We start from the raw sequence: 54,750 nt of genomic DNA on the forward strand, positions 1-54,750 counted from the left end.
TCCTGAACGACGGTACGTTTGAAATCTTCATTATGTTTTGCCATGAAAAACACCCCAAAGGTTGGAACGGTGTCCAACTCTTGGGGTGCAGTTCACTTCTGCGGCCGTTTCTATTTTCGACCAAAGTACGTCGCATGCCGTTCTGTAGTCATGGCATTACATGCTTCGGGACAAATGTCCCGAAAATGAAGAAAATTCCCGCTTATGGTAGTCGATTTACTCATGGATAAAACCTACTTGTCCTTTATATAAAACCCCGAACTTGTATGATGGCTAGGGACAGCTGGAGAGGGCGCAATGGCGAGAAGCATTGACGACGTCATCACGATTGTCGAGCAGGAACGCGGCATTTACGAACTGCTGAAAGGGTGCCCCTACGAGGTGCTCAAAGAGTTTTCGGTGGCGCGTTGCCGCAAGGGCGAATTCAGACTCAACCAGGGCCAGGTCTACGACAGCTTGTACATCGTCGTCTCCGGCCTGGTGCGTATTTATGTGATGACCGAAAGCGGGCGCAAGTACACGCTGGCGATTTACAAGCAAGGCAACTACATCGGCGAGCATGAAATTTTCGATCAGCGGCCGTATAGCTGTTTCGTCGAAGCCATTTCCGATGTGGTGCTGCTGAAGCTCAAGCGCGAGCCGTTTATCCGCTGGCTGGGGCTCGATCGCAATATCAGCGATTCGTTCACGCGCAGCCTGTGCCATCAGATCTATATGCTGAGCGAAAAGGCGGGGGTCGATACGCTGTACTCCTTGCGCCAGCGTATCTGCCAGTATCTGCTGGCGGTGGTGGCGCGCGAGAAGCCGGTGACGGTCGACCGCGAGGAATTGGGCGAGTTGATGGGCGTGGCAACACGGAGCGTCAACCGCATACTCAAAAGTCTGCGCGAGGAAGGGTTGATCGCGGTCGAGGGGCACACGATCGCCATCGTCGACTGGCCCGCATTGCAGACCGAGTCCGAAAAGAAAACATACGATTTTTACCAAAGAAAGTGAGCGCATCATGTCGGAGGCGAAGCAGCCGCATATCCGCTGCGGTCGCAAAGACGCGGCCCCGTTCGCGATTCTGCCCGGCGATCCGGAGCGGGTCGATCGGGTGAAGGCTTTTCTCGACCATCCGGTGGATATCGCCTTCAACCGCGAATACAAGAGTTGCCGAGGCAGTTATAAAGGTGTGCCGGTCATGGTGGTCTCCACCGGGATCGGCGGGGCATCGGCCGGTATCGCGGTGGAAGAGCTGCGCAGTATCGGCGTGCACACGCTGATCCGCATCGGCAGTTGCGGTGCGCTGCAGCCCGACATGCGGCTGGGCGATCTGGTCATCGCCTGTGGCGCGGTGCGCGACGATGGCGCCTCGCGCGCTTATGTCGGCGACCTTTTTCCAGCGGTGCCCGACACCGGGCTATTGACCGGTTTGCTTGCCAGTGCCAAGGCGCAAGGCTTTGCCCACCATTGCGGCATCGTCCATAGCCACGACAGCTTTTACACCGATCGCGAGGAGGCTTCGCGCGAGCACTGGCGCCAGCACGGCGTGTTGGCCGCCGATATGGAAACCTCGGCGTTGCTGGTGATCGCCCGGCTGCGCGGTTTGCGCGCGGCATCGATCTTGAATGTGGTGGTCGAGCACGACGGCAATATCGAAGCCGGCATCAACGATTACGTCACCGGCGAAAGCCGTACCGCCGTCGGCGAACGCAACGAGATACTGACCGCGCTGGAAGCCATCGTCGGCCTGGCGCGGCAATGAGCAAGTTACGTCTGCGCCTAGGCGCGGATATGTCACACACACAGGAGGCACTGTCATGAAAAACAGCATGTGGAGTCTGAAACTCTCGACATCGGCTTTGGTGCTGATTCCGGCCGCTGTCGGCATCAACTATATCGGCAAGCTGTTCGCCGGCCTGCTGAAACTGCCGCTGTGGCTCGACGCCATCGGTACCGTGCTGGCCGCCATGCTTGCCGGGCCGGTGGTCGGCGCGATCTGCGGCGCGATCAACAACGTCATCTATGGCCTGACCATGGATCCAATCTCCTTTATCTATGGCCTGACCAGTATCGGTATCGGTCTGTCGGTGGGTGTGTTGGCGCATCGCGGCCGTATTACCGGCATCGGCAGTGCCGTGGTGGTCGGTTTGATTGCCGCGGTGGTGTCCACGGTGATCTCCACGCCGATCAATATTGGCTTCTGGGGCGGTCAGACCGGTAACGTCTGGGGCGACCTGGTGTTTGCCTGGATGGCGGCGCATCACTTCCCGGTGTGGATGTCGTCGACGGTCGACGAATTCATCGTCGACGTGCCGGACAAGATCGCGACGGTGATCGTGGCCTATGGCATCTTCAAGGGCTTGCCGCAAAAGATGACGATCCTGTTCCGCCACGATAGTCAGACCGAGCAACTGTAAGGACGCCCATCTTGAAAGCGCTTAGCCTCTATCAGGATAACGGCACGCTGATCCACCGAGTGGATCCGATCAGCAAGCTGCTGTATATCGCGGCCGCCATCTTCATCCCCGTGGTGCTGACCGGCTTTACCGCCGGCTTGGCGATGCTCGGGCTCAGCCTGATGCTGTTGGTGCTGGCCCGAGTGCTGCGCAAGGTGGTGCCGTTGATCGGCTTCAGTATGTTGGTGTTGATTTCGGTGGTGATCATCCAAGGGCTGTTTTACGCCGGCAACCGTCAAGTCATGTTCGCACTCGGCGGCGTGCATTTCTACCGCGAAGGCTTGCTGTTCTCCGCCGCTATTTGCGTGCGGGTGCTCAACATCCTGTGCGCCTTCGCACTGTTGGTGCTGACCACCCGTCCGTCCGATCTGATCGAGTCGTTGGTGCGCCAGGGACTGTCGCCGCATTTCGGTTATGTGCTGTCTTCCGTGCTGCAAATCATCCCGCAGATGACCGGCACCATGGAAACCATTACCGACGCCCAGCGATCGCGAGGCATGGAAACCGAAGGTAGCCTGATGGTGCGCCTGCGTGCCTTCCTGCCGCTGATCGGGCCGGTGGTGATGAATTCGCTGGTCAGTACGCGCGAGCGCTCGCTGGCGCTGGAAGTGCGCGCGTTCAGTTCGCGCGCACAAAAGACCTTCCTCAACGAAGAGCGGGTCAGCACCAGTAACCGGGTGATCAAGATTGTGCTGTTGGCAGCCATGGCGGCGGCGGTGGCATGGAGAGTCGTGTCATGAAGAAGATCGTCGTCGAAGGGCTGAAGTATCGTTATCCGCTAACGGCCGAGCTGGCGCTGAACGATGTGTCGTTCGAAATCGAAAAGGGCGAATTCATCGGTATCATCGGCCGCAATCTGGCCGGTAAGTCCACGTTGTGCCAAGCCCTGATGGGGCTGGTGCCGCATTTTTATAAAGGCGCTTACGGCGGTTCGGTGACGGTGGACGGCTTGAACGTCGCCCAGACCGAAATCTGCGAACTGGCGCGTAAGGTCGGTCTGGTATTCCAGAACCCGTTTACCCAGGTGAGCGGTTCGAAGATGACCGTGTACGAAGAGCTGGCCTTCGGCTTGGAGAACCTGGGGGTGCCGCGCGCGGAAATGATGCCGCGTATCGAGAGTGCCATGGCGCTGTTGGGCATCGAGCGTTTCGGTAAGCGCAACCCATTCGATTTGTCCGGTGGCCAGATGCAACGCATGGCCATCGCCAGTGTGATTGCCATGGCACCGGACATCATCGTATTGGACGAGCCCACTTCACAGCTCGATCCTCAAGGCTCGGAAGAGGTGTTCCAGGCGATCCAGGCCTTGAGCCGCCAAGGCATGACGGTGATCATGGTCGAGCACAAGATGGAGAAGATCGCCCGTTACTCCGACCGGGTGATGCTGCTCGACCACGGGCGGCTGGTGGATTTCGACACGCCCGAGCGCGTGTTCTCGCGCGATGATCTCGCGCAATACGGCATCGCCGCGCCGATCTTCGCCCGCATCTGTCAGGGGCTGGGCATCCGGACCCCGCAGACCGGGCTCTATCCGATGACGTTGGACGACGCCTACGACCAGGTGGTGAATTGGCATGAATAAGATCGAGATCCGCAACCTGGTGTTTCATTACACCGCGGGCGAGCCCATCCTGAACGATATCTCGTTGGCTTTCGACGCCCGCTCGACCGCCATCATCGGCCAGAACGGCGCCGGCAAAACAACCTTCGTCAAGCTGCTCAAGGGGCTGTTGAAGCCTGTCGGCGGCGACGTGGTCATCAATGGCATCAATACCAGCGATGCCACCGTGGCGGCGTTGGCGCGCCACATCGGGCTGGTGTTTCAGAATCCCAACGACCAGATATTCAAGAACAAGGTGCTCGACGAAGTCATGTTCGGCCCGCTCAATATCGGCCAAAGCCAAGACGAAGCGCGCGAGCGTGCCGATGCGGCATTGGCGATGGTCGGTCTGGCGGGGCGCATCAACGACAACCCCTACGACTTGAGTCTGTCCGAACGCAAATTGATCAGTATCGCTTCCATCGTGGCGATGAATACCGAGATCATCATCTTCGACGAACCGACCATTGCTCAGGATTTTTCCGGCAAGGAACACATCAAGGCGATCATTCGCGACTTGGTTGCCCAGGGGAAGCTGGTATTGACCATCATTCACGACATGGATTTCGTCGCGGAAACCTTCGAGCGCACGCTGGTGTTCGCGCAAGGGCGGGTCTTGCTCGACGGCTCGACGCGCGAAGTGTTCGCCGAGGAGGAAGTGCTGCGCCAAGCCCATCTCGAGCCGCCGCACGTCACGCAATTGGCGCACCGTACCGGCTTGCCAGGCACGCCTTTGACGGTGGAGGAGTTTGTGCGCGAGAAGCGGGCGCAAGGCGCGATGCGGCCGGTGACGCCCTAGCCAAAAGCGGCGCGAGCCGCTATCATGTCGCACTTCCCGGAAGCTTGGCAGAGTGGTCGATTGCACCGGTCTTGAAAACCGGCAAACCGAAAGGTTTCCAGGGTTCGAATCCCTGAGCTTCCGCCAGAATAAATTGATAGGCCGCCAACGACATTTGTCGTTGACGGCCTTTAAAATTTCACGTCACCAAGCCTGCCCGGCGAACCACGCGGGAATGTCCGGTGCCGGCATCGGCTTGGCGAAGTAGTAGCCTTGCACGCTGGCGATGCCGCTTTGCATGACGATATCCAACTCTTCCCGGGTTTCCACGCCTTCGGCGGTGACCGGGATGCCTAGATCCACCGCCAATTCGGCGATTTTCTTCAGCAGGGCTTGGCGGCGGGTGTCCTGCACCAGGCCTTTAATGAATAGGCGGTCGCATTTGAAGCCCGAGATGGGGAGATCCGCCAACAGGCCGAGCGATGAGTAGCCGGAGCCGAAGTCGTCCATGATCACGCCGATACCTTTGGCCTTCAGTTGGCGGATGATGCGCACCATTTCGCCACCGTTGGCGATCAGCGCGTGTTCGGTGATTTCCAGCCGCACACGGCTGGGGGCCAGTTCGCGTTGCTGTAGCTGGCAGTGGATCCAGTCGACGAAGTCCGCCTCCAGTAGGGTGGCGGGCGAGACGTTGATGTTGATGGTGGCGCTGTCGAAACCTTGGCGGGTCCAGTCGGCCAGGTGATCGAGGGCATTGCCGATGATCAGCATGTCGACGTGCGCGCCCTGGGCCTGCAGCGTGCAGGCCAGGATGAATTTTTCCGGGTTGATGCGACCCAGCACGGGGTCGCTGACGCGTAGCAACGCTTCGAAGTGCGCCTTGGGTTGGTGCGGTGTGACGATGGGCTGAAAGTGGATCTGCAGCTGCTTGGGGTGCAAAAGCTCCGGCAATCGGGCGGAGATCAGGGCGAGTTGCCGGTCGTGGCCTTGGCTTGCCGCGACGCTACTGGCGCCCGGTGTGACTACGTTGCGGAATGAACGTTGCCGGCGCCGTTCGGAGTGTATGGCCTGCAGCTGGTCGGCGGTAATGGCCAGGCCGAAGGCGAGGACGGTGATCAGTAAGTGTGCACTGCTGTTCGGGACGAGCTCGGTCGAGCTTGGCAGGGGGAACGTCGTGACCAGGCACCAGTGTAAAGGCGGAATCAGCATGCCTGCCAGGATTTTCAGTCGCCAGGTCAGGGGTGTGAACTGGCTGCCGATGGCGCTGAGGCGTGCTTTGCGATGCTTGAGCGCGAGACCGGCGGCGAGAAGAACCGCCAGCGCCAGCGATGCGGCGAAGGCCGACGGTTCGATGGTCAGCGTGCCGGGTACGAAGCCGAACGACAGCACGGCATGACCGAGTAGCATGCCGAGCGCCAAGCCGAGCGCGGCTAGGCAGACGCGACCGGCGTGCGTGTCGGTGCTCAGCGTGGGGACGGTCAACCTGGCGCTGAAGCTGTTGATCAATAGCCCCAACAGTGCCGGCGTGAGTGGCAAGCCGTCGGTGGATAGGTCCGGATAGATGAAGAAACCGGTCACGTCGAGCACCCAAACCAGGCCGCCGATGCTAAATGCGGCGCGCGAGGTTCGGATCACGCGGCTGGCAGGGTCGATGGCATTGCTGGTTTCCTCCACAAGCTGTTGGCACAGATGTACGACCAGCGCGCCCAATGCGCCGTAGAACAATGCAGGCAGCCCAAATGGCATGGCGCGGCCGGTCTCTTGGAGTAGGGCAATGTTCATGGGGTCTCTTGTGGGGCGGTTGGCATCGGTAACCGGTATGGCTAATTGCGGTTTCGATTTAAATTAAGGCCATCAATTGTTAACTATGAATTTAAGATATGATTATGTCAAAAAAAATGCTATCTGTCTGCGTTTTTGACATTAAGGGGAAATGTTCGTCTACCGATGTTGCTGTAAGCCAACGGCAGGCACGACGACGAGCCGGTGGCTCACCGCTTGGAGCGGATCGCCGCCTTGAAGCGCCTAGGCTTGAGCTTGGACGAGATCGGCCAAGTTCTGGATCTGTGGATCGAGACTTCGCTACACCGGTCGGGCGTTAAGCGCCAGCATTTCCGCCGCGTGATGCCGAGTGGCGTCGGTGATTTCCACGCCGCCAAGCATGCGCGCCACTTCGTGCACCCGTTCGTTATCGCCGAGGACTTGAATGCGACTCAAGGTCTGGTTTTTCCGGGTTTCCTTGCTGACTTGCCAGTGTTGATCGCCGCATGAAGCCACTTGCGGTAGATGGGTGACGCACAGCACTTGGTAGTGTTGGCCCAAGGCTTGGAGTTTCTTGCCGACGACCTCGGCCACTCGCCCGCCGATGCCGACGTCGACTTCGTCGAAGATCAGCGTCGGTACGCGCGCCACTTGGCTGATGGCGACTTGCAGCGCCAGGCTGATGCGGGACAGTTCGCCGCCGGAGGCGATCTTGCCTAGCGCTTGCAAGCGGGTGCCGGTGTTGGTGGCGACCAGGTATTCGATGTCTTCCAGACCGTGCGAGCCTGGCGTGCCGAGCGGGGTGAGGGCGATGTCGAAACGGGCGCCGTTCATGGCCAGGGTTTGCATTTCCTCGGCGACGCGTCGGCCAAGCTTGCCAGCAGCTTTATGGCGCGTTGCGCTCAATTTGTCGGCGATATGACGATAGGCGGCGTCGAGTTCGTTTTCGGCGTGCGACAGCGCCGCCAGATCGGCAGCGGCGTCGAGTTCGCCGAGCTGGCGCTGCCACTCTTCCAGCCGTTGCGGCAAGTCTTGCGGCTGGCAGCGATATTTGCGCGCCATGCTCATCAAGGTGTCCAGTCGGTGCGCCATCTCCGCGAGTTGTTGCGGGTCTTCTTCGATATGGCCGACGTAGTCGCGCAGGCTGTGCGTGGCTTCGTGCAGCTCGGCGTCGACCGAGGCGAGCAAAGTCTGAACCTCCGACAGGCGCGGGTCGAGGTGAGCCAGCTTGCCTAGCCGGTTTTGCACCGCGGCCAGTAGCGACAGGCAGTTGCCGTCCGTTTCCGATAGCGCGTCGATGGCTTGGTGGGCGCTGGCAAGCAATTCTGCGGCGTTGGCCAGTCGGTCGTGCGTCTGATTCAGGGTTTCCCATTCGCCGGGATGAATGCCGAGTGCGGCGACTTCGCTGATCTGCCAGTCGAGCCGCTCGCGCTCGCTTTGCGTGTGCTGTGCGTTTTTTTCGGCTTCGAGCCGGGCTCTCCGGGCGCTTTGCCATGCCTGCCAGGCGCCTTCGACCTCGCGAGCGAGCGCCTCCGCGCCGGCGTAGGCATCGAGCAACGTGCGCTGAGTGTCGCCACTTGCCAGCGACTGGTGCGCGTGCTGACCATGGATGTCGATCAGGGCGTCGCCGAGCAGCTTGAGCTGAGCGAGCGTGGCTTGCTGACCGTTGATCAGGCTTTTGGAGCGGCCGCTCTTGTCGACGATACGTCGCAGCAGAATTTCGCCTTCGTCGCCGGCCAGTTCGTTGTCGGCGAGCCAGGCGGCGAGATCCGGGCGGTCGACGATGGCGAAGCGGGCGCAGATGTCGGCGCGGTCGCAGCCTTCGCGCACGATCTGCGCGCCCTCGGAACGGTCGCCGAGCGCCAAGCCCAGCGCGTCGAGGATAATGGATTTGCCGGCGCCGGTTTCGCCGGTCAGCACGGTAAAGCCGGCGGCGAAATCGAGCGCCAGTTCGTCGACGATGACAAAGTCTTTGATGCTAAGCGATAACAGCATGGCAGTCGGCATCCGGTGTCAGAGAAGTCGCTCGCCCCAGTGCAATTTGTGGCGCAGCATGTCGTAATAGTTGTAGCCGAGCGGGTGCAGGATGCGCAGCGGGTTGCGGTAGCTGCGGATCAGCACCCGATCCATTTCCATCAGGTCGCAGTTGGATTGGCCATCGAAATGTACGCGGGCATCCAGGCCGCGCGTCAGCATGAACTCGACCTCGCAGGAGTCGTTGACGGCAATCGGTCGATTGTTCAGCGATTGCGGACAGATCGGCACCAGGGTGATCGCTTGTAGCGTGGGCTGCAGGATCGGGCCGCCCGAGGCCAGCGCATAGGCGGTTGAGCCGGTCGGAGTCGAGACGATCAGGCCGTCCGAACGCAGGCTGTAGACGAACTGGTTGTCGATGAATACTTCGAATTCGATCATGGTGCCGACCGCGCCGCGGTTGAATACCACGTCATTGAAGGCCAGGGCGTTGGCCACTTCGGCGTCTTCGCGCAAGACCACGGTCTGCAGCAGTATGCGATCTTCGGGGATGAACTGCCCTTGCAGGATGGCGTCGACCGAATCGAGCATCTCATGCAGCGGGATGTCGGTCATGAAGCCAAGCCGGCCCTGGTTGACCCCGATCATCGGCACGCGGTAGGGCGCCAACAGGCGCGCGATCGACAGCATGGTGCCGTCGCCGCCGAGCACGATGGCCACGTCGACCAGTTTCCCCATGTCCATGCGGTCGATCAGCGCATGCCCGCCGGCCTCGACCTGCGTGGCGCTTTCCTTGTCGATGAAGACATTGATGCCGTGCTGTGCCAGGTGGTCGGCCAACTGGCGCAAGCTTGCGACGATGTTCGGCTTACTGTGGCGAGCGACTAGGCCGACGTTTTTGAACAGACTTTGCATTCGGGTAGTTTACCGGTTGTTGCTCATGTCGTCTGCATTGTGCTTCATGCCGGTCGCTTCGAGCGCTTTGAGGTAGAAGCGGATCAGATCGGCCAGCGAAGTCACATCGAGCTTGCTGAACAGGTTGGCGCGGTGCACTTCGACCGTGCGTGGCGAGAGGTCGAGTTCTCTGGCAATTTCCTTACTCGACAAACCGGCGGCCACGCCTTCGAGTACTTCGCGCTCTCGGCCGCTGATGCGTGCAAGCCGTGCCAGAACCTCTTGGGTTTCCACCTCTTGGCTGTGTTGACGGATGCTGAGTCGGATGGCTCGGCGCAAGCTCTCGACCAATCGCATCTGATCGACCGGCTTGGTCAGGAAGTCGATCGCGCCGTTCTTGAAGGCGCGTCGGCATTGCTCGACGTCGCCATGGCCGGTGATGAACACCAACGGGATGTTGATGCCGCGTTCGGCCATCGTGTCCTGCAGCGCCAGTCCGCTAATGTGCGGCATGCGGATGTCGAGGACGGCACAGCCGATCTCGCCAGGCTGGCACTGCAACAGAAATGCTTGAGCGCTGGAAAATTTGAGGGCGCGCATGCCCTGGGCGCTGATCAATAGTGCCAATGAGTCGAGGACGGCCGGGTCGTCATCCACGATATAGACGGTGGGCGTCATGGTGGTCATGTCATTCTCTCGTATCGATATACGGTGGTGTGCCGGTGTCGAGCGGCGGCAGCTCGACCACGAATTCGGCGCCGCCGCTCGATCGGTTGTGGGTGCTGATGTGTCCGCCGAAACTTTCGATGATGGTTTGGCAGATGGTCAGGCCCAATCCCATGCCGCCGTTCTTGGTGCTGAAGAACGGGGCGAAAACATTGTCGATCTTATCATCGCCGATGCCCGGGCCGTTGTCGCCCACTTTGATGCAGACGTGGCGAGCGCTGAAGCTGGTTTCGACGAACAAGCAGCCGGGGTGGGATTGGCCGTGCATGGCGTCGATGGCGTTGCGTACCAGATTGAGTACAACCTGCTCCAATTGAATGGTATCGGCGTAAACCAGCGGTAGGTGGCTGCCGGGGTGGTAGTCGACGGTGATTTCGTGCTGGCGCAGGTCGTAGTCGGCCAGAGCCAGTACATTGCTGATGGCGTGGTTGACGTCCACCGGCGTGTGTTGGTGTGTCTTCTTGGAGACGAATTCGCGCAGACGGTGCACGATCTTGCCCGCTCGGTCTGCCTGGTTGACGGCCGATTGGATGGCCTGGACGATCAGCTCCAGGTTGGGGTCGTCTTCCTCAAGCAGGCTCAGGCTGGCCTGGCAATAGCTCATGATGGCCGACAGCGGTTGATTGATTTCATGGGCGATACCCGAGGCCATCTCCCCCATCGAGGTGATACGCGTGACGCGGGCCAGTTCGTACTCGTGTTGCTTGAGGCGCGCCTCGCTGGTTTCTAGCGCCTCGAGCATACGGCGCCGCAGCGGCGCGGTGTCGCGAAAGGCCAGCACGGCGCCGATCAGGCCGCGGTTGCGATCGAACAACGGCGACACGGAGCCTTCGATCAGCAGTTTTTCGCCGTCGGGGCACAGCAGATAGCTGTTTTCTTCCAATTCCCGTGGCTGCTGCTTGGCGAGACATTCGATGAATGGATCGGCTACCGCGCGGCGGGCGAACTCGTAGCGCAACTTGAAGACCTCGCCCAATGGATGGCCGATGGCCTGCTCTTCGCTGGTGCCGAGGTGGCGCTGGGCGGCCGGATTCAGGTATTGCACCATGCGCTGATTGTCGATGGTGATCACGGCATCGCTGATGGCCTGTAGCGTCACCATGGCGTGTTCCCGCGTGCGATATAGGCTGTCGTCGGCGAATTCCCGATCCTTGCGCGCGTTGTGACGGATGGTCACGATCAGCAGAATCAGGTAGCTGGGCAGCGCAGCGGCCAGGATGGCCAGGAGCAGGTTCGCACGGTCGATCGTGTGGAGCCGCAACTGGCTCGAGATGTTGAGTTCGTACGGGAAGTAAGGCGTGGCGATTTGTTCGCGGCGCTCTATGCGCGGCAGCAGCAAGTCGAGCTGGCTGGGCGATAGGAGGGCGTGCCGCGAGTAGACGGCACTGTCGTACTGGCTGGAAGCACCCTCCTGGCGCGAGAGCGTGATGTCGAATAAATCCGATTGCTCGTCGTGCAGGTTGATCAGTCCGTCGATACGCAACAGTATTGTGACGATGCCGATACTCTCTTCCGGTCGCATGATCGGGCTGGTCGAGGGTGGCGAAGGCGAGTACAGGGCATGGATGTAGGCGATGGCCGATTGGTCGTTGCTTAGGCGTAACAGCGGTGTGACCTCGATATCGGTGCTGCGCAACGCACGTTCCACCGTCGGACCGACGATCGTGTCTGCCAGAAGGTCGAGCCCCATGGCGCTACGGGCGTTTTGCGTCAGCGCGGGCTCCGCCATGGTGAAGGGGATGTAGGATTCTCGGGCCGGCGCGGTATGCCAGTTGGCGCTTTGGAGCCATCCGGCGTGGCCATCGTGCTGATAGTCGCGGATACGGAAGTCCGGGCCAAAGGTATCGCGCTGGGCGTACTCGAAGGTTGGCCGTTGATAATGGGCGATACGTTGTTGAAAGCCCATGGAGTAGATGAAGCTGTAGCGTTTGGCGGCCTGCTGCGCATAGCTGCGCAGCTCGGTGTCGCGCACGTCAGGATCGCTGGCGATGATATCTTCGAAGCCGAACATGACGAGTTCGCAACTTTTTAACCGGGCTTCGACGCTGCGCGTCAGATAGAACGAGACGCGTTTGAAATGCTGTTGCTGGCGCTGGATGTCGGCACCGATCATCAGGCCGACCGCGAGCAGGCTCAGCACGAGCCAGGTGGCGAAAAACCAGGCCCAGGCCTTGCGGGGTGCCTCGGACAGCAGAAGTTTCTGCCCGAGCCAGAAGCCGGTATGCGCCGTGGGAGGAGTGTCGCGTTTGGACATATCAGCGGTTGCGGATGATCATGATGGCGGTGCCGGTCTTCAGCAGGGTGTCCGGGCCCGGGCCGAACTGAACTTCTTCGCCGGGGTGCTCTAGCGCGACGATCAGCAAGCGGCCACCCTGGGCGGCCTGGTAGTCCTGCAGCGGCTGGCCATCCCACTGTTCCTCGGTGGTGATGATCTCGGCCTTGAATGTATCGGGATAGCGGTTGTGCAGCGTTTCGAAAAAGCGCTGGGTTTCCGGGCGCAACACGCTATTGGCCATGCTCATGCCGCCCAGCATCGAGGGCACCACGACCTTGTCTGCGCCGACAGCCGTCAGTTTCTTGCGGGTGCTTTCGTTTTCCGCCTTGGAAATGGTGGTGATCGCCGGGTTCAGGCTCTTGGCGGTCACGATGACGAAGGCATTCTCCGCGTCGGAGGTCAGGCAGGTGATGATCGCTTGAGCCTGGTCGATGCCGGCGGCCAGCAGATTGGCGTCCTGGGTGGCATCCCCGACGATGTAGGGTACGCCGCGTGCTTCGAGTTGGTTGGCGATGGCATCGTTGCGTTCGATGACCACCACCTGATGCCCGCTGCGCTCGATTTCTTCCAGCGTGTAAAGTCCGGTTCGGCTGAGGCCGCACAGAATGACGTGTCCCGAAAAGCGGGCAATGACCTTTTCCATTTTTTTACGCTTGAGGTAGAGGGGAAGATCGCCCTGAAACAGCATCAGGGTCAGTGAGGAAATGCCGTAACCGACGACGCCGGTGCCCAGCACGATCAACAGGATGGTGAAAATGCGGCCGCCGGTATCCAGCGGATGCACTTCGCCATAGCCGATAGTCGATAGCGTAATGACCGTCATGAACAGGCTGTCGAGTACCGACCAGCCTTCGATGAGCGTGTAGCCGAGCGTGCCCGCTAGCAAGGTTGCCAGCAAGAGTCCCAATAGATACAGCAGCTTGCGGGTGAATTTTTTTCTCATACAGCCTGACTAGACAACGGCGCGCGCGCCCGAAAGCCCGGCTGCACGCCATTGCGGCAATCAGTCGTCGAACAGAGCGGGGTGCTGCCGGAGAAAGGCGGCAATCTTCGGTGCGATGACGGCTTGGCAATAGGGCGCCTGGCGATTTTGCCAATAATATCGTTGATGATGGTTTTCTGCAGGATAAAATGTGCCGACGGGCGCGATTTCGGTCACGATAGGCTGCGGAAAATGTCCGGTTTCGGTGAGTTTTCGCACGATTGCCCGCGCCGAATCGCGTTGAGTGTCATCCTGATAAAAGATGGCGGATCGGTACTGGGTACCGATATCGTGCCCCTGTCTGTTGAGGGTGGTCGGGTCGTGAATGCTGAAGAACACCTCCAGCAAAGTGATGTAGGACACGACCCTCGGATCGAATTCGATGCGCACCGTCTCGGCGTGGCCGGTCTCGCCGCCACATACCGCCTGATAGTCCGGGTTGGGCGATTGTCCGCCGCAGTAGCCGCTGATCACCTGCCGCACGCCGCCGATGCTGGAGAAGATGGCTTCCAGGCACCAGAAGCAACCACCAGCCAAATAGGCCATTTCAAGGGGTTCCTGCGTAACAGCGACTTCGCTTGCCGTGTGGTTTGTCATGACGTTTCCTTGGATTGTCGCTAGGGCTAGTCGACCCGCTTTTGCCGAGTGCGGCGTGTGATTTCAGCATATCCAGGTTAATTCAGATATCAAATCTTGCCGCCTGTCCAATGTGGATCGCGCGTTCCGCCGAGGCGATGGTCTCGGGCCGATGGGCGATCAATACGCGTGTCATGTTGAGCAGCGCCACTGCGTGATTGATTTGCCGTTCGAGATCCACGTCCAGATGGCTGGTGGCTTCGTCAAGCAGCAGGATATGCGGTTGACGGTAGAGGGCCCGTGCCAATAACAGGCGCTGTTTTTGCCCGCCGGAAAGCGTGGTGCCCATATCCCCGACTAAGGTGTGGTAGGCCATTGGCAGCGCCATGATGGTGGCGTGCAGTGCGGCGGATTGGGCACAGGCTTCCACGCGCGCCAGATCCGGCTGCGGGTCGAAAAAGGCGATGTTGTCCAGGATGGAGCCGGCGAACAGTTGATCGTTTTGCATGACGCAGGCGCAACGTTCCAGTATGCCGTGATGACCTAAGGCACGTAACGGTACGCCGCCGATCAATATTTCGCCGTCGATCGGCTGGAAAATGCCTAACACCATTTTTAACAGGGTGGTTTTGCCGCACCCGCTCGGGCCGACCAGGGCGACCGATTCGCCGTCGCGTATGGTGAAGCTGAGGTCGCGTATTAACCAGGGTTCGTTGGGGGCAAAGCGAAACGAAACGTGGCGAAATTCAATCGAAGAATCCGCGGGGCTTACCGTACCCAATCGGGGCGGCGGATCGGGCTCGCTCAATACGATGTCCGCCAAGCGTTCGACTTGCAGGCGTAGCATTTTCAGCTCCACCGCCTTGCCGATCAGCCCTGCCATGCGTGTCGCGAATTGCGTGCTGTACGTGGTAAAGGCGAGGTACATGCCCACCGAGAACGACTGGTCCAATACCAAAGAGGCACCGAACCACAGTACCGCAGCCTGCTGCAGGCCGAGCAGCAGCATTTCGCTCGTGTGGTAGGCGATAGCGAGCTTTTCCGACTTGACGTGTGTGTTGGTGCGCTCGATCAACAGATTCAGCCAAGCCGAACGTCGTTCGCCCAGTCGTTGAAACAGCTTGACGGCTTGAATGCCGCGCAACGTTTCCAGGAGGTGGCCATCTTGGCGGGCCTCCAAGACCAGCAATTTTTCGCTGACTTCTCGCAGATGGCCATACCAGGCCCAACGCAGCAGACCGTAAGTCGCTAGGCCGATGCAGGAGATCATTGCCAGAGAGGTGCTATAACGCAGCATGACGCACAAGGTGCCGATGACCAGCAAGCCATCCAGCAGGGCTTCGATGAAGTAACGGCTCAGGGTTTGTTGGATCGTGGCAGCACCCTGAAAGCGGGACGAAATATCGCCGATGAAGCGCTTTTCGAACCATGCCAGAGGCAAGCGCAACAGATGACTGAAAATGCGTGTGGTCCATTGCAGGCCGACCAGGGTACTGAACTGCAGTACGGCCCAGGCACGCACAGCCGACACCAGGGCTTGCGCCATGACGACCAGCAAAAAGCCGACCACCAACACTTTGAGCATATCCTGGTCGGCGCTCAACAGTACGCTATCGACCAACCATTGCGAGAACAGTGGCGTAGCCAGTGCCAACAGTTCGAGCATCAACGCCAATAGAAAAATCTGTGCCACGGCCTGGCGCCAGCCGGTGGTGCCGGCCAATAAGTGTCGCCAGGGCAGGTATTGCGTTTCTTCGATTTTGCGAAACGCCGCTGTCGGGGATAGCTCCAGCGCAATGCCGGTGAAATGGCGCGATACCTCATGCCAATTGATATGGCGCCGGCCTGCGACCGGGTCGTGGATGACGATGCCGTGTTCGGCGACGCGTGCCAGCACCACGTAATGATTCAGATTCCAATGCAGAATCGCCGGGCGCTGCAGTTGCGATAACTCGGCGAGTTCCAGTCTGAGTGCTCGGCCAGCCATGCCCAGGTGCTCGGCGGTACGCACCAGGTCGGCCAGCGTCATGCCCTTGAGCGAAGTGGCAAAGCGGCGTCGCAGCGTCAATAAGTCGATGCGGTGGCCATGGTAGCCGGCGACCATGGCCAATGCCGCCAGCCCGCACTCGGCCGCTTCGGTTTGTAACACGACAGGTAGTGTCGGCCCAAAGGCGAGGCGCTGCTTCAGATTTACCATTTGCCGGTGACGCTATAAAGCGGCTCAAACACCCATTCGTACAAGCGGCGAGTTTCCAACATGATATCGCCTGTGACGCGCATTGACGGCAGTAGTGGGGTTTCCTTGCCGTAGGCGAGAATGGTGGGCTTCTGCAGCGCGACACGGATGCGATATAGCGGTTCCGTCATTTGGCTCAACGCCTGGATTTCCCCGGCCAACAGGGCGGTGCGTGCCACTTCGGTCACGGTGCCGTCGACATGGCCGAATTTTTGGTACGGAAACGCTTCCAGCCGTAGTTTGACGCGCGCACCCGGTTGGATGAAGCCGATCGCTTTGCTGGGGGCGAATAACTGCGCCTCCAGCGGTGCCTGCTGGGGGATCAATATGGCCATCGGGCGCAAGGGAGTGACGCTGGTGCCCGGCTGGGCGGCAATCGCAGTGACGCGTCCGGCTTCGGGGGCGACGACGAGCAGTTCGCGCAGCACTTCGTTCTCTAGCAGTGCCTGCTGCACGGCCTGTGTGCCGCGCCGGAGCTCCGCCTGCTGGGTTGCCTGCCGTAGCGGTAGCGTGCGCTGTTGCGCGGCGAGCTCTGCTTTTTCGCGCTGCAGCGTGACCAACGTGCGTGCAAGCGTGGAGACCCGCTGGGCGACCTCCAGCCGCTCCACTTCCCTTTGTTGCAATTGCAACGGCGAGACGAAGCCCGCCTCGGCGAGCTGCCGATAGCGCTGCATGGTTTGGCGCGCCAGATCCAATCGCTGACGCGATAACGCCAGTTCGTGCCCCGCCTGGGCGATTTCCCGCGCCAAGAGTTGCAAGCGCAGCGACATATCTTGCGTTTGCAACTTCAGTAGATCCTGGTGCTGCCGCATGCTGTGCTCGAACGAGTGCAGCCGAGCGAGCAGTGTTTCGGCGATTTTTCCCTGTGCCGGCCCCGATTCGCCGTGGCGTTCGCCGCTGACCGAGAACAAGCGTTGGCCTTTTTGCACCAACGCCCCCTCCTGCACATGACGTTGGGTCACGGTGCCGGATTGGGCGGCGTAGAGGCGCAGTACTTCGCTGGCAGGCAGGATATAGCCGTCCACGGTGACGCGCCGGGTATAGTTGCCCCACGTCAGGTAGGCCGCCGTCATGGTGGCGAGCGACGCGAACAGATAAGCCAGCGCGCCGGTTTTGAACGACAACGCCACCGATACCGGCCCCAACAATTGATCGGCTTGCCCATCAATCGCTTCTTGGCGAAATAGCGTGTCTTCGTTCATCGCGCTCCAGGGGGGGCTTGGTGTTTGGGCACGGCGAGCGCCGTGAAGGCAAACAGCTTGCCGCGCAGCACGAGTTTGAAGAAGAGGAAATAAGGTCGTTGAAGCTGGGGAAAGTTCTTCTAAGGTTAGCGCTTTAATGGACGTTTCTGGCGGTGCGGCGTCATCGCCTCATGGCAGTTAGAAGGGTCGGATCAAGGCAAAACGCGGCATCTCGCCCTCTGGGCCTGTCACGGTTTCGTTGAACATGGCCTGAGGGCGGGCCCACAGGCCGTATTCGCCGTATAACGCGCGGTACATGACCAGCGGCTCTTCGGTTTCCGAGTGGCGGGCGATGCCGAGCACTTCATAGAGCTGGCCCTTGTAGTGACGATAAATGCCGGGAATGGGGTGCATGGGTTTAACGCCAGTATTGAGAGAATAACGGCAGGTAGCGCGCTTCGACGCGCATGCTTAATGCGGATTTTACATGATAACCCGGTAATGAGGTGTCGATCGGTTGGTTCGGGGTGCGAATCGGCACCACCAGGGGCGTGGTGGCGCTCGAACCGTTCTTGATGACCAAGGCTCTGTCGAAGTTTTCCAATTCGACGAAGCTGCCGGGCGGGTAGATGCCGAGGATCTTGACGATCTGGGCGATGTTGGCGGGGTCGAACGCTTCGCCGTGTCCGGCGTAAATAGAAGCCAAGGCGACTTTGGGCGCGATGCTGTTGCGATAGGTGCGCGTCATGAGTTTTGCGGTGACGACGTCGATTAAGTGCAGTAGCTGTGCCAAGGGTGGAATGTCCGTCTCGCCGATGTCAAAGGGGTAGCCGCGGCCATCCCTGCGCTGGTGATGCATGATGACTGTACTGTGCCAGAGCGCATCGTCGATGCTGGCTTCGCGCAGCATGGCGGAACTGAGCAGCGGATGGATGTCGAGCACTTGGCGTTGCATGGTGCTGGGTGGGCCGTCCTGGCTGGCCATCTGGTTTTGCACATCGACCGAACCCAGATTCATGGTCAGCGCCGCGCCGATCAGGATGTTCTTTTCCTGTGCGGGCATGGCCAGGCTGTCGGCCATGCGCGCGGCGAGCAAGGCGCAATTGACGCTATGGTGTGCGGTGTATTGGCTGTGAGGCGTGAGCAGGATGGCCGCTACGCAACCGTCGGGCGACTGCTGCACCATCTGGACGATGTGCGCGATCATCGCCTGTAGCAGTTGGCGGGAGTCGTCCAGGCGGATGAAATGGCCGAGTATGCCGCCCAGGCAGCGGGCGAGATGTTGTGTCGCCTGCAGGGGCGCCGTCTCCAGTGGGGGGAGGTTGGTCGGTAGTGGCGCGTCGTTGCCGGCGAGCAAGGTGGCGCGGTATTTGTCGTTGAGTCGGTAGACGAACTCCGCGTCTTCCACCAGTCGGTGCATGGTGAATAGATTGGACGGCAAGTTGAGCCCCAAGAGCCTCTCCCGCTGTAATTGTCCTTCACTTTATAGTCAATGGCGGCGCCGGGCGCACGCGCCGCAAGGGCGGTGTAACGGTTTTTCTCGCGCGGGCAGGGGGAGCGGGTACAATCTGCGCCTGGTTGCGATCTGGAAGTCCTTGTCATGGAAGTGATCTTGGCCCCGATGGAGGGGTTGGTGGATGCCGTGATGCGCGATGTGCTGACGCGCATGGGCGGCATCGATTTGTGCGTAACCGAATTTGTGCGGGTGACCAGCTCTCTGCTGCCCGAGCGCACCTGGCTGCGTCTGGCGCCCGAGCTTGCGCATGGTGCGCGCACCCGCGCCGGTACGCCGGTACATGTCCAACTGCTGGGGAGCGACCCCGCCTGTCTGGCCGACAATGCCGCCCGCGCGGTCGAACTGGGTGCGCCGGCCATCGATCTGAATTTCGGTTGTCCGGCCAAGAGCGTCAATCGCCATCGTGGCGGCGCGATACTGCTCAACGAACCCGAACTGCTGGGCGAAATCGTGCGGGCGGTGCGTCAGGCGCTACCGCCGGCAGTGCCTGTCAGCGCCAAAATGCGGTTGGGTTACGACGATAAAATGCGTGCGCTGGATTGCGCCCGCGCGTTGGCCTCGGGTGGCGCGTCACGCTTGACGGTGCATGCACGCACCAAGGTCGAGGGCTATCGGCCGCCGGCGCATTGGGATTGGGTGGCGCGCATCCGCGAGGCGGTGGCTATTCCGGTGGTGGCCAACGGCGAGGTCTGGACCTTGGCGGATTACGACGCTATCCGCCAGATCAGCGGCTGCGAACGGGTGATGATCGGTCGCGGCCTGATCGCCAGGCCCGATCTGGCGGCACGTATTGCGGCGCGCGCTCGCGGCGAGGCGCCGGCACCGATGCGCTGGGCGGATTTTTTGCCTTGGCTGTTGGATTTCCTGCGCCAGTGCCGGGCCTGCGGCGAAGGGTCGACCTATCCGGCTGCGCGGCTCAAGCAGTGGCTCGGTCAGCTCAAGCGCGGTTTTCCCGAGGCGGCGATGTTGTTCGAGCAGTTGCGTCCGCTACGCGAGGCCAGTGCGCTGGAGTCGGCGCTGCTGGCGGCGTGTGCGGCGGAGGGGGCGACGCTAGCGTCCCAGCCAGGCTAGGCGCGTTTTCCAGATAATGGGTGCGCCGCGCACCAGCAAGGCGAGTGCCAGTACGTTGATGAGCGAGACGGCCAAGAACAGCATGGCGATGTTGTGCAACCAGCCCAACAGCAGCGCACTGGCCAAGGCGGCGGCCACCATGTAAAAGCCGTTGATGATGTTGTTCGCCGCCACGGCTTGCGAGCGAAATGCGTCTGGGCTCGCGGTTTGCAGCCAAGTGTAGAGCGGCACGGTGAAGAAGCCGCCGAAAAAACCCAGGCATGCCAAGTCGACGATGTGGTGCCAATTGCCGCCGCTTTGCACGAAGGTGGCAATGTCGAGCAGGGCGCCGCGATAGAGCGGCAGGGCGCCAAGCGCCAGGTCGGTGCCGGCGACGGTCATGCCCAGGCTGCCTGCCAGAACCAGTCCTAGTTGCAAGCGGCCGCGCGACAGCTTGGCGCACAGCACCGAGCCTGCGCCGATGCCGACCGAGAACACAGCCAGTAGCAGTGTGTAGACATCGGCGTTGCCGCCCAGATGCAGTCGGGTGAAGGTGGGCAGTTGTGTGGTATAGACTGCGCCCATCAGCCAGAACCAGGAAATTCCCAGAATGGCCGAACGGACACCGTCGATGCGCCATGCGCTGCGCACCAATCGGCTGCTGTCGGCCACAACGTTGAGCGATAGTTTCAGATGCTGCGCCGTCGGCGGCGCCGGTGGCATGGCGCGGCTGAAGCCATAACCTGTTAGGGCGGTGGCGAGCGTGATCGCGGTGGCGGCCAGCGGGCCGTGGTGCATCATCAGGCTGCCGATGATCTGGCCGAACAGAATCGCCAGAAATGTGCCCATTTCGATCAGACCGTTGCCGCCGACCAGTTCGTGGCTGTTGAGATATTGTGGCAGTACCGAATATTTCAGCGGACCGAAAAAGGTCGAATGCGTGCCCATCAAGAACAATGCGCCGAGCAGCATGGGCGTCGAGTGCAAGAATAGCCCCGCGCCGGTGAGTAGCATGATGCCGACTTCCGCCAGCTTCACCACCCTTGCGATGCGCGCCTTGTCGAAGCATTCCGAGACTTTGCCGGCCGTGGCCGAGAATAGGAAAAACGGCAAGATGAAGATCCCGGCGGCCAGGTTGACCAACTGTTCGGCCGGTAGGCCGAGAAATGACAAACCGTAATAGCTGATCAATACCACCACGGCTGTGCGCAGCAGGTTGTCGTTGAAAGCCCCCATGAATTGGGTGCCAAACAGGGGCAGAAAGCGACGAGTAACGAAAAAGTCAAAACCGGCTTGCACGTGAGCGGGCTCCTGGGCTGAGTTTAGGGATGGTTGTCGCGTTCTTCTTGCTGGTCGACGTTGTCGTCGTCCATCAATATGCGGTGCGCCGGGCCTTCCATATCGTCGAACTGGCCGTTCCGCGTCGCCCACCAGAAAATCAGGCCGATGACGAAGGTCAGTACGATGCTCAGCGGAATCAGCAAGTACAGGCTTTCCATCAGGCTTTCCTCTCGATCAATCTCAGCGCGTTGGAGACGACTAGTAGCGAGCTGGTCGCCATGCCGAGGCTTGCCAGCCAGGGGGTGACGTGACCGCTGACGGCCAACGGCAGCGCTACCAGATTATAGGCGGCGGCCCACCACAAGTTTTGCCGAATGATGCGCTGCGTTTTTTTGGCGACGCGCCAGGTTTGTGCGATTAGATTCAGATTGTCGTCGATCAGTACCATGTCGCCGCTGGCGCGGGCGACGTCGGTGCCGCCGCCCATGGCGATGGAGAGATCGGCGCGCGCCAGTACGGGGGCATCGTTGATGCCGTCGCCGACCATCAGGATCCGTGCGCCGGCGGCTTGCAGTCCGGCGACATGGTCGAGCTTTTCCTGGGGGGTGGCGGCGGCGCGCCAGTGTGCGATGCCGAGTTGCCGGGCCAGCCGGGCGACCGCACCTTCGCCGTCGCCGCTTAGTAAATGAATGCGCAGGCCGAGCCGCGCCAGGGTGTCGACGGTTTGGGCGGCCTCGGGACGCGCTTGGTCGCCGATGGCGAAGCGTGCCGCCAGGCCGTGCCGGTTGCCGAGCCAGATCAGCGAGCTGCCGGTTTGCCAGTCGTCGGTTTCGGGCGTGCGGCCCGTTAACTCGGCGATAAATTCGGCTTGCCCGAGACGCCAAGTTTCGCCGTCCACCATGCCCTCGACGCCGCGACCGGGATAATTGCGTAGCGCCGCGGCGGCATGCGGCGCCACCGCGCCGGCCAATAATGCGCGCGCCAACGGGTGCTCGCTGCCGGTCTCGAGCTGTTGCGCCAGCGCGAGTGCCGTGTCCTCGCTCAAATCCGGTCGATATGTCTGCATGGCCAGCAATTGCATATCGCCGTCGGTCAGTGTGCCGGTTTTATCGAACACCACGTCGGTAATGCGCCCCATGGTTTCCAGCGCGTGTCCGCGGGTGACCAGTACCCCCATGTGCGCCAGCCTGCCGCCCGCCGCCGTGAGTGCGGCCGGCGTCGCCAACGACAGGGCGCAGGGGCACGAAACCACCAGAACGGCCACCATGATCCATAAGGCGCGCGAGGGTTCGATGAACTCCCAGGCCGCGAAGCTCAGTGCGGCCGTGATGAGCAGTAGGGCAACGAACAGACTGGCGAAACGGTCGGCCAGCACCGCCAGACGCGGCTTTTGCGCCAACGCCTGATCCAGTAGGCGTGCAATGGCGGCTAGTCGGGTGTTCGGACCCGTATCGGTGATGCGGACCACCAGCGGACCGGTCAGATTGACGCTGCCGGCGATCACGGGGCTATCGATGTGTTTGTCTACCGGCCTGCTCTCTCCGGTTAGTAGCGATTCGTTGCTGGCGCTGATACCGTCGAGCACCATGCCGTCGACCGGAATGGTTTCGCCTGGGCGCACCAAGAGCGTCATGCCGGGCTCGAGCATGCTGACGGCGATCTCTTCTGTTTGGCGTGTCGTCGGCCATTCGGAGAGCCTGTGCGCGAATGCCGGAATCAGTTTGACCAGGCTTTCCAGTGCCTCGCCGGCCTTGCGGCGCGCCATGCCTTCGAGGTAGCGGCCGCCGAGCAGCAGGAAAACGAACATCGACACCGAGTCGAAGTACACGCCCTGGGCGATGTGGTTGAACAGTGCCCAGCTACTGGCGCCGAAGGCCGTCAGGATGCCGATGGCCACCGGCGTGTCCATGCCGACGCGGCGCGCTTGCAGATCGCGCCATGCGCCGCGGTAGAACGGCAGTGCCGAGTACAGCATCACCGGCAGGGTCAGCAGGAAGCTGGCCCAGTGCAGCATCCACAGAAAGCGCGGCTCGATTTCGTTGACTTGCGCCACATAGATCGGCACGGCGTACATCATGACCTGCATCATCGACAAACCGGCCACCCAAAGGCGGTTTATCGCTCGCTTCCGTTCCTTTTGCTGTAGTGCTTCCTGGCGCGCACTATCGTAAGGATGGGCGCGGTAGCCGATGCGGGTCACGGCCCCGAGGATGTCGGACAGCCGCAGTCGCGCGTTGTCCCAGCGCACCCGGGCGCGGTGCGAGGTGTAGTTGATGTCGACCGACAGCGCGCCTGGCAGGCGCAGCAATTGTTGTTCGACTAGCCAGACGCAGGCAGCGCAAGTGATGCCCTCGAGCATCAGGGCCGCCTCGCGCACATTGTCCGGCTCTGCGCGCACGAACGATTGTTGCAGTGCCTCGTCGTCGTACAGGGCGATCTGCTGCATCACTTCCGGCGGGAGCGGCTGAGCTTGCTGACCCGAGGCCTCGCGATGGCGGTAATAGTCGCCCAGGCCGGCGTCGAAAATGGCTTGCGCCACCGACTGGCATCCGGCGCAGCAGGCGGGGTGCCGACGTGACGACTCGCTGATGGTGAAGTGCGTGTCTGGCGGGACCGGCAGCCCGCAGTGGAAACAGTGCTCTGTCATGGCGTGCTATTGTAATGGAATATGATGCGGTTCGCAGGCTCCCTTCCCGGGAACGCCGGCCGCATGCCGCGAACGAGATTACTATGTCCATGAAAGCGATTGTCCAGTCCGCGCCCGGCGGCGTGGATACCTTGCGGCTCGATGTCGTCGAGCGCCCTATCCCCCATGAGGGCCAATTGCTGGTTCGCGTCATGGCGGCCGGTGTCAATCGTGCCGACATCGTACAGCGCGAGGGCCATTATCCGGCGCCGCCCGGGGCGTCGCCGATCCTCGGACTCGAGGTGGCTGGCATTGTTGAGGAGGTGCGCGGCAGTTCGCATTTCAAGGTCGGCGACGCGGTGTTCGGCTTGGTGCCCGGTGGCGCCTATGCCGAATACGCGGTGCTCGATTCGGCGCTGGCTATGCCGAAGCCCGAGAGGCTGTCCTGGGTCGAGGCGGCCAGTTTGCCCGAGGCCTGGATGACCGCCTGGTTCAATCTGGTCGAAATCGGCCGGGTGGTGGAAGGCGAGCGCGTGCTGATCCATGCCGGCGCGAGCGGGGTCGGGGCGGCGGCCATTCAGTTGGCGCGGCTATTGGGGCTTTCTGTCTTCGCGAGCGCGGGCTCTGCGGACAAAATGGATTTCTGCCGCCGGCTCGGCGCGGAGCAAGTTTACAACTGGCGCGATTTGGATCGTTTTTCGCCCATGGTGCGGCAGTGGGGTGGGGTGGATCTGATTCTCGATCCGGTCGGCGGCTCCTATCTGGCGGAAAATATCGCCTGCCTGAATCCGGATGGCCGCTTGATTTTTATTGGCGTCATGGGCGGAGCGCAGTCGGCGCTCAATTTGGCGCAGGTGCTGATGAAGCGTTTGACGCTACGAGGGTCGACGCTGCGGCCGCAGCCGCTGGAGGTCAAGGCGCGTCTGGCGGCGGCCATTGTCGAGCATGTTCTGTCGGCGCAGGCGTCGGGGCTTGTCAACGTGACGATCGATTCCGTCTATCCGCTGGCTGCGGTGGCGGGCGCGCATCTGCACATGGAAAGCAATCGTAACCTGGGCAAAATTATGCTTCAAATGGAATGACGTTTATGAATTGATGACAATGTATTTGCTTTGTTGTACATTGTGCTTGGGAGGCCTGTAAGGCTTCTCGAATGACCTGGTTCGGATGAGATGGGGGCGACTGAAAACAGTCGCCCGTTTTTTTGGGCTAGAGGATTCGTTGCGGTTTTAGTGTCCGAGGCTTATTTCTTCAGCCACTCCACGAGTGCGATTTCGCCGGCGTAATCGAGCGCGCGCAGCGCCGCGATGAGCTCGCTCATATCCTCTTCGGGGGCATGATCGAGCCACCACTTTTCGACGTGGAGCCACAGCCCGCGGCAATCGCTCGCCTCGTCGAAGTCGCTATCGGCCAGCGCCAGGCTCAGCCGCTGGCGCGCGGTGTCGCCAAAGCGTAAGGCAAGGCGGGCTTGCTCGAAGCGCATGAGTGCCTGATAACGGGCCTGACTGCGCGCGGCAATGGCCGCGCCGGGGCGCCAGCCGGAGATTTCCTGGGTCAACCGCGGCAGTGCGTGCTGCCAGGCGCTGTAGAGCAGGTCGCGGAAGCGGGCGTTGTCGGTGAAAGACAGGCCGTCGAACGGCATGGGCGGCATGGTGCCTTCCGCCAGCAAGCGTTTGCCGAGCCAGACTTGCCCCTGTTCGTCGCGACGTACCGGTGCGCGCCAGCTGTCTTCTTCTTGTGTGGCCAGATTGCGTACATGGACTTCGACGCAGGGTTCCGCGGCGCTATCCGGCAGGAATCGCACCTGAATGTCGTAGAGCGCATGCTTGGCCAGGCTTAGTAGTTGTAAGCCATGGTCGTGGCCCAATAGCAGGAACTGGTCGCCCTGGTCGTAGACCGCGACATCGCTTTGATGCGCGGCTGGTTTGACCAGTTGAGCGTTTAATTCGCCCGCCAGTTGGTTGATGTCTTCCTGGCCGGCGGCGTAGCCGGTGCGATAGCCTTGATGCGTGTGCCAGAGGGTGTTCCAGTCGTACATCGTCAACTCCTGATATAGATGGCGCGCAGTTTAGCCGCTTTTGCGCCGAAAGTCATAGTGCTGTTGTAACGTTCCCTGTGCTAAAATATTACGTTTTTCCCGCTTATTATTTCCGGCAGAGTTCAATGATTCGTCAGATCCGCAACATCGCAATTATCGCGCACGTCGACCACGGCAAGACTACCCTGGTCGATAAGCTTCTCCACCAAGCCGGCACTTTCCGCGAAAATCAGCATGTCGCCGAACGTGTCATGGATAGCAATGACCTCGAAAAAGAGCGGGGCATCACTATTCTGGCAAAGAACACCTCTATTGAGTACGAGGGTGTGCACATCAACATCGTCGACACCCCGGGACACGCCGATTTCGGCGGCGAGGTCGAGCGCGTGTTGGGCATGGTGGATGGCGTGCTGTTGCTGGTCGATGCCGTGGAAGGCCCGATGCCGCAAACCCGCTTCGTGACCAAAAAAGCACTGGCCCTGGGTTTGCGCCCGATCGTGGTGGTCAATAAGGTCGACCGTCCGGGCGCGCGTCCGGATTGGGTGGTGGATCAGACATTCGATCTGTTCGATAAGCTGGGCGCAACCGACGAGCAGCTCGATTTCCCGGTGATCTACGCTTCGGCGTTGAACGGCTATGCCACGCTCGACTTGGCCAACGAGTCGCCGGATATGCGTCCGCTGTTCGATGTGGTGCTGCAGAACGTGCCGCTGCCCTCCGGCGATGTCGACGCGCCGCTGCAATTGCAGATTTCCGCTCTCGACTATTCGACCTATACCGGCCGCCTTGGCGTGGGTCGTGTGCTCAACGGCAAGGTCCGCCCAGGCCAGGTCGTGGCGGTCATGAATCACGAGAACCAAGTCGGCCAGGGTCGCATCAACCAGGTGCTGGGCTTCAAGGGCCTCGAACGCGTTCCGGTCGAGGAAGCTGGCGCCGGCGATATTGTGATCATCTCCGGCCTGGAAGATATCGGTATCGGCGTGACCATCGCCGATCGCGACAATCCTGTCGGCCTGCCGATGCTGACGGTCGACGAACCGACGCTGACCATGGACATCATGGTCAACACCTCGCCGCTGGCCGGCCTGGAAGGCAAGTTCGTCACCAGCCGTCAGATCCGCGATCGCCTGACCAAGGAATTGCTGACTAACGTGGCGCTGCGCGTCGAAGACACCGAAGATGCCGACGTGTTCCGCGTTTCCGGTCGTGGCGAATTGCATCTGACGATTTTGTTGGAAAATATGCGCCGCGAAGGCTTCGAAATGGCCGTCGGCAAGCCGCGCGTGGTCTTCAAAGAAGTCAACGGTGAAAGATGCGAGCCGTATGAAAACCTGACCATCGATCTGGAAGACGGCCATCAAGGCGCGGTGATGGAAGAGCTGGGTCGTCGTCGTGGCGAGCTGCAGAACATGGAGTCCGACGGCAAGGGTCGTACCCGCCTGGAATACCATATCCCCGCACGCGGCCTGATCGGCTTCCAGGGCGACTTCCTGACCATGACCCGCGGTACCGGTCTGATGTCGCACGTGTTCGACGATTACGCGCCGGTCAAGCCGGATATGCCGGGGCGTCACAACGGCGTGCTGATCTCGCAGGACACCGGCGATGCCGTCGCTTATGCCTTGTGGAATCTGGAAGATCGCGGTCGCATGTTCGTCAGCCCGGGCGACAAGCTGTACGAGGGCATGATCATCGGTATCCACTCGCGCGACAACGACCTGGTGGTCAACCCGCTCAAGGGCAAGAAGCTGACCAACGTGCGCGCCTCCGGTACCGACGAAGCCGTACGCCTGACCACGCCGATCAAGCTGACGCTGGAGTCGGCGGTCGAGTTCATCGATGACGACGAGTTGGTGGAAATCACGCCGCAGAACATCCGCCTGCGTAAGCGCTTCCTGCAGGAGCATGATCGCCGCAAGGCCGTTCGCGCCGAAAAAGACTGACCCCGCGCCGCTTGTCGGCGCCGCGCCCCGGTAACCGGTGATTTACGCCAGGTTCCGGGGCGTTTTCATATTTGCTTGTAGGCGCGGCTAAAGCCGCGCCTGCTGTCACGAGTACATTGGCCAAATAAATTAGGTAATCTATGGGGGTACTTCATGACGGAAACCCGTGTCTATGCTATGCTTGCGGCCCTTTCCGTCGATCCCTGATTGCTGCATGAAAGACCCCTGCGACCACTACACCTTCGATTTGATCGGCGGCGTGCGTAAAAAGCCCGGACGCAAGCCCCTGGGCGCGCGTGCCATGACCGTGGCCGAACGCAAGCGCCGCAGTCGCGAGCAACGGCGTAATCGCCTGCAAGAGCTGTCCGTGACGGTGGAGCTGACGCGCGATGCTCAGCGCGCGTTGGAGAAGATGATCGAGTGGTGGGGAGTGAGCAAGAAAGAGGCGATCAATCGCGCGCTGCAGATCGCCTGTCAATCGCAGACCGGCCGTACCGGCCGGCTGTTCGACGAGTGGGATTAGGGGCGTTGCCGGTGCGATGCTGCGCGATCGCACCCTACCGAACTAAATCGCGCAGCGAGTTGGTGCGTTGCTTCGCGAACGCACCCTACGGACAGGTCTCCGCCATACCGTTGAGATTCTGCTGCTGTATGCGATAACCCATCCGTACCGTGTTGCCGTCGCGCGTTAGCGTAACCACGGCGAGGCGGTCGAATTCCTTGCCTGGCCATTTGTCGATTTCGATTCCCGAAGTGGGATAGCGTGCCGCCATCCGCTTGAGCAGCTTCTCGATCATGTTGTGCTCCCAGGCGATCCAGACCATCGATTGCCGGTAACGCGGCTGGTCGAGCTCTCCCATTAGTCCGTCCAGATCGTCGTAGCCGTAGTGCGTATTGACTGGCATGCGTAACTGGATCGCGGTGGGCTCGATGGTGGCCAATGGGCGGATGTAGTTGAAGCCGTGGTTGGGTACGCCCGGATTGGGGGCGAACAGGTAGTCCGGATTGCCGAACAGGGTCTTCAGCCGTGGCGGCAGTGCCAGTGCGCGATTGAGCCCCTGGCAGGTCAGCTGGCCCAGGTCGTCGGGCTGCTTTTCCGCATGTCGCAGAAATACCAGGGTTTCGGTCTGCGGGGTGGCGAACGCGCCCGCCGGCAGGGCTAAGAGCGGGAGCAGGGCGAAGAGGCGCGGCAAGGACATGGCGGTTTCCTAAATTCTCAATGCGTTAAACAGCTGGGACTCCAGTGCGACCACGGTCTTGTCGTCTGTCAGCCCTGGGCCGGTGACGAGGAAGGAGTCCTCGGCGCGGCTGCCCAGGGTCATGATCTTGGCCGAGTGCACGACCAGCTGGTGCTCGGCCAGGACGGCGGCGATGCGCGCCAATAAGCCCTGGCGGTCGCCGGCGACGATCGATAGCACGAAGTAGTTGGCCTTGTCGTCGGGTCGGATTTGCACTTGCGGGGTGATCGGGAAGTGTTTGAGATGGCGGTTGATGCGCCCCTCTCCCGGCGGTTCGATCGGGTCGGTGCGGCGCAGGCTCGCTGCCAGCTCGAACTCGATGAAGTTGATCATGTCGCGATAATTGTCGTCATGATTCTCCGGGATGAACACGTGGAAAGTGTCTAGGGCGTAGCCATTGGTCGTCGTGTAGATCTTGGCATCGGCGATGCTATAGTGCGTGCGTCCGAAGAAGGCGCAGATGCGTGCGAACAATGCCGCCTGATCCGGTGTGTAGACCAATACCTGGATCCCCTCCTTGTCGTCCGAAAGCCGGGCGCGCACCACCGGTTCGCGGTTGTCGACGATACGGTTCAGTATCCGGGCGTGCCAGGCGATCTCGCGTGCTTCGTGACGCAGGAAATAGACAATGTCGAGTCGCGACCAGAGCCTCTCTTCCGCGCCGTCCGGTACGGCATACAGGCGCAGCAGCGTGCGAGCCTGCTGCTTGCGCGCCTCCAGCTCGGAGCGCATGTCGACCGCTCCACCGTTTTTCAATACCTTCAGGGTCGCCAGATAGAGGTCTTCCAGCAATTTGGCCTTCCAGGCGTTCCATACCTTCGGACTGGTGCCGCGAATGTCCGCCACGGTCAGCAAGTAGAGCGCGCACAGGCGGCGCGGCGTGCCGACCAGTTCGGCGAAGCGCTGGACGGTCTCCGGGTCGTAGATGTCCTGTTTTTGCGCGATATGCGACATGGTCAGGTGTTGGGCGGTCAGCCAGACGACCAGTTCGGTATCCTCGGCCGGCAACGCGTGTCGTTCGCAGAACTCGCGCGCATCGTCCATGCCGAGTTGCGAATGGTCGCCGCCACGACCCTTGGCGATGTCGTGGAATAGCCCGGCGATGTAGAGCGTCTCGGGGCGTTCGAAATCGTTGATCAGTCGCGATAGGAATGGGTATTCGTGGTTGAAGGCGCTGATGGCGAAGCGTCGCAGATTACGCACCACCATCAGGATATGTTCGTCGACGGTGTAGACGTGGAACAGGTCGTGCTGCATCTGGCCGACGATCTTGCCGAAGGCCGGCAAGTACTTGCCCAGCACGCCGTATAGGTTCATACGGCGCAAACCGCGTGTCAGGCCGGGGTGGCGCATGATCTGCATGAATAACTGCCGATTGACCGGATCCTGACGGAATCGCTCGTTGATCTTGGCTCGCGCGTGCCACAAAGCGCGCAGCATGCGCGGTGCGAAACCGGTTAGCTCGGGGTGTAGCTGCAGCATCAGGAAAGCTTCGAGGATCGCCGATGGCTCGATATCGAAAACGTCCGGGCGGCGGATGCCGAGCATGCCGTTGACCGAGTAGAAATGGTCGTTGAGCACTTGGGTGATGCGAGGTACTTGCGAGTAGATGCGTCCGCGCAGGTTGGGCAGCAGGATGCCGTTGAGCTGGGTAACCGTGCGCGCGGCACGGTAGTAGAGCTGCATGACCTGTTCGCTGGCGCGCAGCACAGTGCTGTCTGGTAAGCCGAACGCCTGCCCCAGTTGCTGTTGCAGGTCGAAGATCAGCCGGTCTTCGCGCCGGCGCGCCAACAGGTGCAGAAAAATTCTCAGTCGCTGCAGTTGACGCTCGCCGTGCTTGATCAGCCTCGCCTCGGCCGGTGTCAGGATACGGCGCGCGACCAGCGCGTCCCAGTCGTCGCCCAGTCCGATCGCTTTGCTGATCCAGAGCAGCGTCTGTAAGTCGCGCAGGCCGCCTGGGCTTTCCTTGAGATTGGGTTCCAGGTTGTTGGTGACGCCAAAGAAACGATTGTGGCGCTGTTGCTGCTCCAGCGTTTTGCCTTCGAAGAAGGCCAGCGGATCTCTCTGGTTGTCGAGAGCGGTGGCCAGTGCCTCGAAGGCGAGCCGGTCGCCGGCTATCGGCCGCTTTTCCAGCATATTGGTTTCGACGGTGATGTCGGCGGCGGCCTCGCTCAGGCATTCGGCCTGCGTGCGCACGCTGTGCCCGACCTCCAGGCCGATGTCCCACATCATGCCGATCAGCCGGGCGACACGTTCGGTCAGCGCCGGCGCCGCGTCCGGTGGCAGCAGAACCAGAACGTCAATGTCCGAGCACGGGAACAGCTGACCGCGGCCGTAACCGCCGACCGCGATCAAGGTGGCTTGTTCGCCGAAACCGAGCCCGTGCCACAGTGCCGCGATGGCGCGGTCGACCTCGGCGCAATGGCGGGTGAGGTAGGTGTGCGGGTCGCGATCTTCGCGATAGCTGTCGGCCAACGCCTGGCGGCGCGCTTTTAATTCATTGCGCCAGTGGCGCGCCAGAGCCAGGTCGTCGTCGCTCATTAGCGCGTCTCTTGTCGGGCGATCAGTGCGATGCCGGCGAGGAGGAACAGCAGTGTCGGCAGCGTGGCGGATAGCGCCGGGTTCCAATCGTGCAGCAGTCCAAGATAGCCGAACAACCGGTTGGTGAAGTGGAAGGTGACACCGATGCAAATGCCGGCGAACAGGCGCAAACCCAGTTGTCCGTGGCGCCGTTGCTTGGGTGTGAAAGCGAGAGCCACCAGCGCCATCGAGATACATGCCAGCGGGTAGAATAGCTTGCCCCACATGGCAATTTCATAGCGCTGCGTCTTTTGGTTGTTGTCACGCAAATGCTGGATGTAGGTGATCAGATTGAGTGCCGACATCTGTTCCGGCACGACCAGCAGAACGTTGAGGATCGCCGGCTCGATGACCGAACGCCAGTCGAGCCGATCCTTGTGGCGTGTGGTGACGTGGTCGGGCGCAAACTCGGTTACATCGATATCGGAGAGTCGCCAGAGTTTGTCCTGCGGATCGTAGATGCCGCGCTCGGCTTGGCTGGTGCTGATCAGGCGGTACTGACTGTCATAGGTGTAGACATGGATGCCGAGCAAGGTCGAGTCGGGCAGCATTTCGCGCACATTGATGAAATTGCTGTTGTCTTTGACCCAGATGCCGGAGTGAAACTCTTGCGCCACCAGCGAACGTGTTGCCGCCAATTTGAGCTGTTCGGCCTTCTGCTGCGCCCGCGGCGCGCCGAATTCGCCAAGGAAGAGCGTGATGATTGCGCAGACCAGGCCGAATCCAAATAGCAAGCTGGCAATTTTCATCAAGGTGACGCCGCTGGTGCGGATGATCGTGTATTCGCTATGCGTCACCAATTGCGTCATGGCGACCAACACGCCGATCAACACCGCCAGTGGCAGTAGTTCGTAGCAATGCCCCGGCACCAATAGCGCCACGTAAGTGAGCATGGTCTGCATGTCGTAGCTGTTCTGCCCGACGCGCGGCATTTCCTGGATGATGTCGAAAAAGCCGTACAGCGCCAAAAGCGCCAGCAGGGTGTAAAGCGTCGCGCTGGTCAGCTGCGATAGCATGTAACGAGAAATCAGTCGCATGACTCAGGCTTTCTTTCCAAAGAACGAACCTAGGGTTTTCAATACCGGTTGCACAGGGCGGTCGCGGTAATACAGACCGAACATTGCCAACGCCAGTACGGCCAGGTGAACGAAGAGGATGCTCCAGGCCGGCAGCGAGTTGTGCAGAATGCCGTTGCGCACCAAGGTCAGGCCGTTTTGATAGGCGAAATAGCTCAACAACGCAGCGATCAGGTTGAAGGTGTGCCCACCCGAGCGGGGATTGGTGTAGGCCAGCGGTATGGCCAGGATCGCCAGGACAAGGCAACTGAGCGGCAGCGAAAGACGCCAGGCGAGCTCCGCGCGTGCGCTTGGGTCGTCCAGTTGGGCGAGCAAAAGCGGCGTGGGTTGGGACTGGCGCGAGCGCGGAGCCGCCACCAGTTCATGATCCTTGCCGATGACCACCGAATAGCGCTTGAAGGCGGTAACGTCGAAGTCGGCGTGCCCCGGCGAGCCGACATAGCGGTTGCCGTCTTCCAAAACGATAATTCGCTGATTGAGGTCGTCGGACGTCAAATGGCCGCTCTTGGCGAGGATTGTCGAAATTTTCCCATCTGTCAGGTCTTGGAAAAAAATATTCTTTGCACTTCCGTTTTGGCCTGCATAGTTTTCGACAAAATAAACGCGGTTGGCGTCGGACGACTCCTTGAATACGCCGGGGGAGATGGCCGAGATGTCTTCGCGCTGTTTCAGTTGATCGGCATAGACTTGGCTGCGCTGATCCGCCCAGGGCGCGATACCCAGCGCAACCACTGCAACGAGGATCGATAGCGGTACGGCGAAGCGAAGTACCGGGCCGAGGAGACTTTTTTGCGACAGCCCGGCTGCGAGCCAGACCTGCATTTCCTGGTCGCGCCAAAGCCGAGTCAGGGCCACCAGGGTGCTGATGAATACCGTGAGAATGAGCGGAACCGGAAACAGGCCAAGAGCCCAGAAGCCAATCAGGGCGGCCACTGCGTCGTTGGCAATCTGTCCTTCGGCGGCACGGCCGAGCAGGTTGATTGCTTGAGTGGAAACCAGAATCGCCAATAGGACGACAAAAACACCGACTGCGTTCAAAGTCAGTTCGCGAGTCAGGCTTTTGAAAAAAACCATGGATGATGTGCCTTTTTTGACTTTTTGTGACTAGCGTAGTGATAATTCAAATCGAAAATACTGATATGCAATTTCCAGGCATGTCGGAAACTGAAATATCCGCCTTCACTCGTGATGGGCCGATGCCATCTTCGCGGCCGAGTTGGGTGGCTGACACGCGATAACAACGGGAGTATAGAATGGAATTTAACATAAAAAGCGGAAGCCCGGAAAAACAGCGCGTGGCCTGCGTGATCGTCGGTGTTTACGAGTCTCGCAAGCTGACGCTGGCGGCCGATTTGCTCGACCGTATTTCCAATGGGTTTGTCAGCGACGTCATCCGACGCGGTGATATGGAAGGCAAACTCGGCAGTACCCTGGTGCTGCATTCGGTGCCGCATGCGCTATGCGATAGGGTGATGCTGGTCGGTCTCGGCAAGGAACGCGAATTCCGCGCCAAAGAATACCGCGAGGCCATTCGCGCTTCGATTCGCGCCTTGGCGCAAACTTCCGCCAACGAGGCGGTCAGTTATCTGAGCGAGTTGCCGGTCAAAAAGCACGAAGTCGAGTGGATGGTCGAGCAGGCTACGGTCGTGACCCTGGATACGCTTTATCGCTTCGACCGTTTCAAGAGTAAGGTCGACGATCCCTTGCGCGGTCCGCGCAAACTGACGTTGGCGGTTCCTCGCCGTAGCGATCTGGCCGATGGCGAAAAAGGCCTGGCACGCGGTCTGGCAATTAGCGCGGGCATGACGCTGGCCAAGGATCTCGGCAACCTGCCGGGTAACGTCTGCACGCCGTCCTACTTGGCCGACGAAGCACGCGATATGGCGCAGGCGCTGGGCGCCGAGGCCGATATTCTCGATCGTGCCGCCATCGAGGCGTTGGGCATGGGGTCGTTCCTGTCGGTCGCCAAGGGCAGCGTGCAAGACCCGCGCCTGATCGTGCTCAAGCATTGGGGCGCCAAGGATCGTAACGACGCTCCGGTCGTGTTGGTCGGCAAGGGAATTACCTTTGACTCCGGCGGTATCTCGCTCAAGCCCGGCGAAGGCATGGACGAAATGAAGTTCGACATGTGCGGCGCCGCCTCGGTGCTGGGGGCCTTCAAGGCGGCAGTCGAAATGAAGCTGCCGATCAATTTGATTACCGTGGTGCCGACCTGCGAAAACATGCCATCCGGCGATGCCGTCAAGCCCGGCGATATCGTCACCTCGATGTCGGGTCAGACCATCGAAGTGCTCAATACCGATGCTGAAGGCCGGTTGATCTTGTGCGATGCGTTGACTTACGTTGAGCGCTTCAATCCCAGCTGCGTCGTCGATGTCGCTACCTTGACCGGTGCGTGCGTGATTGCGCTTGGCCACGTCGCCACCGCGCTATACAGCAATCAGGATGCGCTGGCTCGCGAGTTGTTTGCCGCCGGCGAAGAAGTGGGCGACCGCGCCTGGCATATGCCGATGTGGGAAGAGTATCAGGAGCAGCTCAAGAGCCCATTTGCCGATATGGCCAATATCGGCGGCCGTCCGGCGGGCAGCGTGACGGCGGCCTGCTTCTTGTCGCGATTTGCCAAGGGCTACGATTGGGCGCATCTGGATATCGCCGGCACGGCATCGAGGGGCGGTAAGGACAAGGGGGCCACCGGCCGGCCTGTGCCGCTGTTGGTGCAGTTCTTGCAAGACCGGGCGGACATTGCCTTGGGCAATGTGGTGCGCCGTGGTCGCCCGCGTCGTGAAGTCACCGAACCGGCCGAAGATGACGCGGATTGATTTCTATACGCGGGTCGACGCGCCGGCACTGTTCGCCTGTCGATTGACGCAAACGGTGTATAACAGGGGGGAGCGCTTGCTGGTCTGGCTGGAAAGCGAGGCGGCGCTCAACGATTTCAGTACCCGTCTGTGGAGCTTCGATGACGTGGCTTTCGTGCCGCATTGCCGTTGCGATGCGCCCGAATCGGCGGCGACCCCCGTTTGGTTGACCGCCGAAGCGCCCCAGGAGAATGGCCCTGCGGTGCTGCTGAATTTGTCCCCTGATGCGCCGAGCGCGCCAGAGCGATTCGAGCGCATTCTGGAGATCGTCGGCAACGACGAGGCGTCTCTGGCCATGGCACGAGAGCGTTTCAAGATTTACCGGGAGTACGGGTTCGCCATCGAACATCACGATATGAGCAACCGATGATATGACTGAGCCGAAGAAGCCCAAGCCCGATCCGCAGAACTGGCAGGATGCCGATCTGCCGATCCTGACCGATGTGGACGATGATGCGGTAGTCGAAGGCGTCGAGATCCCTGAGTTCGATTTTTCGGACGAACTGGATCGGATGGCCAATACGCTAGGTGCGCCGAAGGAAACGCCTCTGGAATTCCCGCCGGAACTGTTGCTGGATGATGTTGTCGGTGAGAAAGCTGCACCCGGTGAGGGGCCGATCGACTTCGATCAGTTGCCTTCTCTTGACTTGGATGGCGAGGTCGCACCGGATGGTAGCGAGTTCGTATTCGAGCTGGAACCGGTTGCCGGAGGGGAGCACGGCGTCTCCGAGCTCGATGCCACGGTAGCGCGTGCGGAGTTCGACGGGGCCGACATCGCAGAGGCGGCTGGCATGTCCGAACAGCATGCTGAGCCACTATCGGAATCCGATACGCTGATTCCCGAACTGACGCTTGACGATGTTTTGCCTGGACCATCGTCGGCAGACACCTTGTCGCAAGATGCGCCGCCCCCCGAGTTGGCGTCGCAACTTTCGGCGATTCCCGAATTGATGTTGGACGATGTTCTGGACGACACGGTCGTACGCGAACTGGTATCCGATGCGCCCCTTGAGCCGATGGCAGAGGTGCCGTTGGAGGAACCGGTAGCGGTTGAAGCCGCACCGATGCTCGACGACTTGCCGGTGTTGGAGGATGAACAGCCCGAGCCGATGGTGGAGGTGCCGCCGGAAGAACCGGTGGCGGTCGAAGCCGCACCGATGCTCGACGACTTGCCGGTGCTGGAGGACGTACAGTTCGAGCCTATGGCGGAGGTGCCGCCGGAAGAACCGGTGGCGGTCGAAGCCGCACCGATGCTCGACGACTTGCCGGTGTTGGAGGATGAGCAGCCCGAGCCGATGGTGGAGGTGCCGCCGGAAGAACCGGTGGCGGTCGAAGCCGCACCGATGCTCGACGACTTGCCGGTGTTGGAGGATGTACAGCCCGAGGCGATGGCGGAGGTGCCGCCGGAAGAACCGGTGGCGGTCGAAGCCACTCCGATGCTCGACGACTTGCCGGTGCTGGAGGACGTACAGTTCGAGCCGATGGCGGAGGTGCCGCCGGAAGAACCGGTGGCGGTCGAAGCCACACCGATGCTCGACGACTTGCCGGTGTTGGAGGATGTACAGCCCGAGGCGATGGCGGAGGTGCCGCCGGAAGAACCGGTGGCGGTCGAAGCCGCACCGATGCTCGACGACTTGCCGGTGTTGGAGGATGTACAGCCCGAGGCGATGGCGGAGGTGCCGCCGGAAGAACCGGTGGTGGTCGAATCCACACCGATGCTCGACGACTTGCCGGTGCTGGAGGACGTGCCTGCCGAACCGACGCCCGAACCGGTGTCGCTGGAGGAGTCCTCCGTCGCCGAAATGCCGACCGGTGGCGAACCATTCCGTTCGATCTCGCTCGATAGTTTGCCGCGTGGTGTGCTGGGAGGTGGACGAGCGCTGGCCGAGGCTGAGGCGGAAGAGAATGACCCCAGCGTTCAGGACCTGATCCGTGCCGCGGAGCGCACATTGGCGCAAGAGCGGCTGAAACAGGCGAGCGAACAAGCGATGCCATTCCCTGCGTCCGACGTGACCGATCCGGTCGTGGCGCCTACAACCCAGGCTGCCGAGCCTGTGAGTGGCGCCTCAATGCGGCCAGTCGAAATCATCAATGTCGCCGGCTTGGCCTCTTCGCCCGCGCCGCAAACCTTCAACCTGCCGCCAGTACGCAAGTCCTACGTCACTTTGGTCGACGAGGCCATGTTGATCGACTCGCTCTACGACAAGATTCTGCCACGCATGAAGGTCGAGTTGTCGCTATGGCTGCAGGACGCGCTCGATCACCAAAGCAAGCAAATGCTCTCCGGTGTGATGCATCAGTTGAAAGAGGACTACGAAATGCTGTTCAGCGAGACTTTGCGTGAGAGCTTGCGCCAAGCGATTGCCGAAATGGGCCGGGAAGACCGCGGGGAGCGCTACTGATGGGGCATCGCTTGTCTCGGATCGTTACCCGCACTGGCGATGGCGGCACCACCGGTTTGGGCGATGGCAGCCGTGTCTCCAAGGATGCCTTGCGTATCCATGCGCTGGGCGAGGTCGACGAACTCAATTGTCTGGTGGGCGTGCTGATGGCCGAATCGCTGCCGGACGATGTGACCGGATGGCTGACCGAGATTCAGCACGATCTATTCGACCTGGGATCCGAGATCGCCGTGCCGGGATTCTCGGCCCTGAGCGAGCCTCGGGTGCTGACTCTGGAGGCTTGGGTCGAGGACATCAACCGCGAGCTACCGATGCTCAAGGAATTTATTTTGCCGGGTGGCACGCGGGCGGCGGCGTTGGCGCATCAAGCTCGGGCCGTGTGCCGACGCGCCGAACGCACGGTGGTTGGGTTGGCCGAGACGTCAGAGGTGTCGGTGTCGGCCCGGCAATATCTGAACCGCCTGTCCGATTTTCTGTTCGTGCTTGCCCGCCACTTGAATCGTCTCTCCGACCGGCCGGATATCCTCTGGCGCCCGCGTCGCACCGATTGAGTTTATCGCGGCTTATGTCATCCTGGCGCGCAAGCTGGCCCGTATTGCCTATTCCATGGCCAAATTCGGCACGACATTTGACCAAAACATGGAGGTAGCCCCTTGCGCTAATCCATGGATTCTTTAGCCGCGATAAGCATGGGTTCGCGCCTAGTTGGTATGACAACTGGCGATCGGCGCACCATCCTGGCCGCGCATCATGTCGTACAAATCGCCTTGCTCTCCCTTGGTCCACCAAACGAAGTGATCCGCCTGATATTTTGCACCGGAAGCCGCCAGCGTTTGTACGAACAGCAGCGGTTTGCCGGCAGGCGACAGTAAGGCGAAGTTCTGGCCATTATGGCCGGACAGATAGCGAACCTTGAGCGATTTATATTTGTCGCCCGTGCAGAGGTATTGCAGTGTGGTGGTCTTGGTGATGGCGATGTCCGGCACCAGGGCTCGCGCGCTGGCACCGACGCAGAAAAAGGCCAGCAAGACGGGCAATAGACGTTTCATTCGGCGCTTTCCGATAGGTTGTTGGCTCAAGTCTATAGGCTACCGTCAGCCTTGCAAAGCGCCTGGCGGGATGGCTTTAAGCTGATCGAAAGCGAGCCGGACGTTTTTCGACGAAGGCGCGCACGCCTTCTCGGCCCTCGGTCGTCTGACTCTGGGCGATGATGGTGCGCGCCTCGAGTGCCAGTTGAACTTCCAGCGGCTGGGCTTGGCTTTCCAGCATCAGGCGCTTGACGCCGCCAAAGCTGCCGGTGGGGCCATCGGCTAGTCGCCGGGCTAGCGTGTCGACCGTGTCGGCCAGTGCGTCGGCGGCGACCACTTGATTGACTAAGCCCCATGCCGACGCTTCGGCGGCGGACAGGGTGCGGTTGGTCAGATACAGCTCCATGGCGCGACGTTGGCCGATGAGTCGCGGCAACAACCAGCTCGAACCGCCATCCGGGGTGTACCCGATCTGGGTGTAGGCCGTGTTGAAGCGGGCGCCATCGACGGCGATCGCCAAATCCGCCATGGCGACCAGGCTCAGTCCCACGCCGGCCGCCACGCCGTTCACTGCCGCGATAACCGGTGCCGATAATTGCATGAAGCGGGTAATGGCGAGGTTTAGCGGGTCGGTCATGGCCTGCAATAGCTCACCAACTCGATCCGCCTGTTCGACAAAGGTCGCGACATCGCCGCCAGCGCAGAATGCCTTGTCGCCGGCGCCGGTCATGATGACCGCGCGCAGCGATCGGTCATGCGATAGCTGGCTGGCGATTTCGGCGAGTCGGATGATCCCCTCGGTATTCAGGGCATTGAAAGCGGCAGGGCGGTTGAGCGTGATATGGGCGATGCCGTGCTGGCAGGAAAAATCGATCATCGAATCGTTCATGGCGCGACCAGGCGTGGAAAAGCTCAGTATATCCCATGCGAATAAAAAGGAGGTGGGTTTGCCTAGCGCAACAAAGCGGGGTTTAATGGCGCTTTGACCTCTTTCCCCGGAGCAAGACCATGAGCGAGCCCGTCAAACCCGTTATTACCTTCGAGGATCTCAACAAGATCGATATCCGTTGCGGCACCATCCTTAGCGTCGACGACGTGCCGCGCTCCGACAAGGTGGTGCAGCTGACGGTGGATTTCGGCGATTTTCAGCGCTCGATCCTGTGCGGCATCAAACAAGAGAGAGCCGATCTGACCGGCCTGGTGGGTAGGCAAGCTTTGTTCGTGGTGAACCTTGCGCCGAAAAAGATTTCCGGCGTGGTGTCTGAAGGGATGCTGTTCGACATCGGCTACGCCGACGGTATTATTCCGTCGGCGTTGGCTCAGCCGGAGTTTCCGGTGCCCAATGGTGTGCGCGCCGGCTGATTCACGCCAGGTGTAGCAACTGGCGGGTGGATTGCAGTGCCGCCCGCAGCGGGCTGTCGTCGCGTCGGATCTTGGATAGCAATGTGGCGCCGAGCCACATTTGGTATAGCGTTTCGGCGGCGGCGTGCGCGTCGTCGATCGTCGCCAGCGAGCCGTCGGCCTGTCCGGCCTCAATGCAAGCGGCCAAGCGGCGCACCACGGCGGCGGTACCGCGATTGAGCGCCTCGCGCATGGCTTCCGATAGGTCGGACACTTCGCCCCCCAATTTGACCACCAGGCACTTGCTTTCTCGCTTGTCGCACGCCTGATGGTTGCCCCAACCTTGCCAGTAACGCATCAGTCGCTCGGCGGCAGGCGTGCCGTCATCTGCCAGCAGCGCATCGATCCAAGCGAGATAGTCGTCGAAATAATGCTCAAGCAAGGCTTCGCCAAAAGCATCCTTGGACTTGAAGTAGTGATAGAACGAGCCCTTCGGCACATCGGCCGCGGACAATATCTCGCTTAACCCGACGGCGGCGTAACCTTTGCCGAGAATGATGGGTTTGGCGGTGTCGATGATGTGCTGGCGCACGCAGGGGGATTCAGTCTTCATAATCAGCATGATAGCTTTAATTAGACCGGTCGTCTAGATGGAATTCGTCGTGTGTAGGCTGATATGGCGCAAGCAAGCGACTATTTTTATTGCCATTTAAACCGGTTTGAATGATATTCATGCCATGACAAATCCAAATGGGGGCGGTATGGCAGGCATAAAGAAGATGGTGGGCGGGGCACTGGCGGCCGTGGCCTGCATGAGTGCAATGGCTGGTGCCACGTTGCCGGCGGATCTGACATCGCAGCCGATAGAACGGCACGATAGCGGCTTGGCACCGGATTGGCCGCGGCACTCGGTATTCATGGAGATCCTGGTTCGCGCCTACCAAGATAGCGACGGCGACGGCATCGGCGACCTGCCTGGGCTGACGCGCCGCTTGGATTACCTCAAATCGCTGGGTATCGGCGCATTGTGGCTGTCGCCGATCTATCCTAGTGCCGATCACGACCATGGTTATGCTGTCAGCGACTATCGCAATGTCGCACCGGAGTTCGGCACCCTGGCCGATTTCGATACGCTGATCGCCGAGGCGCACAGGCGTGGCATGGCGGTCATACTCGACTATGTGATGAACCATAGCGCCGACACGCACCCACTGTTCGCGCATGCTCGCGATCATGCCGATTCGCCATGGCGCGACTGGTTCATTTGGTCGAAGGACAAACCATCCGGTTGGACGACTTACGGCGGCGACCCGTGGCATCCATCGATTTCCGGCTATTACTATGGTGCCTTCTCCGCCAATATGCCGGATTGGAATTTACGCCATCCCGCCGTGTTGGCCTTTCATCTGGACAATCTGAAGTTCTGGCTCAACCGAGGTGTCGATGGTTTTCGTTTCGACGCGGTGGGCGCCTTGGTGGAAAATGGGCCGCTAGCTTGGGAAAATCAGCCGGAAAATCACCAGATCATGGCGCAAGTGCGCGGTTTGCTCGATCAATACGGCAAACGTTTCATGGTGGCCGAAGCGCCCGGTGCGCCGGCCGAGTTCGCGGCGGCTGACTCGGCTGGCAGCGCCTTTGCCTTTGGCTTGCAAACCCAGATCATCAAGAGTGTGCAGTTAGGCCGCGTGCAGGCCGGTCTGATCGACTATCTCAAGCAAAACCCGCTGGCACGCATGGGCACCTTTCTGTCGAATCACGACAGTTTCGCCGGTGCGCGAGTCTTCCAACAGCTCGATGGCGATCCGGCCGGCTACAAACTCGCAGCGGCGACATTGCTGACCTTGCCGGGTATCCCGTTTGTCTATTACGGCGAGGAGGTCGGCCAAAGCTTCTCCGAGCCGGTGCAAGAGGAGGATCAGCGCTTGCGCGGGCCGATGAGTTGGGATGCCGATGGCCGGGGTTTCAGCGCCGGACGGCCTTTCCGGCCGCTTGCCGACAACCGGGCGCACTATAATGTCGACGCGGAGAGTGTGCGCGCCGATTCGTTGCTCAATACCTACCGGATGCTGATTCACTTGCGCCAACGCCAACCGGCGCTGGCAGTCGGCGATTTCGAGTTGTTGAGCCGCGATGACGACGATGCGCTGGTCTTTGCTCGTTCGCAGGCCGATAGCAGGTTGCTGGTGGCGCTCAACTACGCCCCACACCCGGTGGCGATTGCTCTGCCGGCCGGTTCATGGCAGGTGTTGGCCGCCAGTGGCGCCGAACAGGGTCTGCACGACGGGGAGATTCGATTGCCGGGTCAGCAATGGCTGATTCTGCAGCGTACGGCGGTGCGTTAAGACGGCGGCTGTTGGCGGCGTAAGCGCCAGGCGTGCTGTTCGAGAAACTGTCGCGCGCAGGATTGACCCAGCCGGTAATCGTGGCGTAAGGCCTCGGGCTTGCTGCCGAGCAACTGGCTTCTGAGTGGCAGGCGCGGCGCCAGTTCGATGACCTTGACGCCGGCCGGCGGTTGGGCAATGAAGTCGTGCGCTTGCAGATAGCCGTCGAGGTGGCTTTGCAGGACGGCCGCCATATTGCTCAGGCGACCTTTCATTAGCCGTGGCGGCAGCTTGAGCGGCTTGACCGCATAGCTTGCCGGCAGGGTGCGAATGACCATGATGCAGTCTGCGCCGAGCCGATGTGCGGCACAGAGCGGCAAGGGGTCGCTGACGCCGCCATCCCAATAATTAGCCTCGTCGATGGTCACGCCGCCGCGATAGAACAGTGGAATGGCGCTGGAAGCTTTGACGGCCGTGCTCCAACTGTCGGCCGAGAACGGCAGGTAGTCGGCGGTCAGCGTGTCGCTGCGGCACGCCACAATACGCAAGTCGCGCCGCAGAAGACGTCGAGCCGCGCGTTCCGCATCGAGCGGATACGCGTCCCCGGTCGTGTCGAACAACCAATCCAGGTCGATCAGATGACCGCCGCGAGCGAAGCGAAGGGGATCGAAAAACGTCTTTTGCGTGGTGTAGCGCATGATGATGTGCCGTGCGTAGCCACGGGCGCCGCTGCTGTAGGCGGCTAGGTTCTGCGCACCGGCAGAAGTGCCGACCAACGTGCGAAACGGAAAGAAATCATGCTCCAAGAAGGTGTCGAGGATGCCGGCGGTAAAGATGCCCCGTTGGCCTCCGCCTTCGCAGGCCAGCGCCAATTTGGTGTGATGCAGCCAAGTGCTCGAATCCTGCAGGCCGCTGAGCCGGATGCTGAATTTCATCGTTGCCCTCCCGAACCATCCCAGAATAAGGCGATCGGCCGATCATGACAAACGGTTTGCACGCAGGCTGAAATGCAAAAGTCGCCTTGCGGGCGACTTTTGATCAAGTGGCGGAGGCGCGGGCTGGCTCACTGAATACCACGAGCCGGGCCTTTTTCGGTTTGCGGCGCGGGGGGCGGAACAGAGTCAGCAGGGCGGTATTTTTTTGCATCTATCACTCCTTGGCGGTAGGCGGCCAGATGGCACGGCAATTGTTTAGTGAACAAGAGTAAAAAATTGCATTGGCCTACATAGGATTGCCGCACTGCAAAATAGTTCATTAACCCGTCAACTGTTTGCGCTAGATCTGTAGGTTTTAAACATGATCGATTTATAATGCACTGTAATGAATGTCAGCCCACGACAATGAGGTGGTTATGAGCAGCCAAAAACAACAACAGCAAGCGGTATTTCAACAGCTGGGCCAGATGACGCGCACCTTGCACAAGGCCTTGCAGGACGTCGAGGGCGACAGTGAATTGGTGCGGGCGATGGATGCCATCCCGGATGCGCGCGAGCGGCTGGCCTACGTGCTGTCGATGACCGAACAAGCGGTGTCGCGCGTGCTCAACGCCGTCGATGCCATGACGCCTGTACTGGACCGCAGCCAGCATGACGCCCAGCGCTTGCTTGTGCAGTGGCAACGCGTGGCCGACAAGCGGCGCGATTCGAGCGAGTACCGTCAGACGCTGCAAGACACCCTGGATTTCCTGCAGTGTAGTGAGCAAGACAGCCAGACTCACAAGGATCGGCTGATGGAAATCGTCATGGCGCAGGAGTTTCAGGATCTGACCGGTCAGGTGATCAAACGCGTGGTCGATGTGGCGAGCAAAATGGAGAATGAATTGCTGACGCTCTTGCAGCAAGCCCAAATGGGCGGCGGCGGCAAGAAAAAAACCGATAGCTTGCTCAACGGTCCGGCGATGCCGTCTGACATCGCCGGTCAGCAGGCGCTGGCCTCGCAGGCCGAGGTCGACAAATTTCTCGACGATCTCGGTTTTTGAGTCGCGCGCTCAGAAAAACCGGGTCGGACGGTCGATTGGCCGGCGGTCGTTGAATTTGAGGAAGCCGGCCACCAGACGGTAGACGTGCCAGATCCATAGCGCAATTAGAATCAGCACCCCGATACCGATCAGCATCGTCAGAACGCCAACGATGGCCACGCCCAGGCTGATCCAGAAAGTACGGATCAGCCAAGTGAAATGCGAGGCATAGCCGCTGCCGGCGGCGTCCTGGCGTTTGACATAGGCGACGATTAGCCCGATCAGCGTGCAGACCGGGAAGAATAGCCCTAGGCCATATAGGATGTAAGTAGCCAGCGCCACATTGTGCAATGGCGATAATGGGCCGATTTCCCCTTCGTCGACGACCTGTTCGAAATCCATGGCTTCTCCTCTAGTTTGTCAGTGCTATGGCCGCGTTTTACCCGATGTCGGCACACACGACAAGTATTTGCATGTCATTGCCGGTCCCAGGCCGGCGCATCGCTGAAATAATCCGCTAGAAAATCCACCAACGCGCGCAAGGCGGCCGACATCAGTCGTCGCGAGGCATAGACTGCGTAAATGCGCATGTCACGCGGCCGGTGTGTCGGCAGTACCGCCACCAGTCGACCGCTACGAATTTCCGCAGCGGCCAGATAGGTCGGCAGTTGGGCGATGCCGGCGCCGGCCAGTGCCGCCGCCATCAACGAGGTCACCTCGTTGGCGCTTAGATTGCCACTGACAGCCACGCTCTGCGGTTCGCCGTCGTGCTCGAATTGCCACAAGCTCTTGCCTGCATAGATATGCGTTAGGCAGTTGTGTTGCGCCAGCCCATCCAGCCGGGCCGGCGCCGGATGGCGCCGCAGGTAGTCCGGCGAGGCGCATAGCACCGAACGGCAGATGCTGATCGGTCGCGCGATCAAATTGGGATCCAGGTCGTTGGTGATGCGGATCGCCAAGTCGATGCGCTCTTCCACCAGATTGACCGTGCGATCGAGCAGCTGCATATCGACCGTCACCGCCGGATGGCGCGCCGCGAAGACGCTGAGTGCGGCGGCGAGCTGTGCTTGACCGAACGACGTGCTGGCGGTGACGCGCAGCAGCCCGCGAGGCGCGTCGTCCGGCGCGGTCAAGGCTGTGCGCAGTTCGTCGGATAAGGCGAGCATTTGCCGGCAGCGCGGCAACGTCTCCTGCCCGGCCGGGGTCAGGCTGAGTCGCCGCGTCGTGCGATGCATCAGCCGTGCGCCGGCCCAATCCTCCAGCTCGGCCAAATAACGCGACACCACCGGGCGCGACAGATCGAGTCGATCAGCCGCCGCCGACTGGCTGCCGCAGTCTACCACCGTGACAAATACCCGCATGGCAGTGAGTCTATCCATGATTAGAACGATTTTCGCAATAAACAGTGTTTCATTTTAGGCTTTTTTGTGGTGTTTTAAGAAATTATCCTGCAGCTCTGATTGATACACCGAGTGCAAGGAGTTCTCATGTTGCGACGTTTCGCTAGCCGTTCCATAGTTTCCATTTCGCTGGCCTTGGGTTTGTCCGCCGGTGCATCGGCGGCCTCCAGTCTGCATCTGCAGGTTTACAACCCTGGCGAAAAAGCCTTCTTCCCCGTTGCGTCGGTGCTGGTCAGTGGCGCACGCGATGCGGTGCTGATCGATGCCCAATTCGGCAAGTCGCAGGCCGAGCAACTGGTGCAACTGATCCGCCAAAGCGGTAAACGCTTGACTGCCGTTTACATCAGTCATGGCGACCCGGACTATTACTTCGGCCTGGAGACGATCAAGGCGGCCTTCCCGGATGCGCGCATCGTCGCGACGGCGCCGACCGTGGCCCATATCCGCGATACCGCCGCCGGCAAGCTAGCCTATTGGGGGCCGAAGCTGGGTGTCGATGCGCCGAAGTCCACGGTGACGCCGGAGGTATTGCCGGGCAATTCCTTGATGCTGGAAGGGCATCGGCTGGAGGTGCGCGGGTTGAACGGTAAACTTGAGCGGAGTTATGTCTGGATTCCAGACTTGAAGGCGGTCGTGGGCGGGGTGGTGTTGTTCAATAATTTGCATGTATGGATGGCGGATACGCAAAGTCCGCAATCGCATGCCGACTGGCTGGCCACCTTGGCGCAGATCCGCACGCTCGAGCCGCGTGTCATCGTGCCGGGGCATGCCTTGCCGGGCGCGGTCGCCGACCTCGATGCCCCGGACTATACCGCCGGCTATATCCGCGCCTTCGATGCACAATCCGTCAAGGCGGCCAGCGGCGATGCATTGATCGCCGCTTTGCGTCGGCAATATCCGCAAGCCGGCCTGCCGGCGGCGTTGGAGATCGGCGCCCGGGTCGCCAAGGGCGAAATGAAGTGGTAAATCGGAGATAACATGAAACTGCATTACATTTACGATCCGCTGTGCGGTTGGTGCTACGGCGCCGCACCGCTGATTGCCGCCGCCCGCGAGCAGTTGCCGGTGGTGGCCCATGGCGGCGGCATGATGTCCGGTGCGCACCGCCAGCGCGTGACGCCATCGCTGCGCGATTATGTCGTCGGCCACGACCGGCGCATCGCGGCCATGACAGGCCAACCGTTTGGCGATGCCTACTTCGACGGGCTGTTGAACGATCCTGATGCCTGGTTCGATTCGACGCCGCCGATCGCCGCCGTGCTGGCGGCCGGGCTACTGGCCGGCCGGGAGCTGGACATGCTGGCGCGGCTACAGCATGCGCATTATGTCGAGGGGCGTCGCATTGCCGAGCAGTCGGTGTTGCTGGCGCTGGCGTGCGAACTTGGTTTTGACGCGTCCAACTTCGCGGCGGCGCTGGCCGAGGTGGATGTGACCGGGCATTTGGCCGATAGCCGGCGCCTGCTGGCGCAATGCGGTGGACAGGGGTTTCCGACACTGCTGCTGGAGCGGAATGGGCAGTTGACGCCAGTCGACGTCGGCGCTTGGCTTGGACGAGTCGACGACTGGCGCGCTTGGCTGGCGCAAGCCAATGCGCCGACTACTGCCGGTCGTGCCGATGCGCCGTTCTGCGGTCTGGGCGGTTGCGAGGATTAGTGAAAGGTTTCCGCTCGGCAATGGATGACGATGCCGTGAATCGGGCCGGGCGTTACTAAATGCCGCGCCTTGCCATCGTCGCGATTGCGGGCGCGGATCATGCGGTTGATCAGGAAGGCGCGCCAGTTGGTGACCCGATCCAGATTTTCCTGTTGGTTGGCCTGCCAACCGATGAAGTAGGCTTGGATGTCCTCGGCGCGGCCGGCGCGGCGTTCGCGATTGGAAAACAGATGGCTTGCCATGGTGATGGTGCCGACCAGATGTTGCGCATAGGCGTAACGCAATATGGTGAATACTTCTAGTTCGAGGTAGTTGGTGTCCAGCCGCGCCATCGAGCGCGCGCGAAAGAATGGCAATAGTGCCAGGCGGATCTCCCAGCGGCCGTTGCCGCAGGGAATCAGATTGAGCATCGACTTGCGAAAACCGATCAGTCCGGGAATCAGGCTTGCGATCAGCAAGATGCCTAACGACAAAAGTAGGCGAGAGATCCAAGGCGAGCGTGTCGCGGGCGTCAGGGCGACCGCCAGGCAGATCAGCGCGAAGACCAGGCTGCGCCGCAGCGTCAATGCGTTACGCAGGCGGGAAAAGTAGAACCGGTCGTAGGCATTTTTCAATATTGTTTTCAGCACCATCTCCCCCTTCTGGCTATATTGCCCATTTGGCCGGGCCTGCCAGCTCGATACGCGTGTACAGTTTTGTTTTAAATGAGATGAAACATAAAATGCAATGACTTTAGGTCGATTTCCTATTCGGCTTTGCGATGGCGCAAGTGTTTCACTTGGCTTGTTCGGTTTTTCGCGCTCATCCGAGATGATCCTCGGGTGACGATAAAAGGAGAGGGCGATGTCGCAGGTGCGCAAGGAAAGCGATTCGATGGGAGAGGTGTCGGTTCCCGTCGGCAAGTATTGGGGTGCTCAAACGCAGCGCTCGATCGAGAATTTCCCTATCGGTGTGGCTCGGTTCCAGTGGACCGCGCCGATGATCCGGGCCTTGGGGGTGCTGAAAAAAGCCGCGGCGCTTGCCAATATGGAGTTGGGGGAGTTGCCGGTAGAGCTGGGTCAGGCGATTGCCATGGCGGCGCAAGAGGTCATCGACGGTCGGCTCGATGCGCATTTCCCGCTGGTGGTGTTCCAGACCGGTTCCGGTACGCAGTCCAATATGAATGCCAACGAAGTCATCTCCAACCGGGCCATCGAGCAGTTGGGCGGCAAATTGGGTAGCAAGTCGCCTGTTCACCCGAACGACCACGTCAACCGTGGCCAGTCGTCCAACGACACCTTTCCTACTGCCATGTATATCGCGGCGTCTGGCGAGCTTTTCGATGTGCTGCTGCCGGCGCTCGACGCACTGCGACAAACGCTGTCCGACAAGGCCGCCGCCTTCGACGACGTGGTCAAAACCGGGCGCACCCATCTGCAAGACGCGACGCCGATAACGCTGGGGCAGGAGATCGGTAGTTGGGTCGCTCAGCTGGATTTCGCCCGGGACGGTATTTTGGCCGCAAGCGCCGGTTTGTACGACCTGGCCATCGGCGGCACGGCCGTCGGCACCGGACTGAACTCGCATCCCGCGTTCGGCGCGACTTGCGCGCGCCATATCGCAGCCTTGACCGGCCGGCCGTTTCGCTCGGCGGACAACAAGTTCTTCTCGCTCGCGGCGCACGATGCGTTGGTCAACGTTTCGGCCAGTCTGCGCACTCTGGCGGGTGCGCTGCTGAAACTGGCCAACGATGTGCGTTGGTTGGCTAGCGGTCCGCGCTGCGGTATCGGCGAAATCCGCATCCCGGAGAACGAGCCCGGCTCGTCGATCATGCCCGGCAAGGTCAATCCCACGCAGTGCGAAGCGCTGTCCATGGTGTGCGTCCAGGTGTTCGGCAACGATGCCGCCACTGCCTTCGCCGGTAGTCAAGGCAACTTCCAGCTCAATGTCTATAAGCCGGTCATGGTGCATAACGTACTGGAAAGTATCGGTCTGCTGGCCGATGCCATGCTGGCGTTCCGGGCGCATTGCGCGGTCGGTATCGAGCCGGATCGCGAGGTGATCGCGCGCAACCTGGCCAACAATCTGATGCTGGTGACGGCGCTGAACCGTCACATCGGCTATGACCAGGCGGCGAAAATCGCCAAGCGGGCGCTGCATGAAGGCGAAACCTTGCGACAGGCGGCGCTGGCGCTGGGCTTGTTGTCCGGCGCGGAGTTCGACGCCTGGGTCGATCCGATACGCATGACGCGGCCGGACGACGAATAAAATGCGGTACTACGCGACTTTGTGCTTTTGCACATAGTCCTTCAGTACCTCATTGATGCGTGTCTGCCAGCCTTCGCCGCCAAGCTGAAAAGCATCGACCACCTCCGCATCCAGGCGGATGGTGACTGGACGCTTGGTCGATTGGGCTTTCGGTCGCCCGCGCATGGGCTTCATGGCTTTGAAGTCGGCGGCGCTCGCCTCGAACGTATCGGGGTCTGCGGCGATCCCGGCATCGATCGCGGCATCTTCTTCGATGGAGGGGAGAATCGTCCCCTGTTTAAGCTTCGGCATAGTTTTTGATCTCCCGGTTGTTGGCTTTGCGGAGGCTGATGATTCGTCTTACCTCATCTCGATCCACGAACACGACGTTAAATAGGCGGAGGCCAATGTAGGCATAGCCGATAATGCGCACTTCTCCGTAGTTTCTTCGCGTGTCTTCGAATGCCCAAAGCGTGTCCCATTCAATGTTGGTTGCCTCCGCTAGCGATATGCCATGCTTGGTTATGTTGGTAGCACTTTTGGCGACATCGTAAGTGATCATCATTTGATTTATTGTACGTACAAATATTGGAAAGACAAGTTTTTTGTACGTACAGAATTAGTGGAGTTCCCGTCGGCTGTTTCTGGCATGCGTTGCTGGTGGGGGTGGTGACATGAGTCTGGCTAGGGTCCGCTAAGCGCGATGTTGCCGATCCGAGATGTGATTGATGCCATCGGAGGTCGGTACCTCGCCGAGATCGCGCGGGTTGACGCCTTCCAGGCAGCCGACATTGTAGGCGTACACATTGGGATCCGAACGCCGTTGATGATGGGTGTAGATGCCGCAAATCTTGCAGAAGTAGTGTTTGGCCGTTCGAGTATTGAACTGATACAGGGTGAGCAACTCTGCGCCCTGCAGAATACGCAGCCTCTTCAGCGGTACGGAAGCGCAGATGGCGCCGCGCTTTCGGCAAATCGAGCAGTCGCAGCGCCGTGGGTTTTCCACCCCGTCGGGTAAATCCAACGCTAGAACCACGCCGCCACAATGGCAGCTTGCGCGATGGGTGCGCGCGATGCGCGTCGATCCGATGGTGGTGAAGGTGGGCATGGTGGGCCTTGGGGTGTCGTGTGTGTGGGCTAGTATTTTATGCCAAAAGCATTTTTGTTTGCCGGGGGAGTTGCCGACAGCCATGCGGCCCAAGCGCCGACAGTCGAACCGCGCTCCCTTGACGCTCCCCGCCTAGGCCCCTAACCTCCGTCACCGTTGCCAATGAAGATTGGCAACACGAGGCTTGGCAGCTTCGAGACAGCGATGAACACGAGGTCAACCCCGTGTTCATTGATTACGTCGATCCGTGTGTCTATGGCGGGCCGGCGGAGGACACCGGCGGGTTTGCCCGCCGGTGTGCCGGTACGCTGTCCCGGTCTGCCAACCTTCGCTCGGCCTGCCGCCTCCCTGGCGGCAGCTCCTCTACGATGTTTTCAGCAGGAGTTCGACCATGGCACATCATGTTCTCGCCACCCCGTCCGCCGCGCTACGCGATCTGCGCGACATCCAGCATACCGTCGACCGCATGGTGCAACAGTTGGCGCCGTGCACGCATCAGCCGTTCGATGTGCGCGCTGCACGCAGTCTGCTGGCCGCTGTGAGTTATAAGCTCGATCACGTGCAAGCGGCATTGCGTCACTGAGACGCGGCTGGGTGGGGTGCTGCTATCGAAGCATGGCGGCGCAGAGAGGCTGGAATGGAAAACGGGTTGCAAGCGTTAAGCTGCAACCCGTTTTTTGTTTGGTGCCGGAGAGAGGAGTCGAACCCCCGACCTTCTGATTACAAGTCAGCTGCTCTACCAACTGAGCTACACCGGCGAGAGGGCGCCATTATGCGTAAATTGGCGCCTCAAGACAAGCGCATCGCCGTTACTTTTTCTTATGAGCGACCTTTTTCGCCGTCTTGGCCGTTTTGTGCGGGGTCGGCTTGCCGTGGCGGGCGGGCTTGGCAACGTGCTTGCCGTGCGCCGTTTTAGCCTTGTGCGCCACCGGTGCCTTGGTCGATTTGTTCTTCTTTGCCGCCGGTTTGCCGGTCGTTACGCCATGCCGCTTGGCGGCATGTTTAGCGTGTTTCCGACTGGCGGTCTTCTTGTGTGTGGCACGGTGCTTGGTGCCCGTGTCGGCGGTCACCAGATTGCTGCTGCCCTGTACCTTGTGGATTTTGTGGTGGCTGGCGGCCGGCTGGCTGACCTGCACGTCGCCAGGTAGCGGCGTGTCGGTCGGCGTGGTGTCCTCGGCCAGTGCCGCACTGGCGGCGCACAGTAGCAGGCTGGCGGCCAGGGTAGTGAGGAACGGTTTCAGTGCCATGTCTGTCGATTCCGTGTCTTAATACCGCGTTCGCGATATTTATACATTGTGAATAATGGGTGCGGCCGAGTAAGATGTTCGGCAATAAACGCCCATCAGAGCGTTCGATTATAAAGCACCTTACAGAAATTGGAGTATGGCGGTCATGAATCTTACGCGCGGGCGGCGTATTGCGGTGTTTGTTCTGCTGTCCGTACTGTTGGCTGGCTGCGGTCAGCGGGGCGATACGCAAGATGCGGCGGCGCAACCGGAGTACGTGGTCGGTAGCGATGCGAGCTATCCGCCATTCGAATCGATGGTGGGCGCGAATCAGGCGATCGAGGGGTTCGATGTCGATCTATTGCGTATCGTCGCTGCGCATGCGGGGTTTCGCGTTCGTTTCGTGAATACCCCCTGGGAAGGTATCTTCGACGAGTTGAGGCAAGGTCGGCGCGATATCCTGGCGTCGGCCATCAGTATCAATGCCGAGCGAGCGCGCAATGTCGACTTTTCCGATCCTTATTTCGATGCGCGCCAAGTGATCGCCGTGCCGCACGGCGCGGGTGGCATCGGTTCTTTTGCGGATCTGGCCGGCGAGCGGGTGGCCGTGCAGGTTGGCACGTCCGCCGATGTGGATTTGCAGCAGCTGGTCGGCAAGACAAGTCAGAATATCGTCCGCTTCCAGACCATGACGGAAGCGTTCGATGCGCTCAAGGCAGGCAAGGTCAAGGCGCTGGTGGGCGATAACGGGGTCGTGGCCGGCTTTGTTCGTCATTCCAAAGGCATGTTTTTTACTGTGGAAGACACGGCGAGTTTCGCTCCGGAACACTATGGTTTCGCGGTGAAGAAGGGGCGGGCCGGATTGCGCGAAAAGATCAATGCCGGCCTGGCGGCTGCGCGCGCAGACGGTAGCTACGCGGCGTTATATCAGAAATACTTCGGAACCGGGCAGTAAATTCCCGTAAGCCTGTCCGGCAGAGAGATTTTCTTTGACGGCAAACTTCTTGCCGCCATGCGTGAAATTTGCGTCCGTGGTAGAATTGCCATCGTTCGCCAACAATAAAAGACAAGCTCTCACCCATGACAGATCAGCTTTTCGCCAAGGAAACCATTCCGGTCAGCCTGGAAGAGGAAATGCGTCGCTCGTATCTCGATTACGCCATGAGCGTGATCGTCGGTCGGGCGCTGCCGGACGTGCGCGACGGTCTCAAACCGGTGCATCGCCGCGTTTTGTTCGCCATGCACGAACTATCCAACGACTGGAACCGGGCCTACAAGAAGTCGGCCCGTATCGTTGGCGATGTCATCGGTAAATACCACCCGCACGGCGATACCGCCGTCTACGACACCATCGTGCGGATGGCGCAGGATTTTAGTTTGCGCTATCCCTTGATCGACGGGCAGGGCAACTTCGGTTCGGTCGACGGCGATAACGCCGCCGCCATGCGTTACACCGAAATCCGCATGGCGCGCATTGCGCACGAACTACTGGCCGACATCGACAAGGAAACCGTCGATTTCGGCGCCAACTACGACGGTTCGGAGCACGAGCCGCTGATCTTGCCGGCCAAAATCCCCAACCTGCTGATCAACGGCAGTTCGGGTATTGCCGTCGGCATGGCAACCAACATCCCGCCGCATAATCTGTGCGAAGTGGTCGACGCATGTTTTGCGCTCTTGGCCAACAGCGACATCAGCATCGACGAGTTGATCGACATCGTGCCGGCGCCCGACTTTCCGACCGCCGCCATCATCTATGGCACGGCCGGCGTCAAGGAAGCCTACCGCACCGGTCGCGGCCGAGTGATCATGCGTTCGCGCACCCATTTCGAGGATATCGGCCGCGGCGAGCGCCAGGCGATCATCGTCGACGAATTGCCGTACCAGGTGAACAAGGCTCGCCTGTTGGAGCGCATCAGCGAATTGGTGCGCGACAAGCAGATCGAGGGTATCTCCGACCTGCGCGACGAATCCGATAAGTCGGGTATGCGCATGGTGATCGAGCTCAAGCGCGGCGAAATGCCCGAGGTGGTGCTCAATCACCTGTTCAAGATGACCCAGCTGCAGGACAGCTTCGGCATCAATATGGTGGCGCTGGTCGACAACCAGCCTCGGCTGTTGAACCTCAAGCAGGTGCTGGAAGAGTTCTTGCGCCATCGTCGCGAAGTGGTGACACGTCGCACGATCTTCGAACTGCGCAAGGCGCGCGAACGCGGCCACATTCTGGAAGGCCTGGCGGTTGCCTTGTCGAACGTCGACGAGATCATCGCTTTGATCAAGGCGTCGGAAAATCCACAGGTGGCGAAGGCCGCGCTGATGAGCCGCACTTGGCGCTCGCAGTTGGTCGAGGACATGCTCTCGCGCGTCGATCCGATCAAGGCTCGCCCGGACGGCGTCGAAACCGGTCTGACCGACAACGGCTATCAACTGTCGGAAACCCAGGCGCAAGCCATTCTCG

At 60.6% G+C, this 54,750-nt stretch carries 54 protein-coding genes, 2 tRNA genes and 1 pseudogene (1 of these 57 only partly in view); 26 read left to right on the plus strand and 31 right to left on the minus strand.

All coding sequences use genetic code 11. The features are described 5' to 3' along the window. The 8 genes from DFP86_RS19495 to DFP86_RS17660 form a co-directional block, all read left to right on the plus strand. Window positions 1-230: hypothetical protein (locus DFP86_RS19495; RefSeq protein ID WP_208108386.1), on the plus strand; the 230-nt coding region annotated here is incomplete at its 5' end. A 67-nt stretch (window positions 231-297) separates the two neighbouring features. Beyond that, complete coding sequence (locus DFP86_RS17630) at window positions 298-996, plus strand: Crp/Fnr family transcriptional regulator (protein ID WP_133683741.1); 699 nt, start codon at window positions 298-300, stop codon at window positions 994-996. A 7-nt stretch (window positions 997-1,003) separates the two neighbouring features. Further along, window positions 1,004-1,747, plus strand: a complete 744-nt coding sequence (locus tag DFP86_RS17635; protein ID WP_133683743.1) for a nucleoside phosphorylase — start codon at window positions 1,004-1,006, stop codon at window positions 1,745-1,747. A gap of 55 nt (window positions 1,748-1,802) precedes the next feature. After that, entirely contained in the window at window positions 1,803-2,402 is a 600-nt protein-coding gene (locus DFP86_RS17640; RefSeq protein WP_133683745.1) for an ECF transporter S component, read from the plus strand. Between the two features lie 11 nt (window positions 2,403-2,413). Next, the gene (locus DFP86_RS17645; protein ID WP_133683747.1) at window positions 2,414-3,181 is read left to right on the plus strand and encodes an energy-coupling factor transporter transmembrane component T family protein; all 768 of its coding nucleotides are present in this window, start codon (window positions 2,414-2,416) and stop codon (window positions 3,179-3,181) included. Next, window positions 3,178-4,023 carry an energy-coupling factor ABC transporter ATP-binding protein gene (locus tag DFP86_RS17650; protein ID WP_133683749.1) on the plus strand — a complete coding sequence of 282 codons (846 nt, stop codon included), beginning with the start codon at window positions 3,178-3,180 and terminating at the stop codon, window positions 4,021-4,023. Before DFP86_RS17645 ends, DFP86_RS17650 begins: the two co-directional genes overlap by 4 nt. Further along, window positions 4,016-4,840 carry an energy-coupling factor ABC transporter ATP-binding protein gene (locus DFP86_RS17655; protein ID WP_133683751.1) on the plus strand — a complete coding sequence of 275 codons (825 nt, stop codon included), beginning with the start codon at window positions 4,016-4,018 and terminating at the stop codon, window positions 4,838-4,840. The genes DFP86_RS17650 and DFP86_RS17655 overlap by 8 nt, the downstream gene beginning before the upstream one ends. A gap of 38 nt (window positions 4,841-4,878) precedes the next feature. Next, window positions 4,879-4,966: transfer RNA gene (locus DFP86_RS17660), tRNA-Ser, on the plus strand. Window positions 4,967-5,023: 57 nt separating this feature from the next. On the opposite strand, the gene DFP86_RS17665 is transcribed toward DFP86_RS17660, so the two are convergent. Further along, complete coding sequence (locus DFP86_RS17665) at window positions 5,024-6,601, minus strand: EAL domain-containing protein (protein ID WP_133683753.1); 1,578 nt, start codon at window positions 6,599-6,601, stop codon at window positions 5,024-5,026. Window positions 6,602-6,805: 204 nt separating this feature from the next. Between DFP86_RS17665 and DFP86_RS19875 the strand changes: the two are divergent. Beyond that, a pseudogene (locus DFP86_RS19875) lies at window positions 6,806-6,871 on the plus strand (hypothetical protein); the annotation flags it as partial. Between the two features lie 30 nt (window positions 6,872-6,901). Here DFP86_RS19875 and recN read toward each other — a convergent pair. The 10 genes from recN to DFP86_RS17720 all read right to left on the minus strand — a co-directional run bounded on the left by recN (window position 6,902) and on the right by DFP86_RS17720 (window position 18,877). Beyond that, on the minus strand, window positions 6,902-8,575 hold the full coding sequence (gene recN, locus DFP86_RS17675) for a DNA repair protein RecN (protein ID WP_133683755.1): 1,674 nt from the start codon (window positions 8,573-8,575) through the stop codon (window positions 6,902-6,904). Window positions 8,576-8,593: 18 nt separating this feature from the next. Continuing rightward, window positions 8,594-9,469, minus strand: coding sequence for an NAD kinase (locus DFP86_RS17680; protein WP_133683757.1), 876 nt, complete (start codon window positions 9,467-9,469; stop codon window positions 8,594-8,596). Between the two features lie 9 nt (window positions 9,470-9,478). Next, window positions 9,479-10,135 (minus strand): response regulator transcription factor, encoded by a 657-nt coding sequence (locus DFP86_RS17685; RefSeq protein WP_133683759.1) that lies wholly within the window; start codon window positions 10,133-10,135, stop codon window positions 9,479-9,481. 1 nt (window position 10,136) lies between these two features. Further along, complete coding sequence (locus DFP86_RS17690) at window positions 10,137-12,428, minus strand: ATP-binding protein (RefSeq protein ID WP_133683761.1); 2,292 nt, start codon at window positions 12,426-12,428, stop codon at window positions 10,137-10,139. A gap of 1 nt (window position 12,429) precedes the next feature. After that, a complete protein-coding gene (locus tag DFP86_RS17695) occupies window positions 12,430-13,392 on the minus strand; it encodes a potassium channel family protein (protein ID WP_133683763.1) in 963 nt (320 codons plus the stop codon). 60 nt (window positions 13,393-13,452) lie between these two features. Further along, window positions 13,453-14,028, minus strand: coding sequence for a peptide-methionine (S)-S-oxide reductase MsrA (msrA, locus tag DFP86_RS17700; protein ID WP_133683765.1), 576 nt, complete (start codon window positions 14,026-14,028; stop codon window positions 13,453-13,455). A gap of 82 nt (window positions 14,029-14,110) precedes the next feature. Then, complete coding sequence (locus DFP86_RS17705) at window positions 14,111-16,204, minus strand: peptidase domain-containing ABC transporter (RefSeq protein WP_133683767.1); 2,094 nt, start codon at window positions 16,202-16,204, stop codon at window positions 14,111-14,113. Beyond that, window positions 16,198-17,445: an HlyD family secretion protein gene (locus tag DFP86_RS17710; protein ID WP_133683769.1), complete on the minus strand. Its 1,248-nt coding sequence runs from the start codon at window positions 17,443-17,445 to the stop codon at window positions 16,198-16,200. Before DFP86_RS17710 ends, DFP86_RS17705 begins: the two co-directional genes overlap by 7 nt. 177 nt (window positions 17,446-17,622) lie before the next feature. Next, complete coding sequence (locus DFP86_RS17715) at window positions 17,623-17,838, minus strand: DUF1653 domain-containing protein (protein WP_133683771.1); 216 nt, start codon at window positions 17,836-17,838, stop codon at window positions 17,623-17,625. Window positions 17,839-17,842: 4 nt separating this feature from the next. Next, window positions 17,843-18,877 carry an HD-GYP domain-containing protein gene (locus tag DFP86_RS17720; RefSeq protein ID WP_133683773.1) on the minus strand — a complete coding sequence of 345 codons (1,035 nt, stop codon included), beginning with the start codon at window positions 18,875-18,877 and terminating at the stop codon, window positions 17,843-17,845. Window positions 18,878-19,024: 147 nt separating this feature from the next. On the opposite strand from DFP86_RS17720, the gene DFP86_RS17725 reads away from it, so the two are divergent. Next, window positions 19,025-20,011: a tRNA dihydrouridine synthase gene (locus tag DFP86_RS17725; protein WP_133683775.1), complete on the plus strand. Its 987-nt coding sequence runs from the start codon at window positions 19,025-19,027 to the stop codon at window positions 20,009-20,011. On the opposite strand, the gene DFP86_RS17730 is transcribed toward DFP86_RS17725, so the two are convergent. From DFP86_RS17730 to DFP86_RS17740, 3 genes are read right to left on the minus strand one after another with little or no spacing between them, the layout of a single operon-like run. Then, window positions 19,991-21,289: an MFS transporter gene (locus tag DFP86_RS17730; protein WP_243729437.1), complete on the minus strand. Its 1,299-nt coding sequence runs from the start codon at window positions 21,287-21,289 to the stop codon at window positions 19,991-19,993. The two genes, DFP86_RS17725 and DFP86_RS17730, sit on opposite strands and share 21 nt — an antisense overlap. Before the next feature lie 23 nt (window positions 21,290-21,312). Continuing rightward, complete coding sequence (ccoS, locus tag DFP86_RS17735; RefSeq protein ID WP_133683777.1) at window positions 21,313-21,489, minus strand: cbb3-type cytochrome oxidase assembly protein CcoS; 177 nt, start codon at window positions 21,487-21,489, stop codon at window positions 21,313-21,315. Beyond that, the gene (locus tag DFP86_RS17740) at window positions 21,489-23,918 is read right to left on the minus strand and encodes a heavy metal translocating P-type ATPase (protein ID WP_133683779.1); all 2,430 of its coding nucleotides are present in this window, start codon (window positions 23,916-23,918) and stop codon (window positions 21,489-21,491) included. The genes ccoS and DFP86_RS17740 overlap by 1 nt, the downstream gene beginning before the upstream one ends. Before the next feature lie 89 nt (window positions 23,919-24,007). Between DFP86_RS17740 and DFP86_RS17745 the strand changes: the two genes are divergently transcribed. Further along, window positions 24,008-24,979 (plus strand): NAD(P)H-quinone oxidoreductase, encoded by a 972-nt coding sequence (locus DFP86_RS17745; protein ID WP_243729438.1) that lies wholly within the window; start codon window positions 24,008-24,010, stop codon window positions 24,977-24,979. A gap of 161 nt (window positions 24,980-25,140) precedes the next feature. Here DFP86_RS17745 and DFP86_RS17750 read toward each other — a convergent pair whose 3' ends face one another. After that, window positions 25,141-25,935 (minus strand): hypothetical protein, encoded by a 795-nt coding sequence (locus DFP86_RS17750; protein ID WP_133683783.1) that lies wholly within the window; start codon window positions 25,933-25,935, stop codon window positions 25,141-25,143. Between the two features lie 128 nt (window positions 25,936-26,063). Here DFP86_RS17750 and typA point away from each other — a divergent pair, with 128 nt between their 5' ends. Continuing rightward, window positions 26,064-27,878: a translational GTPase TypA gene (typA, locus tag DFP86_RS17755; protein WP_208108388.1), complete on the plus strand. Its 1,815-nt coding sequence runs from the start codon at window positions 26,064-26,066 to the stop codon at window positions 27,876-27,878. A gap of 214 nt (window positions 27,879-28,092) precedes the next feature. Continuing rightward, window positions 28,093-28,401 (plus strand): hypothetical protein, encoded by a 309-nt coding sequence (locus DFP86_RS17760; RefSeq protein ID WP_133683787.1) that lies wholly within the window; start codon window positions 28,093-28,095, stop codon window positions 28,399-28,401. Window positions 28,402-28,486: 85 nt separating this feature from the next. On the opposite strand, the gene DFP86_RS17765 is transcribed toward DFP86_RS17760, so the two are convergent. The 4 genes from DFP86_RS17765 to lptF are packed head-to-tail and all read right to left on the minus strand — an operon-like array spanning window position 28,487 to window position 33,846. Continuing rightward, window positions 28,487-29,077 (minus strand): hypothetical protein, encoded by a 591-nt coding sequence (locus DFP86_RS17765; RefSeq protein ID WP_133683789.1) that lies wholly within the window; start codon window positions 29,075-29,077, stop codon window positions 28,487-28,489. Window positions 29,078-29,086: 9 nt separating this feature from the next. Further along, window positions 29,087-31,657, minus strand: coding sequence for a [protein-PII] uridylyltransferase (locus tag DFP86_RS17770; RefSeq protein WP_133683791.1), 2,571 nt, complete (start codon window positions 31,655-31,657; stop codon window positions 29,087-29,089). Continuing rightward, complete coding sequence (gene lptG, locus DFP86_RS17775) at window positions 31,657-32,733, minus strand: LPS export ABC transporter permease LptG (RefSeq protein ID WP_133683793.1); 1,077 nt, start codon at window positions 32,731-32,733, stop codon at window positions 31,657-31,659. Before lptG ends, DFP86_RS17770 begins: the two co-directional genes overlap by 1 nt. Window positions 32,734-32,736: 3 nt before the next feature. Then, window positions 32,737-33,846: an LPS export ABC transporter permease LptF gene (gene lptF / locus DFP86_RS17780; protein ID WP_133683795.1), complete on the minus strand. Its 1,110-nt coding sequence runs from the start codon at window positions 33,844-33,846 to the stop codon at window positions 32,737-32,739. 179 nt (window positions 33,847-34,025) lie between these two features. Here lptF and DFP86_RS17785 point away from each other — a divergent pair, with 179 nt between their 5' ends. The 4 genes from DFP86_RS17785 to DFP86_RS17800 are packed head-to-tail and all read left to right on the plus strand — an operon-like array spanning window position 34,026 to window position 38,583. Next, window positions 34,026-35,591: a leucyl aminopeptidase gene (locus DFP86_RS17785; protein ID WP_133683797.1), complete on the plus strand. Its 1,566-nt coding sequence runs from the start codon at window positions 34,026-34,028 to the stop codon at window positions 35,589-35,591. After that, a complete protein-coding gene (locus DFP86_RS17790) occupies window positions 35,578-36,000 on the plus strand; it encodes a DNA polymerase III subunit chi (RefSeq protein WP_133683799.1) in 423 nt (140 codons plus the stop codon). Before DFP86_RS17785 ends, DFP86_RS17790 begins: the two co-directional genes overlap by 14 nt. A gap of 1 nt (window position 36,001) precedes the next feature. Next, window positions 36,002-38,032, plus strand: coding sequence for a hypothetical protein (locus DFP86_RS17795; RefSeq protein ID WP_133683801.1), 2,031 nt, complete (start codon window positions 36,002-36,004; stop codon window positions 38,030-38,032). An 11-nt stretch (window positions 38,033-38,043) separates the two neighbouring features. Then, the gene (locus DFP86_RS17800; RefSeq protein WP_424991641.1) at window positions 38,044-38,583 is read left to right on the plus strand and encodes a cob(I)yrinic acid a,c-diamide adenosyltransferase; all 540 of its coding nucleotides are present in this window, start codon (window positions 38,044-38,046) and stop codon (window positions 38,581-38,583) included. A 150-nt stretch (window positions 38,584-38,733) separates the two neighbouring features. Here the strand turns inward: DFP86_RS17800 and DFP86_RS17805 are convergent, their stop codons facing one another. Together DFP86_RS17805 and DFP86_RS17810 are read right to left on the minus strand one after the other, a co-directional pair. Then, a complete protein-coding gene (locus DFP86_RS17805; protein ID WP_133683805.1) occupies window positions 38,734-39,081 on the minus strand; it encodes an MliC family protein in 348 nt (115 codons plus the stop codon). A 76-nt stretch (window positions 39,082-39,157) separates the two neighbouring features. Further along, window positions 39,158-39,949 carry an enoyl-CoA hydratase/isomerase family protein gene (locus tag DFP86_RS17810; protein ID WP_133683807.1) on the minus strand — a complete coding sequence of 264 codons (792 nt, stop codon included), beginning with the start codon at window positions 39,947-39,949 and terminating at the stop codon, window positions 39,158-39,160. Window positions 39,950-40,068: 119 nt separating this feature from the next. Between DFP86_RS17810 and DFP86_RS17815 the strand changes: the two genes are divergently transcribed. Continuing rightward, complete coding sequence (locus DFP86_RS17815) at window positions 40,069-40,422, plus strand: tRNA-binding protein (RefSeq protein ID WP_133683809.1); 354 nt, start codon at window positions 40,069-40,071, stop codon at window positions 40,420-40,422. A 1-nt stretch (window position 40,423) separates the two neighbouring features. Here the strand turns inward: DFP86_RS17815 and DFP86_RS17820 are convergent, their stop codons facing one another. Then, window positions 40,424-41,014 (minus strand): TetR/AcrR family transcriptional regulator, encoded by a 591-nt coding sequence (locus tag DFP86_RS17820; RefSeq protein WP_133683811.1) that lies wholly within the window; start codon window positions 41,012-41,014, stop codon window positions 40,424-40,426. Between the two features lie 148 nt (window positions 41,015-41,162). Between DFP86_RS17820 and DFP86_RS17825 the strand changes: the two genes are divergently transcribed. Beyond that, on the plus strand, window positions 41,163-42,743 hold the full coding sequence (locus DFP86_RS17825) for an alpha-amylase family glycosyl hydrolase (protein WP_166642328.1): 1,581 nt from the start codon (window positions 41,163-41,165) through the stop codon (window positions 42,741-42,743). Here DFP86_RS17825 and DFP86_RS17830 read toward each other — a convergent pair. After that, window positions 42,740-43,657, minus strand: coding sequence for a patatin-like phospholipase family protein (locus DFP86_RS17830; protein WP_133683815.1), 918 nt, complete (start codon window positions 43,655-43,657; stop codon window positions 42,740-42,742). The genes DFP86_RS17825 and DFP86_RS17830 overlap by 4 nt on opposite strands. 416 nt (window positions 43,658-44,073) lie before the next feature. On the opposite strand from DFP86_RS17830, the gene DFP86_RS17835 reads away from it, so the two are divergent. After that, window positions 44,074-44,700 carry a protein phosphatase CheZ gene (locus DFP86_RS17835; RefSeq protein WP_166642329.1) on the plus strand — a complete coding sequence of 209 codons (627 nt, stop codon included), beginning with the start codon at window positions 44,074-44,076 and terminating at the stop codon, window positions 44,698-44,700. Between the two features lie 9 nt (window positions 44,701-44,709). On the opposite strand, the gene DFP86_RS17840 is transcribed toward DFP86_RS17835, so the two are convergent. Both DFP86_RS17840 and DFP86_RS17845 read right to left on the minus strand, forming a co-directional pair. Continuing rightward, window positions 44,710-45,081 (minus strand): DUF4870 family protein, encoded by a 372-nt coding sequence (locus DFP86_RS17840; RefSeq protein ID WP_133683818.1) that lies wholly within the window; start codon window positions 45,079-45,081, stop codon window positions 44,710-44,712. 74 nt (window positions 45,082-45,155) lie between these two features. Continuing rightward, window positions 45,156-46,058 carry a LysR family transcriptional regulator gene (locus tag DFP86_RS17845; protein ID WP_133683820.1) on the minus strand — a complete coding sequence of 301 codons (903 nt, stop codon included), beginning with the start codon at window positions 46,056-46,058 and terminating at the stop codon, window positions 45,156-45,158. Window positions 46,059-46,166: 108 nt separating this feature from the next. Here DFP86_RS17845 and DFP86_RS17850 point away from each other — a divergent pair, with 108 nt between their 5' ends. Then, complete coding sequence (locus tag DFP86_RS17850) at window positions 46,167-47,045, plus strand: MBL fold metallo-hydrolase (RefSeq protein WP_133683822.1); 879 nt, start codon at window positions 46,167-46,169, stop codon at window positions 47,043-47,045. 12 nt (window positions 47,046-47,057) lie between these two features. Then, window positions 47,058-47,732: a DsbA family protein gene (locus DFP86_RS17855; RefSeq protein ID WP_133683823.1), complete on the plus strand. Its 675-nt coding sequence runs from the start codon at window positions 47,058-47,060 to the stop codon at window positions 47,730-47,732. Here DFP86_RS17855 and DFP86_RS17860 read toward each other — a convergent pair. Next, a complete protein-coding gene (locus DFP86_RS17860; protein WP_133683825.1) occupies window positions 47,729-48,364 on the minus strand; it encodes a hypothetical protein in 636 nt (211 codons plus the stop codon). The genes DFP86_RS17855 and DFP86_RS17860 overlap by 4 nt on opposite strands. 211 nt (window positions 48,365-48,575) lie before the next feature. Between DFP86_RS17860 and fumC the strand changes: the two genes are divergently transcribed. Continuing rightward, window positions 48,576-49,979 carry a class II fumarate hydratase gene (gene fumC / locus DFP86_RS17865; protein WP_208108387.1) on the plus strand — a complete coding sequence of 468 codons (1,404 nt, stop codon included), beginning with the start codon at window positions 48,576-48,578 and terminating at the stop codon, window positions 49,977-49,979. A gap of 9 nt (window positions 49,980-49,988) precedes the next feature. On the opposite strand, the gene DFP86_RS17870 is transcribed toward fumC, so the two are convergent. The 3 genes from DFP86_RS17870 to DFP86_RS17880 form a co-directional block, all read right to left on the minus strand. Then, a complete protein-coding gene (locus tag DFP86_RS17870; protein WP_133683827.1) occupies window positions 49,989-50,270 on the minus strand; it encodes a BrnA antitoxin family protein in 282 nt (93 codons plus the stop codon). Beyond that, on the minus strand, window positions 50,257-50,523 hold the full coding sequence (locus DFP86_RS17875; RefSeq protein ID WP_133683829.1) for a BrnT family toxin: 267 nt from the start codon (window positions 50,521-50,523) through the stop codon (window positions 50,257-50,259). Before DFP86_RS17875 ends, DFP86_RS17870 begins: the two co-directional genes overlap by 14 nt. Before the next feature lie 129 nt (window positions 50,524-50,652). Then, on the minus strand, window positions 50,653-51,066 hold the full coding sequence (locus DFP86_RS17880) for a GFA family protein (protein WP_133683831.1): 414 nt from the start codon (window positions 51,064-51,066) through the stop codon (window positions 50,653-50,655). Between the two features lie 391 nt (window positions 51,067-51,457). On the opposite strand from DFP86_RS17880, the gene DFP86_RS17885 reads away from it, so the two are divergent. Further along, complete coding sequence (locus DFP86_RS17885; RefSeq protein WP_133683833.1) at window positions 51,458-51,649, plus strand: hypothetical protein; 192 nt, start codon at window positions 51,458-51,460, stop codon at window positions 51,647-51,649. A 99-nt stretch (window positions 51,650-51,748) separates the two neighbouring features. Here DFP86_RS17885 and DFP86_RS17890 read toward each other — a convergent pair. Further along, window positions 51,749-51,824 (minus strand) — tRNA-Thr (locus DFP86_RS17890). Window positions 51,825-51,875: 51 nt separating this feature from the next. Next, window positions 51,876-52,313, minus strand: a complete 438-nt coding sequence (locus DFP86_RS17895) for a hypothetical protein (protein WP_133683835.1) — start codon at window positions 52,311-52,313, stop codon at window positions 51,876-51,878. A gap of 145 nt (window positions 52,314-52,458) precedes the next feature. Between DFP86_RS17895 and DFP86_RS17900 the strand changes: the two genes are divergently transcribed. Continuing rightward, window positions 52,459-53,247, plus strand: a complete 789-nt coding sequence (locus DFP86_RS17900) for a basic amino acid ABC transporter substrate-binding protein (RefSeq protein ID WP_133683837.1) — start codon at window positions 52,459-52,461, stop codon at window positions 53,245-53,247. A 125-nt stretch (window positions 53,248-53,372) separates the two neighbouring features. Further along, window positions 53,373-54,750, plus strand: the 5' portion of a protein-coding gene (gene gyrA / locus DFP86_RS17905; RefSeq protein WP_133683839.1) for a DNA gyrase subunit A. The gene runs 1,238 nt beyond the window's last position; the window shows 1,378 of its 2,616 coding nt (coding positions 1-1,378); it begins with the start codon at window positions 53,373-53,375; its stop codon lies beyond the right edge, outside the window.

Source organism: Paludibacterium purpuratum, from assembly GCF_004363805.1.
Classification (GTDB): domain Bacteria; phylum Pseudomonadota; class Gammaproteobacteria; order Burkholderiales; family Chromobacteriaceae; genus Paludibacterium; species Paludibacterium purpuratum.

What these genes read in the sequence shown, in the direction of transcription:
- DFP86_RS17790 (WP_133683799.1), top strand. Translation starts at nt 35,578, where the DNA reads ATGACGCGGATTGATTTCTATACGCGGGTCGACGCGCCGGCACTGTTC.
- DFP86_RS17650 (WP_133683749.1), top strand. Translation starts at nt 3,178, where the DNA reads ATGAAGAAGATCGTCGTCGAAGGGCTGAAGTATCGTTATCCGCTAACG.
- DFP86_RS17640 (WP_133683745.1), top strand. Translation starts at nt 1,803, where the DNA reads ATGAAAAACAGCATGTGGAGTCTGAAACTCTCGACATCGGCTTTGGTG.
- DFP86_RS17705 (WP_133683767.1), bottom strand. Translation starts at nt 16,204, where the DNA reads ATGGTAAATCTGAAGCAGCGCCTCGCCTTTGGGCCGACACTACCTGTC.
- DFP86_RS17725 (WP_133683775.1), top strand. Translation starts at nt 19,025, where the DNA reads ATGGAAGTGATCTTGGCCCCGATGGAGGGGTTGGTGGATGCCGTGATG.
- DFP86_RS17680 (WP_133683757.1), bottom strand. Translation starts at nt 9,469, where the DNA reads ATGCAAAGTCTGTTCAAAAACGTCGGCCTAGTCGCTCGCCACAGTAAG.
- DFP86_RS17845 (WP_133683820.1), bottom strand. Translation starts at nt 46,058, where the DNA reads ATGGATAGACTCACTGCCATGCGGGTATTTGTCACGGTGGTAGACTGC.
- DFP86_RS17870 (WP_133683827.1), bottom strand. Translation starts at nt 50,270, where the DNA reads ATGCCGAAGCTTAAACAGGGGACGATTCTCCCCTCCATCGAAGAAGAT.
- lptF (WP_133683795.1), bottom strand. Translation starts at nt 33,846, where the DNA reads ATGGTTTTTTTCAAAAGCCTGACTCGCGAACTGACTTTGAACGCAGTC.
- DFP86_RS17875 (WP_133683829.1), bottom strand. Translation starts at nt 50,523, where the DNA reads ATGATGATCACTTACGATGTCGCCAAAAGTGCTACCAACATAACCAAG.
- DFP86_RS17715 (WP_133683771.1), bottom strand. Translation starts at nt 17,838, where the DNA reads ATGCACCCCATTCCCGGCATTTATCGTCACTACAAGGGCCAGCTCTAT.
- DFP86_RS17840 (WP_133683818.1), bottom strand. Translation starts at nt 45,081, where the DNA reads ATGGATTTCGAACAGGTCGTCGACGAAGGGGAAATCGGCCCATTATCG.
- DFP86_RS17655 (WP_133683751.1), top strand. Translation starts at nt 4,016, where the DNA reads ATGAATAAGATCGAGATCCGCAACCTGGTGTTTCATTACACCGCGGGC.
- DFP86_RS17635 (WP_133683743.1), top strand. Translation starts at nt 1,004, where the DNA reads ATGTCGGAGGCGAAGCAGCCGCATATCCGCTGCGGTCGCAAAGACGCG.
- DFP86_RS17770 (WP_133683791.1), bottom strand. Translation starts at nt 31,657, where the DNA reads ATGAGCGACGACGACCTGGCTCTGGCGCGCCACTGGCGCAATGAATTA.
- DFP86_RS17835 (WP_166642329.1), top strand. Translation starts at nt 44,074, where the DNA reads ATGAGCAGCCAAAAACAACAACAGCAAGCGGTATTTCAACAGCTGGGC.
- DFP86_RS17710 (WP_133683769.1), bottom strand. Translation starts at nt 17,445, where the DNA reads ATGAACGAAGACACGCTATTTCGCCAAGAAGCGATTGATGGGCAAGCC.
- msrA (WP_133683765.1), bottom strand. Translation starts at nt 14,028, where the DNA reads ATGACAAACCACACGGCAAGCGAAGTCGCTGTTACGCAGGAACCCCTT.
- DFP86_RS17825 (WP_166642328.1), top strand. Translation starts at nt 41,163, where the DNA reads ATGGCAGGCATAAAGAAGATGGTGGGCGGGGCACTGGCGGCCGTGGCC.
- DFP86_RS17880 (WP_133683831.1), bottom strand. Translation starts at nt 51,066, where the DNA reads ATGCCCACCTTCACCACCATCGGATCGACGCGCATCGCGCGCACCCAT.
- DFP86_RS17765 (WP_133683789.1), bottom strand. Translation starts at nt 29,077, where the DNA reads ATGTCCTTGCCGCGCCTCTTCGCCCTGCTCCCGCTCTTAGCCCTGCCG.
- DFP86_RS17630 (WP_133683741.1), top strand. Translation starts at nt 298, where the DNA reads ATGGCGAGAAGCATTGACGACGTCATCACGATTGTCGAGCAGGAACGC.
- DFP86_RS17815 (WP_133683809.1), top strand. Translation starts at nt 40,069, where the DNA reads ATGAGCGAGCCCGTCAAACCCGTTATTACCTTCGAGGATCTCAACAAG.
- recN (WP_133683755.1), bottom strand. Translation starts at nt 8,575, where the DNA reads ATGCTGTTATCGCTTAGCATCAAAGACTTTGTCATCGTCGACGAACTG.
- fumC (WP_208108387.1), top strand. Translation starts at nt 48,576, where the DNA reads ATGTCGCAGGTGCGCAAGGAAAGCGATTCGATGGGAGAGGTGTCGGTT.
- DFP86_RS17900 (WP_133683837.1), top strand. Translation starts at nt 52,459, where the DNA reads ATGAATCTTACGCGCGGGCGGCGTATTGCGGTGTTTGTTCTGCTGTCC.
- DFP86_RS17850 (WP_133683822.1), top strand. Translation starts at nt 46,167, where the DNA reads ATGTTGCGACGTTTCGCTAGCCGTTCCATAGTTTCCATTTCGCTGGCC.
- DFP86_RS17695 (WP_133683763.1), bottom strand. Translation starts at nt 13,392, where the DNA reads ATGAGAAAAAAATTCACCCGCAAGCTGCTGTATCTATTGGGACTCTTG.
- DFP86_RS17690 (WP_133683761.1), bottom strand. Translation starts at nt 12,428, where the DNA reads ATGTCCAAACGCGACACTCCTCCCACGGCGCATACCGGCTTCTGGCTC.
- DFP86_RS17685 (WP_133683759.1), bottom strand. Translation starts at nt 10,135, where the DNA reads ATGACCACCATGACGCCCACCGTCTATATCGTGGATGACGACCCGGCC.
- DFP86_RS17760 (WP_133683787.1), top strand. Translation starts at nt 28,093, where the DNA reads ATGAAAGACCCCTGCGACCACTACACCTTCGATTTGATCGGCGGCGTG.
- DFP86_RS17855 (WP_133683823.1), top strand. Translation starts at nt 47,058, where the DNA reads ATGAAACTGCATTACATTTACGATCCGCTGTGCGGTTGGTGCTACGGC.
- DFP86_RS17810 (WP_133683807.1), bottom strand. Translation starts at nt 39,949, where the DNA reads ATGAACGATTCGATGATCGATTTTTCCTGCCAGCACGGCATCGCCCAT.
- DFP86_RS17860 (WP_133683825.1), bottom strand. Translation starts at nt 48,364, where the DNA reads ATGGTGCTGAAAACAATATTGAAAAATGCCTACGACCGGTTCTACTTT.
- DFP86_RS17805 (WP_133683805.1), bottom strand. Translation starts at nt 39,081, where the DNA reads ATGAAACGTCTATTGCCCGTCTTGCTGGCCTTTTTCTGCGTCGGTGCC.
- lptG (WP_133683793.1), bottom strand. Translation starts at nt 32,733, where the DNA reads ATGCGACTGATTTCTCGTTACATGCTATCGCAGCTGACCAGCGCGACG.
- DFP86_RS17665 (WP_133683753.1), bottom strand. Translation starts at nt 6,601, where the DNA reads ATGAACATTGCCCTACTCCAAGAGACCGGCCGCGCCATGCCATTTGGG.
- DFP86_RS17820 (WP_133683811.1), bottom strand. Translation starts at nt 41,014, where the DNA reads ATGAAGACTGAATCCCCCTGCGTGCGCCAGCACATCATCGACACCGCC.
- DFP86_RS17830 (WP_133683815.1), bottom strand. Translation starts at nt 43,657, where the DNA reads ATGAAATTCAGCATCCGGCTCAGCGGCCTGCAGGATTCGAGCACTTGG.
- DFP86_RS17745 (WP_243729438.1), top strand. Translation starts at nt 24,008, where the DNA reads ATGAAAGCGATTGTCCAGTCCGCGCCCGGCGGCGTGGATACCTTGCGG.
- DFP86_RS17785 (WP_133683797.1), top strand. Translation starts at nt 34,026, where the DNA reads ATGGAATTTAACATAAAAAGCGGAAGCCCGGAAAAACAGCGCGTGGCC.
- DFP86_RS17895 (WP_133683835.1), bottom strand. Translation starts at nt 52,313, where the DNA reads ATGGCACTGAAACCGTTCCTCACTACCCTGGCCGCCAGCCTGCTACTG.
- DFP86_RS17740 (WP_133683779.1), bottom strand. Translation starts at nt 23,918, where the DNA reads ATGACAGAGCACTGTTTCCACTGCGGGCTGCCGGTCCCGCCAGACACG.
- ccoS (WP_133683777.1), bottom strand. Translation starts at nt 21,489, where the DNA reads ATGGAAAGCCTGTACTTGCTGATTCCGCTGAGCATCGTACTGACCTTC.
- DFP86_RS17795 (WP_133683801.1), top strand. Translation starts at nt 36,002, where the DNA reads ATGACTGAGCCGAAGAAGCCCAAGCCCGATCCGCAGAACTGGCAGGAT.
- DFP86_RS17750 (WP_133683783.1), bottom strand. Translation starts at nt 25,935, where the DNA reads ATGTACGACTGGAACACCCTCTGGCACACGCATCAAGGCTATCGCACC.
- DFP86_RS17885 (WP_133683833.1), top strand. Translation starts at nt 51,458, where the DNA reads ATGGCACATCATGTTCTCGCCACCCCGTCCGCCGCGCTACGCGATCTG.